This window comes from Arthrobacter sp. Bz4 (assembly GCF_003075455.1).
GTDB lineage: Bacteria > Actinomycetota > Actinomycetes > Actinomycetales > Micrococcaceae > Arthrobacter_D.
In genome coordinates this window covers 230,687-282,051 of the sequence record NZ_QDAE01000003.1, presented here as the reverse complement: position 1 = coordinate 282,051, position 51,365 = coordinate 230,687, and the positions used below count along the sequence as shown (strand labels likewise).

46 protein-coding genes and 4 pseudogenes (1 of these 50 cut by a window edge) are annotated in these 51,365 nt (G+C 62.8%); 40 read left to right on the top strand and 10 right to left on the bottom strand.

Translation table 11 applies throughout. From position 1 onward, the window contains the following. From DDA93_RS04500 to DDA93_RS04485, 4 genes are all read left to right on the top strand, one after another. Window positions 1–1,030: HNH endonuclease signature motif containing protein (locus DDA93_RS04500; RefSeq protein WP_133185426.1), on the top strand; the 1,030-nt coding region annotated here is incomplete at its 5' end. 156 nt (window positions 1,031–1,186) lie between these two features. Next, window positions 1,187–1,792, top strand: coding sequence for an XRE family transcriptional regulator (locus DDA93_RS04495; protein ID WP_116778149.1), 606 nt, complete (start codon window positions 1,187–1,189; stop codon window positions 1,790–1,792). Further along, window positions 1,785–2,516, top strand: a complete 732-nt coding sequence (locus tag DDA93_RS04490; protein ID WP_116778141.1) for a phenylalanine--tRNA ligase beta subunit-related protein — start codon at window positions 1,785–1,787, stop codon at window positions 2,514–2,516. Before DDA93_RS04495 ends, DDA93_RS04490 begins: the two co-directional genes overlap by 8 nt. Continuing rightward, window positions 2,513–3,400, top strand: coding sequence for an EamA family transporter (locus DDA93_RS04485; protein WP_116778140.1), 888 nt, complete (start codon window positions 2,513–2,515; stop codon window positions 3,398–3,400). Before DDA93_RS04490 ends, DDA93_RS04485 begins: the two co-directional genes overlap by 4 nt. Window positions 3,401–3,436: 36 nt before the next feature. Here the strand turns inward: DDA93_RS04485 and DDA93_RS04480 are convergent, their stop codons facing one another. Both DDA93_RS04480 and DDA93_RS04475 read right to left on the bottom strand, forming a co-directional pair. Then, complete coding sequence (locus DDA93_RS04480) at window positions 3,437–3,916, bottom strand: hypothetical protein (RefSeq protein WP_019481358.1); 480 nt, start codon at window positions 3,914–3,916, stop codon at window positions 3,437–3,439. After that, the gene (locus tag DDA93_RS04475; RefSeq protein ID WP_019481357.1) at window positions 3,913–4,677 is read right to left on the bottom strand and encodes an alpha/beta fold hydrolase; all 765 of its coding nucleotides are present in this window, start codon (window positions 4,675–4,677) and stop codon (window positions 3,913–3,915) included. Before DDA93_RS04475 ends, DDA93_RS04480 begins: the two co-directional genes overlap by 4 nt. Window positions 4,678–4,809: 132 nt before the next feature. Between DDA93_RS04475 and DDA93_RS04470 the strand changes: the two genes are divergently transcribed. Together DDA93_RS04470 and DDA93_RS04465 are read left to right on the top strand one after the other, a co-directional pair. After that, window positions 4,810–5,628, top strand: a complete 819-nt coding sequence (locus DDA93_RS04470) for a lysophospholipid acyltransferase family protein (RefSeq protein WP_243400504.1) — start codon at window positions 4,810–4,812, stop codon at window positions 5,626–5,628. Between the two features lie 180 nt (window positions 5,629–5,808). Next, complete coding sequence (locus DDA93_RS04465; RefSeq protein WP_116778148.1) at window positions 5,809–7,128, top strand: 3-deoxy-7-phosphoheptulonate synthase class II; 1,320 nt, start codon at window positions 5,809–5,811, stop codon at window positions 7,126–7,128. Between the two features lie 131 nt (window positions 7,129–7,259). Here the strand turns inward: DDA93_RS04465 and DDA93_RS17065 are convergent, their stop codons facing one another. The 3 genes and pseudogenes from DDA93_RS17065 to DDA93_RS04455 all read right to left on the bottom strand — a co-directional run bounded on the left by DDA93_RS17065 (window position 7,260) and on the right by DDA93_RS04455 (window position 10,843). Beyond that, window positions 7,260–8,357: a PASTA domain-containing protein gene (locus tag DDA93_RS17065; RefSeq protein WP_207771306.1), complete on the bottom strand. Its 1,098-nt coding sequence runs from the start codon at window positions 8,355–8,357 to the stop codon at window positions 7,260–7,262. Next, window positions 8,354–9,292 carry a protein kinase gene (locus DDA93_RS17060; RefSeq protein ID WP_207771305.1) on the bottom strand — a complete coding sequence of 313 codons (939 nt, stop codon included), beginning with the start codon at window positions 9,290–9,292 and terminating at the stop codon, window positions 8,354–8,356. Before DDA93_RS17060 ends, DDA93_RS17065 begins: the two co-directional genes overlap by 4 nt. Window positions 9,293–9,458: 166 nt before the next feature. Beyond that, window positions 9,459–10,843, bottom strand: a pseudogene (locus tag DDA93_RS04455) (LysM peptidoglycan-binding domain-containing protein). 263 nt (window positions 10,844–11,106) lie between these two features. On the opposite strand from DDA93_RS04455, the gene DDA93_RS04450 reads away from it, so the two are divergent. Next, on the top strand, window positions 11,107–11,460 hold the full coding sequence (locus DDA93_RS04450; protein ID WP_019481350.1) for an Rv2175c family DNA-binding protein: 354 nt from the start codon (window positions 11,107–11,109) through the stop codon (window positions 11,458–11,460). A 31-nt stretch (window positions 11,461–11,491) separates the two neighbouring features. Here DDA93_RS04450 and DDA93_RS04445 read toward each other — a convergent pair whose 3' ends face one another. After that, complete coding sequence (locus tag DDA93_RS04445; protein ID WP_019481349.1) at window positions 11,492–12,616, bottom strand: polyprenyl synthetase family protein; 1,125 nt, start codon at window positions 12,614–12,616, stop codon at window positions 11,492–11,494. Window positions 12,617–12,725: 109 nt separating this feature from the next. On the opposite strand from DDA93_RS04445, the gene dinB reads away from it, so the two are divergent. From dinB to dnaE, 24 genes and pseudogenes are all read left to right on the top strand, one after another. Continuing rightward, complete coding sequence (dinB, locus tag DDA93_RS04440; protein WP_279325264.1) at window positions 12,726–13,937, top strand: DNA polymerase IV; 1,212 nt, start codon at window positions 12,726–12,728, stop codon at window positions 13,935–13,937. 225 nt (window positions 13,938–14,162) lie between these two features. After that, window positions 14,163–14,540 (top strand): DUF3040 domain-containing protein, encoded by a 378-nt coding sequence (locus DDA93_RS04435; protein WP_024476054.1) that lies wholly within the window; start codon window positions 14,163–14,165, stop codon window positions 14,538–14,540. A 344-nt stretch (window positions 14,541–14,884) separates the two neighbouring features. After that, complete coding sequence (mraZ, locus tag DDA93_RS04430; protein ID WP_019481346.1) at window positions 14,885–15,316, top strand: division/cell wall cluster transcriptional repressor MraZ; 432 nt, start codon at window positions 14,885–14,887, stop codon at window positions 15,314–15,316. Between the two features lie 198 nt (window positions 15,317–15,514). Further along, window positions 15,515–16,522 carry a 16S rRNA (cytosine(1402)-N(4))-methyltransferase RsmH gene (rsmH, locus tag DDA93_RS04425; protein WP_019481345.1) on the top strand — a complete coding sequence of 336 codons (1,008 nt, stop codon included), beginning with the start codon at window positions 15,515–15,517 and terminating at the stop codon, window positions 16,520–16,522. After that, window positions 16,519–16,764 carry a hypothetical protein gene (locus tag DDA93_RS04420; protein WP_116778138.1) on the top strand — a complete coding sequence of 82 codons (246 nt, stop codon included), beginning with the start codon at window positions 16,519–16,521 and terminating at the stop codon, window positions 16,762–16,764. Before rsmH ends, DDA93_RS04420 begins: the two co-directional genes overlap by 4 nt. Further along, the gene (locus tag DDA93_RS04415; RefSeq protein ID WP_116778137.1) at window positions 16,734–17,153 is read left to right on the top strand and encodes a hypothetical protein; all 420 of its coding nucleotides are present in this window, start codon (window positions 16,734–16,736) and stop codon (window positions 17,151–17,153) included. The genes DDA93_RS04420 and DDA93_RS04415 overlap by 31 nt, the downstream gene beginning before the upstream one ends. A gap of 45 nt (window positions 17,154–17,198) precedes the next feature. Continuing rightward, window positions 17,199–18,968, top strand: coding sequence for a penicillin-binding protein 2 (locus DDA93_RS04410; protein WP_019481343.1), 1,770 nt, complete (start codon window positions 17,199–17,201; stop codon window positions 18,966–18,968). Between the two features lie 57 nt (window positions 18,969–19,025). Further along, entirely contained in the window at window positions 19,026–20,705 is a 1,680-nt protein-coding gene (locus DDA93_RS04405) for a UDP-N-acetylmuramoyl-L-alanyl-D-glutamate--2,6-diaminopimelate ligase (protein WP_116778136.1), read from the top strand. 6 nt (window positions 20,706–20,711) lie between these two features. Further along, window positions 20,712–22,237 (top strand): annotated as a pseudogene (murF, locus tag DDA93_RS04400) (UDP-N-acetylmuramoyl-tripeptide--D-alanyl-D-alanine ligase). Further along, window positions 22,234–23,337 carry a phospho-N-acetylmuramoyl-pentapeptide-transferase gene (gene mraY / locus DDA93_RS04395; RefSeq protein WP_116778135.1) on the top strand — a complete coding sequence of 368 codons (1,104 nt, stop codon included), beginning with the start codon at window positions 22,234–22,236 and terminating at the stop codon, window positions 23,335–23,337. Before murF ends, mraY begins: the two are co-directional and overlap by 4 nt. Beyond that, window positions 23,334–24,899, top strand: a complete 1,566-nt coding sequence (murD, locus tag DDA93_RS04390; RefSeq protein WP_035747221.1) for a UDP-N-acetylmuramoyl-L-alanine--D-glutamate ligase — start codon at window positions 23,334–23,336, stop codon at window positions 24,897–24,899. Before mraY ends, murD begins: the two co-directional genes overlap by 4 nt. Next, the gene (gene ftsW / locus DDA93_RS04385) at window positions 24,899–26,200 is read left to right on the top strand and encodes a putative lipid II flippase FtsW (protein WP_116778134.1); all 1,302 of its coding nucleotides are present in this window, start codon (window positions 24,899–24,901) and stop codon (window positions 26,198–26,200) included. Before murD ends, ftsW begins: the two co-directional genes overlap by 1 nt. A gap of 49 nt (window positions 26,201–26,249) precedes the next feature. Further along, window positions 26,250–27,358 (top strand): annotated as a pseudogene (murG, locus tag DDA93_RS04380) (undecaprenyldiphospho-muramoylpentapeptide beta-N-acetylglucosaminyltransferase). Continuing rightward, window positions 27,355–28,776 (top strand): UDP-N-acetylmuramate--L-alanine ligase, encoded by a 1,422-nt coding sequence (gene murC / locus DDA93_RS04375; RefSeq protein ID WP_116778133.1) that lies wholly within the window; start codon window positions 27,355–27,357, stop codon window positions 28,774–28,776. Before murG ends, murC begins: the two are co-directional and overlap by 4 nt. A gap of 134 nt (window positions 28,777–28,910) precedes the next feature. Continuing rightward, window positions 28,911–29,690 carry an FtsQ-type POTRA domain-containing protein gene (locus DDA93_RS04370; RefSeq protein WP_237742088.1) on the top strand — a complete coding sequence of 260 codons (780 nt, stop codon included), beginning with the start codon at window positions 28,911–28,913 and terminating at the stop codon, window positions 29,688–29,690. Window positions 29,691–29,876: 186 nt separating this feature from the next. Further along, window positions 29,877–31,072 (top strand): annotated as a pseudogene (gene ftsZ / locus DDA93_RS04365) (cell division protein FtsZ). An 11-nt stretch (window positions 31,073–31,083) separates the two neighbouring features. Beyond that, a complete protein-coding gene (locus tag DDA93_RS04360; RefSeq protein ID WP_024476044.1) occupies window positions 31,084–31,797 on the top strand; it encodes a polyphenol oxidase family protein in 714 nt (237 codons plus the stop codon). Continuing rightward, window positions 31,794–32,558: a YggS family pyridoxal phosphate-dependent enzyme gene (locus tag DDA93_RS04355; protein ID WP_024476043.1), complete on the top strand. Its 765-nt coding sequence runs from the start codon at window positions 31,794–31,796 to the stop codon at window positions 32,556–32,558. Before DDA93_RS04360 ends, DDA93_RS04355 begins: the two co-directional genes overlap by 4 nt. Window positions 32,559–32,595: 37 nt before the next feature. Further along, window positions 32,596–33,114, top strand: coding sequence for a cell division protein SepF (sepF, locus tag DDA93_RS04350; RefSeq protein WP_019481332.1), 519 nt, complete (start codon window positions 32,596–32,598; stop codon window positions 33,112–33,114). Between the two features lie 60 nt (window positions 33,115–33,174). Further along, window positions 33,175–33,471 (top strand): YggT family protein, encoded by a 297-nt coding sequence (locus DDA93_RS04345; protein WP_116778132.1) that lies wholly within the window; start codon window positions 33,175–33,177, stop codon window positions 33,469–33,471. A gap of 142 nt (window positions 33,472–33,613) precedes the next feature. Next, on the top strand, window positions 33,614–34,312 hold the full coding sequence (locus DDA93_RS04340) for a DivIVA domain-containing protein (RefSeq protein ID WP_019481330.1): 699 nt from the start codon (window positions 33,614–33,616) through the stop codon (window positions 34,310–34,312). A gap of 181 nt (window positions 34,313–34,493) precedes the next feature. Then, window positions 34,494–35,114: a signal peptidase II gene (gene lspA / locus DDA93_RS04335; protein ID WP_019481329.1), complete on the top strand. Its 621-nt coding sequence runs from the start codon at window positions 34,494–34,496 to the stop codon at window positions 35,112–35,114. Then, window positions 35,111–36,046: an RluA family pseudouridine synthase gene (locus DDA93_RS04330; RefSeq protein ID WP_019481328.1), complete on the top strand. Its 936-nt coding sequence runs from the start codon at window positions 35,111–35,113 to the stop codon at window positions 36,044–36,046. The genes lspA and DDA93_RS04330 overlap by 4 nt, the downstream gene beginning before the upstream one ends. A 66-nt stretch (window positions 36,047–36,112) precedes the next feature. Further along, window positions 36,113–39,682 (top strand): DNA polymerase III subunit alpha, encoded by a 3,570-nt coding sequence (dnaE, locus tag DDA93_RS04325; protein ID WP_024476040.1) that lies wholly within the window; start codon window positions 36,113–36,115, stop codon window positions 39,680–39,682. A 12-nt stretch (window positions 39,683–39,694) separates the two neighbouring features. Here the strand turns inward: dnaE and DDA93_RS04320 are convergent, their stop codons facing one another. Beyond that, window positions 39,695–40,213 (bottom strand): flavin reductase family protein, encoded by a 519-nt coding sequence (locus DDA93_RS04320; RefSeq protein WP_024476039.1) that lies wholly within the window; start codon window positions 40,211–40,213, stop codon window positions 39,695–39,697. 55 nt (window positions 40,214–40,268) lie between these two features. Between DDA93_RS04320 and DDA93_RS04315 the strand changes: the two genes are divergently transcribed. From DDA93_RS04315 to DDA93_RS04300, 4 genes are all read left to right on the top strand, one after another. Further along, entirely contained in the window at window positions 40,269–40,781 is a 513-nt protein-coding gene (locus DDA93_RS04315; protein WP_019481325.1) for a hypothetical protein, read from the top strand. Between the two features lie 420 nt (window positions 40,782–41,201). Further along, window positions 41,202–41,504 (top strand): hypothetical protein, encoded by a 303-nt coding sequence (locus DDA93_RS04310; RefSeq protein WP_133185424.1) that lies wholly within the window; start codon window positions 41,202–41,204, stop codon window positions 41,502–41,504. A 420-nt stretch (window positions 41,505–41,924) separates the two neighbouring features. Continuing rightward, a complete protein-coding gene (locus DDA93_RS04305; RefSeq protein WP_116778130.1) occupies window positions 41,925–43,274 on the top strand; it encodes an APC family permease in 1,350 nt (449 codons plus the stop codon). Between the two features lie 103 nt (window positions 43,275–43,377). Further along, the gene (locus tag DDA93_RS04300) at window positions 43,378–43,746 is read left to right on the top strand and encodes a DUF1622 domain-containing protein (protein ID WP_019481317.1); all 369 of its coding nucleotides are present in this window, start codon (window positions 43,378–43,380) and stop codon (window positions 43,744–43,746) included. 332 nt (window positions 43,747–44,078) lie between these two features. On the opposite strand, the gene DDA93_RS04295 is transcribed toward DDA93_RS04300, so the two are convergent. Next, on the bottom strand, window positions 44,079–44,396 hold the full coding sequence (locus DDA93_RS04295; RefSeq protein WP_019481316.1) for a hypothetical protein: 318 nt from the start codon (window positions 44,394–44,396) through the stop codon (window positions 44,079–44,081). A gap of 5 nt (window positions 44,397–44,401) precedes the next feature. Continuing rightward, a complete protein-coding gene (locus DDA93_RS04290) occupies window positions 44,402–45,349 on the bottom strand; it encodes a sodium-dependent bicarbonate transport family permease (RefSeq protein WP_116778129.1) in 948 nt (315 codons plus the stop codon). A gap of 215 nt (window positions 45,350–45,564) precedes the next feature. Between DDA93_RS04290 and DDA93_RS04285 the strand changes: the two genes are divergently transcribed. Both DDA93_RS04285 and DDA93_RS04280 read left to right on the top strand, forming a co-directional pair. Next, complete coding sequence (locus DDA93_RS04285; RefSeq protein ID WP_116778128.1) at window positions 45,565–46,440, top strand: DUF6671 family protein; 876 nt, start codon at window positions 45,565–45,567, stop codon at window positions 46,438–46,440. Window positions 46,441–46,523: 83 nt separating this feature from the next. Then, window positions 46,524–47,687, top strand: coding sequence for a calcium/sodium antiporter (locus DDA93_RS04280; protein ID WP_116778127.1), 1,164 nt, complete (start codon window positions 46,524–46,526; stop codon window positions 47,685–47,687). A gap of 119 nt (window positions 47,688–47,806) precedes the next feature. Here DDA93_RS04280 and DDA93_RS04275 read toward each other — a convergent pair whose 3' ends face one another. Further along, a complete protein-coding gene (locus DDA93_RS04275; RefSeq protein WP_116778126.1) occupies window positions 47,807–48,478 on the bottom strand; it encodes a dihydrofolate reductase family protein in 672 nt (223 codons plus the stop codon). Between the two features lie 227 nt (window positions 48,479–48,705). Between DDA93_RS04275 and DDA93_RS04270 the strand changes: the two genes are divergently transcribed. The 3 genes from DDA93_RS04270 to hisD all read left to right on the top strand — a co-directional run. Next, the gene (locus DDA93_RS04270; protein WP_116778147.1) at window positions 48,706–49,806 is read left to right on the top strand and encodes a D-TA family PLP-dependent enzyme; all 1,101 of its coding nucleotides are present in this window, start codon (window positions 48,706–48,708) and stop codon (window positions 49,804–49,806) included. Window positions 49,807–49,965: 159 nt separating this feature from the next. Next, a complete protein-coding gene (locus DDA93_RS04265; RefSeq protein ID WP_026040871.1) occupies window positions 49,966–51,270 on the top strand; it encodes a cation:proton antiporter in 1,305 nt (434 codons plus the stop codon). Window positions 51,271–51,360: 90 nt separating this feature from the next. Then, window positions 51,361–51,365: the 5' portion of a histidinol dehydrogenase gene (gene hisD / locus DDA93_RS04260; protein WP_116778125.1), read on the top strand. It continues 1,357 nt past the right edge of the window; the window shows 5 of its 1,362 coding nt (coding positions 1–5); it begins with the start codon at window positions 51,361–51,363; its stop codon lies off the right edge, out of view.

The window sequence follows — 51,365 nt, the reverse complement described above, 5'->3', positions numbered from 1 at the left end:
CGGGGAAGCGATTGGTATCCCGGATACCGTTCCCGCCGTGATGGCCGCATTCGAGGCCCAGCTCATCGGTCTGGCCTGTCAGACCACGGTGGCGAAGTTTTACCGCCAGGCCCAACGGTTACGTGACATCTTCCACCCAGAATCGATCACCCTGCGGCACCGGAAGGCTCTCCAGGACCGTCGCGTGTATCTGGACCCGGCGCAGGACGGGATGGCCTGGCTCGCAGCCTTCCTGCCCACCGAACAGGCCGCCGGGATTTTCCACCGCGTCGACACCGCAGCCCGGGCCTTGCAAGGACCCGACGAGGCCAGAACTCTCACCCAGCTCAGGGCCGATGTCCTCGTGGATGTCCTCACCAGCGCCGGACCCACCGGACACATGAGTGACGCACCCGACCCAGCTAGCCCAGCTGGCCCTGCTCCTGCCGCTGGGACCGAACCTGGTACTGCCGCTGGGGCCGGCCCGGGTGCTGACCGGAGCTGGCCGGGAACAGCTAGTCAGCTGGGGGAGGCCAGCACGTATTGGGGTGTGCAGGCGAAGGTGTTCGTCACCGTCCCGGTGATGACTCTCCTCGGCGGGGATGCTCCCGGTGAGCTGGAAGGCTACGGGCCGATTGATCCCGAGACGGCACGTCAGCTCGCCGGGCACGCACCATCGTTCACCAGGATCCTCACCCACCCCTTTACCGGGGCCAGGTTAGGCGCTGATGCGACCATGTATCGGGTCCCGCAGGACCTGAAGGATGCGGTCCGGGTCCGGGATGGGACGTGTCGGCATCCGGGGTGTAACCGGTTGGCGGTGTTCTGCGAACTCGACCACACCACCCCCTGGTCCCAAGGCGGCAAGACCAGCTACGGGAATCTGGCGGCCCTGTGTAAACGCCACCACATGTTCAAAACCGAAGGCTACTGGCACTACCAACAACCCGAGCCCGGGACGATCATCGCGATCTCACCACTCGGCGAAACCTACCTCACCACCGCCGACCCACCACCAGCACCACCACCCGACATACCCCCGCCCTTCTGAGAGTGCGCCCCCGATTATCGTTGACTGCTTAGAGTGCTTCCGGCGACGTAGGCAGCGTCGGACCACAGGCGGCGCCCATCCAGACAGCAGTCGCGCTCGACAACGCATACTGCACTGATAATGTATACTGCACTCAAAGTGCAGTATGCTGCACTTATGGTAAGTAACCCCACTGCGCTTGCGGCAGCAATTGGCAGCCGCATCAAACAAGAGCGTCAATCCCGATCCCTGACTCTTGATCAGCTGGCAGACGCTGCTGGCGTGAGTCGTCGCATGCTGATCAATGTGGAGCAGGGTGCCACCAACCCGAGTGTAGGAACACTGTTGAGGTTGAGCGACGCTCTCGGCATCGGGCTGCCTTCGCTGGTTGAGTCTCCATCGGCGAAGCCCGTGACAGTTACACGCAGCGGTGAAAGAGCCGCCCTCTGGACTTCCGAAGCCGGTGGCAGGGGGACGCTGGTGGCAGGCTCCGAGTCACCCGATGTCGTCGAACTTTGGGACTGGACATTCGTGCCGGGGGACCGCCACGAGAGCGAGCCACACTCCAAGGGAACCAAAGAGTTTCTCCAGGTGCGGCAAGGTTCGATCACAGTGCAGGTGGGGGAGCAGTCAATAGTGCTCGAAACCGGGGACGCCGTGTCGTTTCCCGGGGACGTCGCCCACTCGTACGCGAATATAACCATGGAACCGGCCACGTTCACCATGGCAGTTTTCGAGCCCGGTGTAGGGCTGAGCCACCGAGAGGCAACAACCAATGAATGATCTGAGCAGCTTGCACCAGGTTGTGGAATCCAGCCGCGTTGACCCGGAAGTGTTCTTGCTTCGTCCGGACTATCGTGCTGTGCTGATCGCCGCCGATGGTCTGGTGCCAGGGCCCAGCGACCAGACAAGCGAGGACCTCCTCAGTCACGCTGAAGGTTTCGCCCGTGAGCTCCTCAAAACTACTCTGGTTGAGCAACTTGCACACGTCGCTGCGTGGCGGGACGCCTATCGCGGTTTCGGGGCCAAGCCGCAACGAACGCGCAACAGTCTGGAGGCCCTGCTGCGGAGGTCAGCCACCGGGCTCCCACGCGTCAACCGACTCACCGACATCTACAACGCCATCTCAGTCCTCCACCAGGTCCCCTTGGGTGGCGAGGATCTCACCGGTTACGCTGGCCCACCCCGCCTGACCCTCGCCAGGGGAACCGAACCGTTCGACACCGCGACCGGGGGCGAGGAAACGGTCGAGTTTCCGGAACCTGGCGAAGTGGTCTGGAGGGATGACATAGGAGTGACGTGCCGGCGCTGGAACTGGCGGCAAGGGCGGCGGACACAGCTCAAAAACAATACTGAAACCGCACTTTTCATCCTGGATGCTCTTGAGCCGATGACTGACCACGCGCTGCAACTCGCAGCGGATGCGCTTGCCTCCCACCTCAGCCAACTCGGCCCCGACGTGCAGACCGCCAGCCGGCTGATCCGTCCCGAACCGATCAAATCATGACCAGAACGTCACCCGTCCCGCCCTGGGGGCTTGCGATAACGGCGATGTTCTCAGTCCAGCTAGGTTCCGCTTTGTCGGTAGACCTGATTGGCGCTGTCGGCCCCGGCGGAACCGCATGGCTGCGCTTGAGCATGGGGGCAATCATCCTGATCGCTCTGGTCCGTCCACCACTTCGCTCGATCCGCCGCCAGGACGTGCCCACCATTATCGGTCTCGGTCTGGCTACGGGTCTGATGACCATCGGGTTCCTCGCGGCACTGGAGCACATCCACCTCGGCACCGCCGTCGCAATCGAGTTTCTCGGGCCATTGACCGTGGCAGCTCTGCGAAGCCACCGCAAGAGGGCGCTGCTCTGGCCGGGTCTCGCCCTGATCGGCGTGATTCTCATGACCGAACCGTGGCAGGGGACTTTCAATGTGACGGGAGTCGGCTTCGCAGCGATGGCGGCCGTGGGGTGGGCCGTCTACATCCTTCTCACTCAACGCATCGGCGACCGTTTCAACGGAATCGCCTCGCTCTCCCTGACGGTGCCAATCGCGGCGGTTGCCGCGGCCGTCGTCGGGGTCCCTCAAGCCATTGGCCACATCACGCCAGGCATCCTCGCCGCCGCGCTGGGCCTGGCCGTGCTGCTCCCGGTGCTGCCCTTCGCACTGGAGATGCTCGCACTACGCCGGATGACCCCTACAGCCTTCGGAACGCTGATGGCACTGGAACCTGCGTTCGGAGTGCTGCTGGGACTGATTATTCTTCAACAACACGTGGGAGTCCCGCAGCTGGCGGGCATTGCACTGGTGGTACTGGCCGGTGCGGCCGCCCAACGAGGCGGGAGCCGCCTTCAACCAGCCAGGATCGACCCGGCCACCCCGGTACACATCACCGGCTGACCACTCCGGCTCGGTCCTACGGAACGCGGCAGCTACCTATACTTCGGCGCCGTTGTCTCCGTGATCGCGGGTTTTGGGGAGCCTCAGGATCAGGAACGCCACCGACACCAGGAAGATGGCCAGCACCCCCAGCATCATCGTGAGCGGGGCGGCGCGCCAGAACATGGCGAGTAAAAGCAAAGCGATCGGTCCACCCACTGCGCCGAACCAGGCGAGGACCAGCAGCGGCTCCCCGGTACCCAGCGCCGGCGGCTCCGGCGGATGATAACCCTCGTCCTCGTCGTCGTCGGGCTCCTCGGGGGTATAGTCCCGCGGACCACTGGGGGAGCGGCGGGGCTGATTCTCAAACAGAGCCCGCACCCGGTCCTGATCGGACAATCCCGCATCAACGTTCTGTTCCGGTGCCGAACTGGCTGCAGCCTCCGGTGCGGTGGGCGTCTGCTCCAACCGGGCCACCAGATCCTGCCACACGGCATCGTCAGTGGACTCGTTGGGTTCCTGACCTCGGGATGTCATGCGGTGCTACCTGCCGTCACGTGCTGGATAAATTGCGCTGACCGTTCAAAAATCAACTGCGCGTCATGGTCCATGGTCGCAACATGGTAGCTGTTCTCCAAACGCACAATCTCAAGAGCTTTGCTACCAATCCGCTGTTGCAGCACCTCCAGGCTGCTTTCCGGCACGATCGGGTCCACCGATGAGCGAAAAACCAGCGTGGGCGCGGTTACTGACGGGAGCAGGTTGACCGTCTCCCTGAATAGTCGGCCGAGCTGTGCGACAGCAGCAACGGGGGTCCGCGCGTACGCGCCCTCGTCGAGCCCTTCCTTCTTGATGTTGTTGGCGATGGCTGGCACCGATCGCATCACAAACTTCAGCACCCCGGCGTAACGTGCGCGCGGATCGGCGATGGTGAGACCAGGATTGACGACGACGACGCCGGCCACCGGCTGCAGGGCCGCCAACCGCAGTGCAAGGGTCCCGCCCATTGACAGGCCGGCGACGACGATCTTCTCGGTTGACTGTGCCAATTCCCGGTAACTCGTCTCATAGCTGGCGTACCAGCGCTGCCAAGGGGTGCGGGCAAGTTCCTGCCAGGTGGTGCCATGGCCGTCGAGCAGAGGGAGCCGCACTGCGTACCCCTGATCGGCTAGATATTGGGCCCAATCGAGCAGGCTAACCGGAGAACCGGTGAAACCGTGACTCAGGAGGATGCCGATGCGCGACGCCTCCCCGAAACCGTCGGAAGAGAAGGCGACGGGACCCGCGCTGGATGTCATAGCCCCATCGTGCCACCTGCCACCAATGCCTTACCAGCGAATCCGTTCCTTAGAGTAGTCTCTCAAGGAAAAGCGCGATCGACTGTGGGGTAATCCGCCGTGATCCCGCTCGGGTCGAGGAAGGCTGTCAGCGTGTTTTATTGGTTCATGAAGCGGATCATCGTAGGTCCGATTCTGGGTCTCCTCTTCCGGCCCTGGGTGAAGGGAATGGACAACGTCCCACTGGATGGTCCGGCGGTGCTGGTCAGTAACCACCTCTCCTTCTCAGACTCGATTTTCCTTCCGATCGCAGTGCCCCGGCCGGTGATCTTCCTGGCCAAGTCCGAGTACTTCACGGGTAAGGGCATCAAGGGAAAGCTCACCGCGATGTTCTTCAGACTCTCGAACCAGCTGCCGATGGACCGCTCAGGCGGTGCTGCGTCGTCGAGTTCGCTGAGCGCGGGTGAAGCGGTGCTGAATAATGGCGGGATCCTGGGTATCTATCCCGAAGGAACGCGCAGTCCCGACGGCCGGCTGTATCGAGGAAAGACCGGCGTGGCCAAACTGGTGCTCGCCACCGGGGTGCCGGTGATACCGGTAGCGATGATCGGCACGGACAAGGTACAACCTATCGGCCGGCGTATCCCCAACATTCGCAGGATCGGCATCATCGTCGGCGAACCTCTCGATTTTTCCCGGTACGAAGGTCTCGCCGAGGATCGTTTTGTTCAGCGGTCCGTGACCGACGAGATCATGTACGAACTGATGCGGCTCTCCGGCCAGGAGTATGTGGACGTGTACGCGAGCAGTGTGAAAGAAAAGCTTGCGGCCGCGAAGAGCTCCGAAAAGAAGGCGCACGGCAAATCCGCCTCCGCCGCCCCGACAGCCACGGAGCAGGACACCAACCAGAAGTCTTTGCGCAGCAGGCTCACCAGTATCAAATTGCCGGTCTGGCTGAGCCGGAAACGGTAGTCCGGCTGCTGGGCCCAGGAAGCGTGGCGCCCGGCACAATGTGACGTGCTGCTCCGCTGCGTGACGGTCCCGGCAGCGGCGGGGATGTAGACCCATTAGGCTTAACCGGTGACTGATATCTTCGCACCCACCGAAACCACCGTTCCCCCAGCAGGGCAGAGCAGCCCGCAGGCAAGCGCGATGCTTGACAACTGGCGCCAGCTGCCCATTTCGCAGCAGCCCACCTGGCAGGACCCCAGCGTGTATTCGGCCTCCGTTAAAGAACTTTCCACCCTTCCTCCACTGGTCTTCGCCGGCGAGGTCGACGTGCTGCGTGACCGCCTGGCCGCCGCTGCCCAGGGCAAGGCATTCTTGCTGCAGGGCGGTGACTGCGCCGAAACCTTCGAGGGCGCAACCGCAGATCGGATCAGCGCCCGTGTGCGCACCATTCTGCAGATGGCAGTGGTCCTGACTTACGGTGCATCACTGCCGGTGATCAAGATGGGCCGGATGGCTGGGCAGTTCGCCAAGCCACGTTCATCCAACGATGAGACCCGCGAAGGCGTGACGCTTCCGGCCTACCGCGGCGACATGGTCAACGGCTACGAGTTCACCCCTGAGTCGCGTGGGCATGATGCTTCCCGCATGGTCAAGGCGTACCACACGTCCGCTTCCACACTTAACCTGATCCGTGCCTTCACCCAGGGCGGTTTTGCGGATCTACGCCTGGTCCACCACTGGAACAAGGGTTTCACCGCCAACCCAGCCCATTCTCGCTACGAGTCGCTGGCCGGTGAAATCGACCGCGCGGTCCGGTTCATGGATGCCTGCGGCACCGACTTCGAGGCACTGAAGAGGGTCGAGTTCTTCGCCAGCCATGAAGCGCTCCTGCTCGACTACGAGCGGGCGCTGACGCGGACCGACTCACGCACCGGGCTCCCGTACGACACCTCGGCCCACTTCCTGTGGATCGGGGAGCGTACCCGTGACATCGACAGCGCCCACATCGACTTCCTGTCGCGGGTTCGGAACCCGATCGGCGTGAAGCTCGGTCCGAACACCTCACCCGACGATGCCCTCGCACTGATCGATAAACTGGATCCCAATCGCGAGCCAGGTCGCCTGACCTTCATTACACGCATGGGTGCCGGCAACATTCGTGAGAAGCTGCCCCGGCTGGTCGAGAAAGTCACCGACTCCGGTGCGCAGGTCCTCTGGGTATCCGACCCGATGCATGGCAACACGGTGACGTCGCCGAACGGCTACAAGACCCGCAACTTCGACGACGTCATGGACGAGGTTCGCGGCTTCTTCGAGGTGCACAATTCGCTGGGCACCTTCCCGGGCGGGCTCCACGTCGAAATGACTGGCGACGACGTCGCCGAGTGCCTGGGCGGCGCCGACCCCGTGGACCAGGAAGCATTCCTGGAACGCTACGAGTCGGTCTGCGATCCACGCCTGAACCACATGCAGTCCCTGGAGATGGCTTTCCTGGTCGCAGGAGCACTCTCCAAGCGCTAGGCAAGCCGGGCCCACAGGTTCAAACACCGCAGGTCCAAACACCGAAGGTTCAAACACCGAAGGTCGAGACACAACAGAGGCGAAGCGGAAACGCTTCGCCTCTGTTGTGTCTAAACCCTGGTGGATCCTTGCTACGTGACGGTGATCGTGACGGTGGAGCCCTCCGGCTGCTCGCCGGTCAGATCCTGCCCTGCGACCAGACCGAGAACCGAACCGCCGAACGTGTAGTCCACTACAACAACGAATCCGGCCGCTTCAAGTTCGGCCACGGCTGCCTCTTCCCGCTGGGAGAACACGTTGGGCACCTCAACCAGACGGGGCCCCAGGGATAGGGTCAGGGTCACCGTCTCCCCACGGGTCAGCTGCCCCCCGGAAGGGCTCTGCCCGACGACGGCGCCCGCGGGTATGTCTCGATTGTTCTCGCCGTCGGGGGCCACCGCTGCCACCAGGCCGGCGGCCTCGATGGCGGCAACGGCGTCGGCGCGCGGCTGCCCGGTCACCACCGGAACCTCAATAGGTTCAGGGCCCTGGGACACGACAAGGTTCACGGCGGTGCCACGCGGAGTCTGATCACCGGCGGCGGGCTCCTGGCTAATGACCAGTCCGTCCTCGACGTCGGCGTTGAACTCCCGGGTAATCTCACCGACTGCCAGCTCGCTGCCGGCCAGTTGTTCTGCGGCGGCAGCCTCACCCCGGTCAACAACATTCGGCACCTCGAACAGCTCGGGGCCTTTCGACACGAACAGCTCGACTGACTGGTAACGGCGGATCTCGGTTTGCGCCGCCGGTTCGCTGCGGATCACCAACCCCGATGCCACTTCGTCGTGAAACTCTTCTTCCGAACGTGGGGCGTCGAAGCCGTTTTGTGCCAGCAACAACTCGGCCTGGTCCACCGAACGGTTGACGACGTCGGGCACTGTTGCCAGTGCACCGGGCCCCACCCCGAAAAACCAGCCAAGGCCCGCGGCGAGCCCAGCGAGGAGCAGAAGCAGTACCACCCAGATAGCGTTGCGGCGTCCACGGTTGCCGGGGCGCAGCGCTTTCTCGGGCCGCAGGGCGGCCTTGGCCTGCTGCTTTTGGTAGACCTTGAACTCCCGTCGGGCCTGTTTGTCGGTTCTCTGATCCGACTCGGGAAGCGATTCAGCTTGGGTCTCCGGGATCCGGATGGCTCTGGTGTGCTGAACGTCGTGGGGGATGACCGAGGTCAGGGACTGGTCGGCGCGGATCACCTCGGTGGCGCGGGGTCGCGCGGAGAGTGAATGATTTCCGTGGCCGAAGCGCCCGCCACTGTCCCGATGACTTCAGTGCCACCCGGCACCGGCGGGGTGGCACCGGTCTGGTCTGCTGCTGCGGCGTGATCAGAGCCCACCGGCAATTCGAAATCCAGTTCCTCGTCAGTGAGGGTGGTCCGGATATGTCGTAGTTCACCCAGCAGGGCGTTCCCGTCGATCGGTCGGTCCTCAGGGTCCACAGCCGTGCACCACTGCACCAGCTCGTCAATGTCCGACGCGAGACCCGGGACTAAGCTCGACGGCGCCGGGACGGTCGAGTTGGCATGTTGGAGCGCTACCCGGATCGGGACATCCCCGGTATATGGTTGCTTCCCCGTCAGCAGCTCAAAGAGGACAATACCCGCAGAATAAATGTCGCTCCGGGCGTCAGCGCCCCCGCCGGTGACCAATTCAGGGGACAGATAGGCCACCGTCCCGATCAGGGTGCCGGTGTTGGTGGTGGTGGAAACGGCCCGTGCCAGGCCAAAGTCAGCGATTTTGATCCGGCCGTTGCTCGCTAGAAGAACATTTTCCGGTTTGACGTCCCGGTGGACCAACCCGACGTCGTGTGCGGCGCCAAGCCCTTCCACCACAGGGTCCATCATGGCCAGAGCCAGCCGTGGGGTGAGCCTGCCCTTTTCCCGCAGCAGGTCCCTGAGGGTTTTCCCCGGCACATATTCCATCACCAGGTAGGCCAGCGAGCGGTCAGGGGAGTCTTCGACGCCCTGGTCCAGGACACCGACCACGTGCGGGTGGGACAGGCGTGCGGCGGACTTTGCCTCGCGTTCAAAGCGATCCAGGAAGCTCGAGTCTTCAGCGAGATGGGGATAGAGGATTTTGAGGGCCACATCGCGATCGAGCCGCTGGTCGGTGGCCCGGTAGACGGTCGACATGCCGCCTCTGGCAAGGCGCGACAAAACGAGATATCGCCCGTCTACAACTGAGCCAACCAGTGGGTCATTCTGCCGTCCCTGCACCCTTCGATCCTAAGTGCACACATGGAACGGGGTGGAACCGACACCCGATTCCACTCCGATTCACGGCCGTCCGATGGCGTTGCTACCGGAAGTTCGCCTGGTGGGCATTGATGGCGGCAACATAGTTCTTCGTGTCGCTGAACATCCCGTGGGTAGTCACCGAGTACTGACCCTGGTAGTAGGAAGCGATGGCTTCCTCAAGGCTGGCGCTGGTGCGAATCAGCGACTTCAGGATCGCTACGCCGGCGGTCGCGTTGTCGTAGGGGTCCAGCAGGTTCAGTTTGCGTCCCACAAGGTCGGAGGCCCATTCACCGGACATCGGGATGACCTGCATGGCACCAATGGCGTTGGCAGGCGAAACCGCACGCTGGTTGAAGCCCGACTCCTGGAAGGACACGGCCAGGGCGAGGCTCGGGTCGACGCCCATGGAACGTGCAGTGTCAGCAACGATGGTCTTCATGGCTTCGTTGCCGGGGACCGGCAGGGAGTTGAGCAGGTGCTTGTTGCGGTTTGCTTCGGATACCACGTGCTGCGGGTAGGTGTAGTGCAGGAAGGTGGACGGGACCAGATCTGCTGGCGTATCGGTCTCGGCAGCCGGTGCTGCTTCCGCCGTCGCGCCGATTTGCCTGGGATGGTCAGCTTGGCGCCGGGGTGGATTATGGTGGTGGCGCTGAGGGCATTGGCTGAGAGCAGATCGCGAAGACTGACGTTGTGCTTGGCAGCGATGGCGCCCAGGGTGTCACCACCCTTGATCGTGTACTTGCCGCCGTTGGCGGCAGGTTTGGCGGACTGCGGCGCTGCAGGCGCGATTTCGGTTGATGCAACCGAAACCTCAGCGGAACCGCCCAGCTTGATCTTCTGGCCCGGGTGAATGATCGATGACATCGACAGGGAATTGGCATCCAGCACGGTGCCCAGGCTGACACCGTGGTTGGCAGCGATGGCACTCAGCGTGTCACCGGCCTTCACCGTGTAGGAAGAGCCGGAGGACGGCTTCGTGTCGTTTGCCGGCTTGGCAGCGGGCGTGCTGGAGGATGCGCCAGTGAGCTTGATCTTCTGACCCGGGTAGATGATCGAGCTTGCACCCAGACCATTGGCTTTGAGGACGGCACCGGTTTCCAGGCCGAGCTTCAGTGCGATCCCGCTGATGGTATCGCCGGCCTGCACGGTGTAGGTCTTCGGGGCGCTCTGGGCCGGAGCCAGGAAGGTCGGGATGCGGGTCGCAATAGTGCTCGCCGGGATGGTGAGGCCCGCAGGAGCGGTCACGGCAGGGGCGAGGCGGGGAACCTGCTGTGAGCTCACAGTCACGGGTGCGGCAGCGGCTGGCTGCGCGAGTGCGACGGCGGAGAGCAGTACAGCGGGGATGGCGGCAGTGGATACCGCCACATTGAAACGGTTGGGAATGCGGGTACCTGGGGCCTGGGCCCGGGTTTTAAACAGCGGCGATGATGAGCGCTGGGCAGTCATGGTCAAAATCCTCATCTATGGTCAACGGTACGGGCCGCGCCGATGGCCGAATGGAGACCCGACGGGCATGCCCGTCGGGGACCTCTTTCAAAAACATCTGATGGTGCGCGAGAGTCTGATGTTGTTAGTGTTACTGGTGTGACTCATGAGAATCTACACTAAATGTCACCTAGCACAATAGTTCCGTTCAAACCCGTTACTTGATCGCCGGCGTGTCGGATCAAGAAGTGGAGGGATGCCCTCACATCTGGCACCCTTAGGGGGTGAATGAACTCGAAGAACTCGTGCCCGCCTGGCTGAACCTTCCGGAGGTGGCACTTGAGTTGGATGTGCCCATCACCAAGGTCCACGGCCTGCTCGATGAGAAATCGCTAATCGCGCTCCGCAGCACCGAACGAAACGTCAGGAGCGTCCCCGCGGAGTTCATCTTCGAGGGTGCAGTAGTTGACAGTCTCAAGGGGACGATCATCGTCCTCGCTGATTCCGGGTTCAGCGACGAGGATATTGTCAGGTGGTTGTTCACCCCCGACGAGTCACTGCCCGGACGACCTATCGACGCGCTGCGCGAAGGCCGCAAAACCGAAATTCGCCGACGGGCCCAGGCCGCCGCCTGGTAAGCCAGGACTCGTCATCGCCCGGGTTTACCGCCTAAGCTGACCGGCTCACCGCAGCGGTTGCCAACCCGGCAAGGGCCGACCGGCACACCGCATCCAGTTCCAGGCGTTTTAGCGCCTGGGCTGCCGATTCTGAATGTTCGGCAATCAGCGACTCGACCGCGACCAGCGCTCCCGAAGAGGCAATGACGTCGCGCAGTCGTGACACCCCATCGTCGTCGAGATCCGCCTGGCCCAGGGTGCTGTTGATCAGTTCCTGGTCCCGCGGACTCCCGTTCTGAAGCGCCTTGGCGATGAGTAGGGTCCGTTTCCCCTCCCTCAGATCGTCCCCAGCGGGTTTCCCCGTGACAGTTGGGTCGCCGAACACTCCCAGGACGTCGTCCCGAAGCTGGAACGCTTCACCCAGCGGAAGTGAGAAGGCCGAGTAGCCAGCCAACTGTGCTGCGCCGGCACCACCCAGGGCGCCGCCAAGGCCAAGCGGGTGCTCGATCGAATACTTGGCAGATTTATACCTGACAATCCGCAGTGCCCGCGCGGCGGCGTCGTCCGGCGTCCGGTCCGGCCCCACCGCTTCTTCCAGTAGGTCCAGGTACTGGCCAGCCATCACCTCGGTGCGCATCCGGTTGAAGATTGACCGGGCCGCAGTGCCCGACGCCGCACCAGGGCCGATATCCGAGAACTGTTCTTCGCTGAAGGAGAGGCACATATCGCCGGTCAGCACAGCTGCAGATACTCCAAACCGGTCCGAACTTAAATGCCAGCGGTTTCGCTCGTGGAGCGTTCCGAACTGCCGGTGCACGCTGGGGGAGCCGCGTCGGGTATCGGAGCGGTCAATTACATCGTCGTGAATTAGCGCGGCCGCCTGGAAGAGTTCAAGCGCGACGCCGGCCAAAACCGGTTCGCGTGCATCCGAGGATCCTCCGGCCCCTCGAAATCCCCAATAGCAGAGTGAGGCGCGTAGCCTCTTGCCACCCGAAGTCAGTCGGCCAATAGCAGCAGTCAGCTCCAGCGCATCATCGGCAATATCCCCGAGGATTGCCTGTTGGCGCGTGAGGAAGAGGCCAAGGCCTCTCGTCACCTCGGCGCGGTACGTGGACTGCTCGTCAGCGATTAGCTGAGCGACTGAGGCGTCCTCGACGAAGGGGGTCCGGTCGGTCATTGGCTCTCCTCAGTGTGCGGATAGGTTTCCGCGTGGGGGTGCGCCGGGCATTCCGCCGGCCGGTTGGTCTGTGGGTTATTCCATCCTACTGACTGGCTACGATTGGACTGTGACAGCCGGGCCCAGGACTAACCTCCCAGATGCAGAGTGCACCATCCTTCATGTGGACATGGACGCCTTCTATGTGGCTGTCGAATTACTGGATCGTCCGGACCTCGTGGGCACACCGGTGATTGTCGGTTCGCCCAGCGGCCGGTCGGTGGTCCTGTCAGCATCTTATGAGGCGCGGCGGTTCGGAGTCCGCTCGGCTATGCCGATGTCGGCCGCCATGCGGTTATGTCCGCAGGGGGTGGTGCTTGAACCCCATCATGAGAAGTATTCGGCAGTCTCACATGGTGTGATGTCGATCTTTGGAACCATCACTCCCTTGGTGGAACAGCTCAGCGTCGACGAAGCCTTCCTGGACATTGCGGGGTCGATGCGTCGGCTCGGTGGGCCGCGCGAAATTGGTGAGCTGATTCGAACAACGATTCGCCGGGAGCTTGGAATTACGGCGAGTGTGGGGGCTGCGACCACCAAATTTGTTGCCAAGATTGCTTCGACCCGTTCGAAGCCCAACGGTCTGCTGGTTATCCCGGGGGAGGAGACTGTGGCGTACCTGCACACCCTTCCCGTGTCAGCGCTCTGGGGTGTTGGCGCCAAAACGCAGGAAGTACTGGCGCGGCTGGGGATCCGCTCCGTGGAGGACCTCGCGCACACCCCACTATCTTCCCTGCGCAAGCTGTTAGGTGTTTCCGGGCAGCACGTCCATGATCTCGCCTGGGGTCGGGATCCGCGCACCGTGACGGTGACCCGCCAGGAGAAGACCATCGGTGCCGAAGAGACATTTGCTGCCGACGTCAGCGACGATCCCACCTTGCATACCGAAATGCTTCGGTTGTCTCATCGGACGGCGGCGAGGCTTCGATCAGCCCATCTTCAGTGCGGCGGAGTCGCAATCAAACTGCGCTACGCGGATTTCTCGACGCTGACGCGGACCAAAAGGCTAAGCGAACCTACTGACAGCGCGAATGCCATCTATGCGGCAGCGATATCGCTGCTGGCAGCACTGGGGGAGCGTCCCATGAGCGTCCGGCTGGTGGGAGTGCGGGCGGACCAGCTGGAGCCATCGTCGGGACTGGGGCATCAGCTCACCATCGACCGACGGGACGAGAACTGGCGGCTCGCCGAGTCGGCTCTCGATGAGGTCAATCGGAAGTTTGGTAAGTCGGCTATCCAGCCAGCCCAGCTGTTTCGAAAACCGACCGATACGGCTCCCTGAACGCCTCCCTGAAGGACGCTGGCAGCCCTGATTTCCACCCGACAGGGCTGCGACTTTCCCTTGTGGGCATTGCGCTCTATCCTTAGAGCACAGGCCAACATCAACAAGCTACGCCGGTCAATTTGGAACACTCTCAGCGACGATGCCGTCGTAGGGAACTGGATTGATCAGGTACTCGTTAGTTGAGGTGAGGGACCAGGATTAATTATCAGTATGGAGGCAGTGATGGCACTCTCGGAACACGAACAGAGGCTGCTTGATCAGCTGGAGCAGCAGCTTCACGCCGACGACCCAAAGTTTGCCAGCTCGATGGCGTCGAGCCCCCAGCGGACGATTTCAACGCGCAGGATCGTCATCGGCGCGTTGATGACGGTCGCAGGCATTTTGATTCTGCTGCTGGGCGTAGCGAACCAGATTATTCTGGTGGGCGTCGCAGGATTCCTGGTCATGGGAGCTGGAGTGTATTACGCCACCAGCCGGGGCAAGGGCTCCGAATCAGCGCCAATGCCTCAGGGAATTAAAACGGCGCCCGTCAATCGTAGTGGAGGCTTTCTGAGCACCCTCGAAGAGAAGTGGGACGAGCGCAAGCGCGAACAGCCCTAACGTTGCCAATCGGTCGGCCGCCAGCGCCCTCCACTTTCATCCACTTGGCGTAAATCCCAATCATTTGCTTGGCCGATAGACCCGCATAGTCGGGTCTATCGGCGTTTAACGGGCGTTTTTCTCGCCCTGAGGCCGGATCGTCAGGACCGGGTGTGCTGTGGCGGCTCAAATCCCTCCACTTCCCACCACCGCGCTCCAGTCCCGCCGATACAGGGAACTGCCAGGAAATTCATCGCGTCGGAACCCCTAAATGGATTGACGGGGGAGGGATGTGGAGTAAAGTGGTGGTTATAAGAGCGTAGTGGTGCCGCGAGGTGCTTTCCGGATTGGATGGGCGGTGGCAGATGTTCCTCGGAACCCATCTGCCACGTCTCGATGAAAAGGGCAGGTTGATCCTTCCAGCGAAGTTCCGGGAGGAACTATCCAACGGATTGGTGCTGACCCGGGGGCAAGAACGGTGCATCTACGTTTTTAGTCAGCGCGAGTTTGAACAGCTTCACGAACAGATGCGGACAGCACCGCTGTCGTCACGGCAATCCCGTGATTACAGCAGGGTGTTTTTGTCAGGGGCCTCAGATGAGGTCCCCGACAAGCAGGGACGAATCACCATTCCTCAGGCGCTTCGGACCTATGCGGGACTGGACCGGGAACTTGCAGTGATTGGCGCGGGCAGCCGTGCTGAGATCTGGGACGCCACGGCCTGGAACAACTATCTGGCGGAGCAGGAGAACACGTTCTCCGAAACCGACGAGGACGCTCTCCCGGGTCTCTTCTAGTACCGCACATCACCACGCAGTACCGCACGAAATGCAGGACGGCTTCTTGGACGAGATCTCCAGCCGCCCGGCGTACGTTCCACCTGGCTCACCTTCCCCGGAGCCAGGCGGGCACCGCGCCTGGTCGGATGGGGATCTGGCTCAAGAAACGTGTTGTACAGACAACCAAGCAGGCAACACTGAGGAAGGAGCGAATGGATGAGCGACGATCGCCCTACCGGTGAACGGCACGTACCGGTACTGCGTGAACGCTGCATCTCGCTCCTCGAACCAGCCCTCCTCGCCGCGGTAGCTGCCGGCCGTACGCCGGTGGTCGTCGATGCCACGCTGGGCATGGGCGGGCACTCCGAATCCCTGCTGGCACGGTTTCCGCAGGCACACCTGGTCGGGATTGACCGCGATCTGCAGGCACTTGCCCTGGCCGGCGAACGGCTCGCAACCTTCTCGGGGCGAACCGATCTGGTCCACGCGGTGTATGACGAGCTTCCCGAGGTCCTCGAGGATCTGGGCATCGACGCTGTTGACGGTGTGCTCTTCGACCTGGGAGTGTCCTCCCTCCAACTGGACGAACGTGACCGGGGATTCGCCTACTCCTATGACGCGCCACTGGACATGCGGATGGATACCAGCGTTGGGCAGACCGCAGCAGACGTCGTCAACGTGTACTCCGAGACGGACCTGCTCCGCATTATTCGTGCCTGGGGTGAGGAGAAGTTCGCTGGCCGGATCTCATCGGCCATTGTCGCCGCCCGCCGTGACACCCCCTTCACCTCGACAGGCCAACTGGTCGACGTCATCCGCGCCGTGGTCCCCGCAGGGGCGGCACGGACCGGGGGACACCCGGCCAAACGGACCTTCCAGGCGCTCCGGATCGAAGTCAACGAGGAGCTGACCGTGCTCGAACGGGCAATTCCCGCCGCCGTCGACTCACTGATTCTCGGCGGGCGGGCGGTGGCCATGTCCTACCACTCGCTCGAGGACAAGATCGTCAAGGCTGCCTTCACCGCCGGTACCCGCTCCTCAGCCCCAGTCGGATTTCCGGTGGAACTCGAGGAGCACAAGCCCTACCTCAAGTCGCTGACCAAGGGCACCGAAGCCCCGACCGAGCAGGAAATTGAAGAAAACCCGCGGGCGGCATCGGCAAAGCTGCGCGCAGTAGAACGAATCAAGAACACTCGAAGCACCAAAGACAGGAATGCATCATGAGCCAGCAACTCGCTGAATCCTACGCGCCGCTGGCTACCCCCGAAACGGGAAGCGGATCCTCCCAGCAGGTCCGGACGCCGCTCTCGCTGGTGCCAGCCGGACCGGCCCGGCGTCGGATCCCCTTCGCGGTGTTCAGCATGATCGCCCTGGTCGGCGCTCTGGTGACGGTTCTGATGCTCAATATCTCGGTCTCCAGTAGCAATATGAACTTGTGGAACTGCGTAACCAGCAGATCGCCCTGAATCAGGAGAACCAGGCGCTCACCCAACAAATGGAAGACCTCAATGCGCCACAGAACCTCGCTGCGGAAGCCCGGGAACTCGGCATGGTCGCCTCCCCTGGATTCGGCTCCATTGATGTAGATTCGATGAAAATTGCAGGTAGTCCCGAGGCTGCGAAGGAGGGCGGCGAGCCATTGGCGCTCATCGCCGCCCCCGAGGTGTCCACGGCTGGCGTCGCGGTTGCTGTCGAGGCCCCTCCAAGGGAGGAAGCTGCAGCGTCTGCAGCCGACGCACCAGCCGCTGCAACACCGGCGGCCGAGGCAGAGCCCGCACCCCCCGCCGAGCAGCCGCAGGCAATCGAGCTTAACGGCGGATCAATTCCAGCACCACAGCAAGGCACCGGCGGGTAACGCACACGATCGACGATCACCCGAAAGACACCGAAGGATATTGAAGTGGCTACAGCAACTGAGCACGACAAATTCCGGGTGGCTCTCGGCGCGAAAAGGCTACGCGTAGGTCTGGCCTTCGTCCTGATCCTCCTGCTGGTGCTGGGGGTCCGGTTATTTCAGGTGCAGGCGCTCGACCTCGGCGGCATGGCGCAGGCCGGACTGAATAAGCGGCTCGAATCGTTCCCGGTGCAGCCAATGCGCGGCGATATTCTCGACAGCAAGGGAAATTACCTGGCCCGCAGCGTGGAGCGCTTCGACATCGTGGTGGATCAGACCCTCGCCGAAGGCGACACCTTCGCCCGGATCAACGATGAGGGGGACCGCGAGGAGCTCACCATGGATGAGGGTTTTGCCGAGCTCTCGACGATCCTCGGCCAGGATGCGGCCACCCTCGAGGCGGCAATCATCGGGGACAAAAAGTTCGGGTATGTCGCCCAGGAAGTCACCCCTGAGGTCAAGAACGCCGCATTGGCCGTGCGGATGCCTGGTGTCTACGCCGACCCGGTCAGCCTTCGCACCTACCCCTCCGGGCCGGTCGCCGGATCAATCGTCGGGTTCGTTGGCGAGCAGAATGAGGGCCTCGAGCTCACCCAGGACGACCGGCTCACCGGCGAAGCAGGTAGCCGCACCTTTGAGATCGGCGGTGACGGCATCCGGATTCCCTACGCCACCAACGAGGATGTGCCGGCCAAGGACGGACAGTCAGTCAAGCTGACCATCGACCAGGATCTCCAGTGGTTTGCCCAGCAGACCATCGCCTCCCAGGTGGAGGAGTACGACGCCCAGTGGGGCAACATCGTGGTCGTCGAAGCGGATACCGGCGGCATTGTCGCGATGGCCGAGTCCACCACCATGGACCCGAATAACCCGGGAGCCACTGAACCCGAATTTCGTAAACCCCTCTCGGTCACCTCATCCTTCGAGCCCGGCTCCACCACCAAGCTGATCACCATGGCAGCAGGGCTGGAGGAGGGAATCATTGAACCCACCAGCGAATTCCTGTTGCCAAACACCTACACCGTGGACAACCAGACGTTCAAAGATGCTTTCGAGCATGGCGAGGAGCAGCGCACCGCCGCCGGAATCTTCGCCAAATCCATGAACACCGGAACGGTGATGATTGGTGAGCAGCTCAGCAAGCAACAGCGCTACGACTGGCTCACCAAGTTTGGGATCGGGCAGCCCCTCGATGTCGGTTTGAACGGTGAGACCAGCGGTATCCTCGCCCAGCCGGAAGAGTGGGACGACCGCCAGCAGTACACGGTGCTGTTCGGGCAGGGCCTCGCGCAGACTGCGCTGCACACCGCGATGGTCTACCAGACAATCGCCAACGACGGCGTCCGGCTGAAACCACGGTTGATCGATGCCTACATTGACCCCGACGGAACCGAGCACAAGGTGCCCCAGGACGAGGGCGTCGAAGTGGTCTCCACTGAAACCTCAGGCCAGCTACAGAAGATGCTCGAAACCGTTACCGTTGATGGCTCAGGTGCTTCGGGTGCGCTGGACGAATACCGCGTGGGATCCAAGACGGGCACGGCCGAAGCGCCAAGCGCTACCGGCGGCTACGACGGGTACACCCTCACCTACGCTGGCATGGCGCCAATGGATGACCCGGAGTACGTCGTGGTGGTGACGCTGCAGCGGCCGCAGGGCGATCTGTATTATCTGATACCGGGGGAGTCATTCCAAAAGGTAATGGAACAGGTGCTCAACGCCAGGAACGTCGCACCATCCACCGGCAAGCCCGAGACCTACCCCATCGAGTACTGACCCGGAGCAACACACGTGCCAACAATTGAAGATTCCGCCGCGCAACCCGATGCCGGGATGCGTCCAGCAGTAGTGGCTCCGGTCCCGCTGGCACAGGCATTCAGCGACCTTCCAGCCGGGTTGCCGACTGTCGAACCGGTTCCCGGGCACGACGACGCCGCCGCCCACGTCCGTGTGACCGGGGTGGCGATTGATTCCAGAATGATCAGGGCCGGGGATCTGTACATAGCCCTACCCGGTTCAGGCAGACACGGTGCGTCGTTCACCGCCGCCGCTCTGCGCTCTGGCGCCGTCGCCGTCCTGACCGACGAGGCAGGGGTGGAAGCCGCCGCAGCCGCAGCCGAACTGGTCGGCACCGTTCCCCTGTTCAGAGCTGCCCGCCTCAGGGAACTCGTGGGTCCACTGTCGGCGACCATCTTCAACAGTCAGCCGGCCGAAACGAGCCGGCCCGCCCTGTTCGGCGTCACCGGCACCAACGGCAAAACCACCACCACCTACTTCATCAATGCGTTGCTGGCGGGGCTGGGTCGGACCACCGGGTTGATGGGAACCATTGAGATCCATGCCGGCGGCCAACCAATCGCCAGCGCTCTCACCACCCCCGAATCGCCGCAGGTACATGGCATCCTCGGGTTGATGCGTGAACGGGGGATCGAAACCGCCGCCATGGAGGTGTCTTCCCACGCGATTGAGTACCGTCGGGTGGACAGCGTCCACTTCGACGTGGCCGGGTTCACCAACCTGACCCAGGACCACCTCGACCTGCACGGCACCATGGAGGAGTACTTTGCGGTCAAGGCTGAGCTCTTCGGGCGGGAACGGACGAGCCGCGCGGTCATCATTATCGACGACCCGTGGGGCCTGAAAATGGCCGAGGTGGCCGGGGCCGACGTCGTCACCCTCAGCACGAGCGTCACCCAGGACGACGACGCCCAGACGAACGACGGCCAGACGAACGACGGCCACACGAATTACGGCGGGACACCACCCGGCACCGCCGACTGGCAGGTTCGTAATGTGGTCAAACACGGGCTCGGCCACCGATTCTCGCTGCACGGACCAGCGGGGGAAGAACTCACGCTGCACTCGGGCCTGCCGGGTACCTTCAATATCTCGAACGCCGCACTGGCGACGGTAATGGTGCTCACCTCAGGGGTGGCCGCAGACGACGTGCAGCGCGCCGCGGACAGCGCCGATCCGTTCTCGGCAGCAGTACCAGGACGCATGCAGCTCATCGGCGACCACCCGGCAGCAATAGTCGATTTCGCCCACAACCCTGATGCTCTGGCCCGCACCCTGGAATCGGTCAGGCCTCCCGCCCCGGAGGCGAAGCTGATTGTGGTGTTCGGCGCCACCGGACAGCGGGACCAGACCAAACGTCCACTCATGGGGGCCACCGCCGCGCAGCTGGCCGACGTGGTGATTGTCACCGACGACGACCCCCACGATGAAGACGAGGCCGTGATCAGGCAGGGTGTCCTGGAGGGGGCGCTGAGGGCCCGTGACGCTGCCGAACGCCCGTGCGAGGTACTCGAAATTTATCCCCGTGCCGAGGCGATCGACCGCGCAGTGGCAATGGCCACCGCTGCTGATACGGTCCTGATTGCTGGGCGCGGCCACGAGGTCTGGCAGGAAGTCAAGGGAGTCAACCTGCCGCTCGATGACCGGGTGGAACTGGCCCGGGCGTTGACACGCTACGGATTCTCTGTCCACCCCAGCCACAGGATAGAATCCTAGACCGTCATGATTGAACTAAGCGCAGCCGAAATCGCGGCAATTACCAAGGGTCAGTTGACCCCCGCTGCCGCAGCACGGCAGACCCAGACCGTTAGCTCCGTCACCGTGGATTCCCGCGAGGTACAGGCCGGTGGCCTGTTCGTCGCCAAGCCCGGTGCAAACGCTGACGGTCACCAGTTCGTGCCGCAGGCCTTCCGTAATGGGGCTGTGCTGGCACTGCTGGAACACCCGGTGGCGAATGAGGACGCCGCTGGTGCTGGAGAGTACCCCGCCGTCGTCGTCGACGATGTGGTGCTGGCCATGGGCCGGCTCGCTGCCGCCGTGGTGGAAAGATTGCGCGCCCATTCGCCGCTGACGGTGATCGGCATCACCGGCTCGGCCGGTAAGACCACCACCAAGGACCTGCTGGCAGGCATCCTCAGGGAGCATGCCCCCACTGTTGCCCCGATCGGGTCCTACAACGGCGAGGTGGGCGTTCCGCTGACCGTCTTCAGCGCCGATTACGACACCAGGTATCTGATCATCGAAATGGGTGCCACTAAGATCGGGCAGATTACCTACCTTGCGGACATGGTCGCGCCCGATGTCGGTGTGGTCCTGGGAGTTGGCAGCGCCCACGCCGGAGAGTTCGGTGGAGTGGACAACATCGCCAAGGCCAAGTCGGAGCTGCTTCGTTCGCTGCCGGGAAGCGGAACGGCAATCATCAACGCCGACGCGCCCGGGTTTTGGCCATGGAGACCGTGACCGCCGCGTCCAAGCTCTACTTCACTTCCGACAACTCGCATCTCCCCGGCGGCGGACCAGTTGTTCGGGCCACCGGTGTCACAACCACCCCCGGTGGGCACCCATCATTCACGCTGGGCCTGCCCGGTCCCGACGGGTCCACCGAGCATCAGGTCACCTCACGGCTGATCGGGACGCACCAAATCACCAACCTCCTCGCCGCCGCATCAATTGCCGGGACGCTCGGCATCCCGGGCGCAGCCATCGCCGACGCCCTGTCGCGGTCGGAAGCACAGAGTCGCTGGCGGATGGAACGCACCGAACGCGCCGACGGCGTGACGGTCATCAACGACGCGTACAACGCCAATCCTGACTCAATGCGAGCCGCGCTTCGTACCCTGGCCGAACTAGGGCGGGGTCGCCGCACCTGGGCCGTGCTCGGCGAAATGCTCGAACTCGGCGACGAATCGATCACCGAGCACGACGCCGTCGGCCGGGTCGTGGTTCGGCTCAACATCACCAAGCTGCTCGTGATCGGGATGGGGGCCCGTGCTCTCTATAACGGTGCAGTCCTCGAGGGGTCCTGGGGGGATGAGGTCCTGTTCGCCGATGACGTCGCGGCGGCCGAGGAAATTCTCGCCTCGGTTCTGGAACCTGGAGACCTGGTGCTGTTCAAATCCTCCAACGGGGCGGGGCTTCGATTTTTAGGTGATCGGATAGCATTGTCCTCGACTGTTGCACCATCCACTGCCACGCCTGAACCATCAGAGCCCGGCCCAACTGACCTCCAAGGGGGGCCGCAGCTGTGATTGCGCTACTGATCGGCTCAGCCATGGGGCTGGTGCTGGCCCTCGTGGGTACCCCACTGTTTATCCGCCTGCTCGTGAACCGTGGCTACGGTCAATTCATTCGCGATGACGGCCCCACAGCCCACCACACCAAGCGCGGGACGCCCACCATGGGCGGCGCCGTCATCGTCGGTTCCGTCCTGATTGCCTACTTCGTCACCCACCTGCTGATGATCTGGGCCGGAGTCTCCACCGGGCCGTCCGTCTCGGGTCTGTTGCTGCTACTCCTGATGGTCGGCATGGGAATCGTCGGATTCTTCGACGACTACATCAAGATCTCCAAACAGCGGAGTCTGGGCCTCAGCGCCCCGGCGAAAATCGCGGGACAGACCCTCGTCGGCATCATCTTCGCCGTCCTTGCGCTTGGCTTCCCGAACGAAAACGGCAGGACGCCGGCCTCAACGGCCATTTCATTCATCCGCGACACGTCGATCGACCTGGCCTTCGCCGGCACCATCGTTGGCGCCGTCCTCTTCGTCATCTGGTCCAACCTCATCATCACCGCAGCCAGCAACGGCGTGAACCTCGCCGACGGTCTCGACGGCCTTGCGGCCGGGGCATCCGTCCTGGTGTTCGGCGCCTACATGCTGATGGGCATTTGGCAGTCCAACCAGAGTTGCGCACTCGACGAGGTCGCCAGGAGCGTCTGTTACACCGTCCGGGACCCTCTCGATCTGGCCCTCATCGCCGGCACCATGTGCGGTGCGCTGGTCGGGTTCCTCTGGTGGAACACCTCGCCTGCAAAGATCTTCATGGGTGACACCGGCTCGCTCGCCATCGGCGGCGCCATCGCCGGGTTCGCGATCCTGTCCCGCACCCAGTTGCTGCTCGTCATCCTCGCCGGGCTGTTCGTCATGATCACGCTGTCGGTGATCATCCAGGTCGGCTACTTCAAACTCTCCGGCGGCAAACGGGTGTTCAAAATGGCTCCGCTCCAGCACCACTTCGAACTCAAGGGTTGGCAGGAAGTCACAGTTGTCGTCCGGTTCTGGATTCTTGCCGGGCTATTCGTGGCCACCGCACTCGGAATCTTCTACGCCGAATGGGTGGTGCTGATATGACCGGAACCATCCCCGCGGGTGCCCGTGACCTCGATTCCCTGACCACCTGGGATGCCGACTGGAAAGGGCTGCGGGTAGTAGTCACCGGCATCGGCCTGTCCGGGTTCTCCGTCGCCGATACGCTCATTGAACTGGGTGCCCGCGTGGTGGTAGTCGACGGATCCGATTCGGCCGAGAACCGCGCCAAGGCGGACACGCTGTCGATCGTCGGTGCCGTGGACGTCCTCCTCGGCGCCGAACACGCAACGAGAATTCCGCTCATCGATGGCAGCCAGCCCGATCTGGTGGTCACCTCACCGGGCTGGACCCCGCAGCAGCCGCTCCTCAGGGCCGCAAAAGACGCAGGAATCCCGGTCTGGGGCGACGTCGAACTGGCCTGGCGGGTCAGGATCCGCGAAGGCCGCCCCACCGCCGAGTGGCTGACCATCACCGGCACCAACGGCAAAACCACCACCGTCTCTCTGGTGGAGTCGATGCTGCTGGCCGCAGGCCTCCGCGCCGTCGCCGCGGGCAACATCGGTACCCCCATTCTCGACGCGATCCGTGACCCGCAAGGCTACGATTTCATCGCCGTCGAACTGTCCAGTTTCCAGCTGCACTGGACCGGGTCCATCTCGCCGCTGGCGAGTGTGTGCCTGAACGTTGCGGAGGACCACGTCGATTGGCACGGTGGGTTCGATCAGTACACCGCCGACAAAGCAAAGATTTACGCCAATACCAAAGTGGCTTGCGTCTACAACGCCGAACAGCCCGCCACCGAACGGATGGTCGAGGAAGCCGACGTCATCGAGGGCTGCCGAGCCATCGGTTTCACCACCTCAACGCCGGCAGTCAGCATGCTGGGAGTGGTCGATGACCTCCTGGTGGACCGCGCCTTCATCGAACAGCGCAAGGATTCCGCTGTTGAGCTGGCTGCGATCAAGGACCTGGGGGAGCTGGTGCCCCGCCACCTGGTGGCGAACGCCCTCGCGGCCGCCGCAATGGTTCGGGCAGCGGGCGTCGAGCCGGCAGCGATCCGCGCCGGGATCCGGAACTACCAGCCCACCGAGCACCGGATCCAGCTCGTCTCCTCGCGGGACGGAATCCTGTGGATCAACGACTCCAAAGCGACCAATCCGCATGCGGCAGCAGCGTCCCTTTCGGCCTTCCACTCGGTGATCTGGATCGCCGGGGGGCTCTCCAAAGGCGTCAACTACGACCAGCTGGTGCAGACGCACGCGCAGCGACTCAAGGCGGTGGTGCTGATCGGCACCGACAGCTCGGACCTGATCGGTTCATTGCGCCGACACGCTCCGGATGTTCCACTGATCGAAGTGGCCCCGGGAGAGACTGAAGATGTGACGTTGGCCGACGATTCCACCCTCGCGCCCCTGGGCGAGCGGGTGATGGAATCGGCGGTAAGGGAATCTGCGCGGTTAGCTGGCGACGGCGACACCGTGTTGATGGCCCCGGCGGCAGCATCCATGGATCAGTTTTCCTCCTATGCTCACCGGGGCAAGGCCTTTATCGAGGCCGTCCAAGTGATCGTGGAAGGGCAGGCGAAGACCGCAAAGGAGTTCTAATGGTCACCACGCCCACCCGGCCAGTCCGTCGGAAGCCGGTGATGCGTCAGCATTCCCGAACGCCCTCTGTACCCGCCTCACCCAACACCCCCACACCTTCCACCCCCTCCGCTGAGGGCAACGCCCCGGCGAAGAAGGGTCTCCGCGCCCGCTTCGGACAGTTCTGGACGTACCTCGAAGGCAGCGACAAGCAGGCCAGCGGCGCCAGCTACTACATGATCCTCGGGTCGGCCCTCGCACTGACGGCGATCGGTCTGATGATGGTGCTTTCAGCATCTTCGGTGGAAGCGATCGCCGAGGGCAGCAGCGAGTTCGACCTGTTCCTCAGGCAGGCCACGTGGGCCGCCGGTGGGCTGGTCCTGATGCTGCTCCTGTCACGGTTCGGTGCGCGCGCCTACCGCATGATGGCGTGGCCGGTGCTCGGCATCGCGGTAGTTCTTCTGGTCCTCGTACTTGCCATTGGCGTGAACATCAACGGCAACCAGAACTGGATTCAAATCGGCGGCTTCACCATGCAGCCCTCCGAACCGGCGAAACTTGCCCTCGCCATTTGGCTGGCCAGTGTTCTGGCCCGCAAGGGGCGGCTGATCCGCAACTGGAAACACGCGATGATCCCAGCCCTGCCCCTGGGTGGGCTCCCGATCGGGCTGGTCCTACTCGGTGGTGACCTGGGCACCGTGATCATCATGATGATGATTCTCGCGGCGGCGCTCTTCTTCGCCGGGGCGCCAATGAAAATGTTCACCATCGCAGGGATCGCTGGTATCGCCGGCGCAATCGTCATGGTGCTGGTGAGTGGCAACCGCAGCGACAGGATCACAGCCTGGCTGCGGCTCAGCTGCGATGACGGTCAGGACCTGTGTCTGCAGGCCGACAACGGGCTCTTCGCGCTGGCGTCCGGCGGCTGGTGGGGAGTCGGTATTGGGCAGAGCCGGCAAAAGTGGAACTGGATTCCCGAAGCCCACAACGACTTCATCTTCGCGATCATTGGTGAAGAGTTTGGGTTGGTGGGCACCCTGGTGGTGGTCATCCTGTTCGGGATCCTCGCCGTCGCAACCATCAGGGTTGCCCGACGCTACACCGACCCCTTCGTGCGAATCCTGCTCGGCTCCATTCTGGTGTGGCTGATCGGCCAGGCGTTCGTGAACATTGGGATGGTCACCGGCGTCCTGCCCGTCATCGGTGTTCCGCTACCCTTCATCTCCTACGGTGGGTCGGCGCTGACCTTCACCCTTGGGGCGGTCGGAGTCCTGCTGGCCTTCGCCCGCAAATGCCCCCAGCACCAGATTCCGGCGCAGTAGCCGGGACCACTACAGATCCCCGTTCCACAGAAAGCGAACCAGCAGCCCGATGAGCACAAACCCCCTCTCGGTGGTCCTGGCCGGCGGCGGTACCGCCGGTCACATCAGTCCACTGCTGGCCATTGCCCATGCCCTGGCTGAACACGATCCTGACACCCGGCAGGTAGTTGTGGGGACTGCCGCGGGAATGGAGACACGACTGGTTCCGGCTGCGGGGTACCAGCTCGAGACGATTGACCGGGTCCCGATGCCTCGCCGCCCGTCGATCGACCTGGTGAAGCTCCCCACCCGGCTGATCCGCGCCGTCCGGCAGGCGCTGGGCGTACTCGACCGCGCGGAGGCCGACGTCGTCGTCGCGTCGGCGGTTACGTCTCCACACCCCTGTACCTGGCTGCGTGGCGCCGGAAAATCCCGGTAGTGATCCATGAGGCGAACGCCCAGCCAGGGCTGGCCAACCGGCTCGGAGCGCGGATTGCCACCACTGTGGCGGTCGCCTTCAAGGGCACCGGCCTCCCCAAAGCTCAGGTGGTCGGCATGCCGATGCGACGCAGTATTTCCACCCTCCACCGTGCCACCTCCCGGGCTGCCGCCCGCGCTGCCCTTGGGCTGAACACCACCCAGCCCGCACTGATCGTGACCGGTGGGTCGTCAGGGGCTGTCAGCATCAACCGGGCCGTCGCCGCCGTGGTGCCCCTGCTCGCGGCCGAGGGAATCCAGTTGCTGCACATTACCGGAGGCGGCAAAGGTGTGACGGGCGCCGATGGGCGACCGCTCCAGGCCGAAGGCTACCGCCAGATTGAGTACGTCGACGATATGGAAACTGTCTACGCGGCCGCAGACCTGCTGCTGGCTCGTGCGGGGGCCGCCACCGTGTGCGAGGTGAGCGCCGTCGGGCTGCCCGCAGTGTTCGTCCCGCTGCCGCACGGCAACGGAGAGCAGCGCCGGAACGCGGCGGACCTGATCACCGCGGGGGGCGCGCTGCTGGTCGACGACGCTGCGCTGACGGCAGACTGGTTGACCGGACACGTGTTTCCGTTGCTGAAAAACCAGGCCGCCCTCGACGCGATGGCCGCAGCCAGCGCCCGGCTCGGAGTGCGTGACGCCGATACTCAGATGGCCCGACTCGTCGTCGCCGCCGGACGCGGGGCACAGTCATGACCGGAACCACCCTGACCCCCGCCGATCTCGGGCGGGTCCATTTCATTGGCCTTGGCGGCGCCGGCATGTCGGCAGTGGCCCGAGTGTTGCTGGGCCAGGGCGTTCAGGTGTCCGGATCCGACGCCGCGGACTCGCGGGGCCTGCAGGCCCTCGCTGCCCTCGGGGCGCGTACCGCCGTCGGCCAGCGGGCCGAGAATGTTGCAGGCGTCGACACGGTCGTGATCTCCACCGCCATCAGGGCGACCAACCCCGAACTGGTGGCCGCCCAACAACAGGGCCTGCGGATCCTGCACCGGTCCCAGGCCCTGGCCGCCGCGATGTCCGGCAGGGAAGTGGTGGCGGTCGCTGGTACCCATGGCAAAACCACCACCACCGCGATGATCACGGTGATGCTGCAGTCCGCCGGGTTCGACCCATCTTTCGCCATCGGCGGTGAGGTCGCAGCGCTTGGGGTCAACGCGGCCTGGGGTGATGGCGGCGTCTTTGTTGCAGAAGCCGATGAATCGGATGGCTCATTCCTCAACTACTCGCCGCAGATCGCTGTGGTGACCAATGTGGAGGCAGACCACCTGGACCACTACGGGACGGCCGCAGCGGTGTACGAGGTATTCGACCAGTTCGCCGCCCTGCTGCCCGCCGACGACGGCGTGTTGGTGACCTGCGTCGACGACGCCGGTGCGGCAGCCCTCGCCGGACGGGTCGGCGACACCCGCAGGATCAGGACCTACGGATACTCGCCGACGGCTGACGTGCGGATTGGTGCGACCCAGGCCGTGGGTAGTGCCTCCACAAGCATGCTGTCGTTCTCAGTGGACGGACTGGACAGCGAGCAGGAACTCCAGCTGAACGTGCCCGGTGAACACAACGTGCGGAACGCGGCAGCAGCATTCTCCGTCGCCCTCGAACTGGGCGTCGACCCCGCCGCAGCGGCAGCCGGCCTCGCCACCTTCTCGGGCGCCGCCCGCCGGTTCGAGGCGAAGGGGGCTGGCAGGGGAGTGAGGGTTTTCGACGACTACGCTCATCACCCCACCGAAGTGACGGCGGCCCTGACGGCGGCACGCGCCGTCGCTGCCGGCCACCACGTGCACGTCCTCTTCCAGCCGCACCTGTTCTCCCGCACCCGGGAATTCGCGGTGGAGTTCGCCCAGGCGCTCAACCTGGCGGACTCGGCCACCGTACTGGATATATATGCGGCCCGGGAGGACCCGATGCCCGGCGTGACCAGCCGACTGATCACCGACCAACTCACCGTGCCCGGCGGGTACGCCCCGGATCCCGCAGCAGCCGTCAGGGCAGTCGTTGACCGTGCGGCCCCTGGGGACATCATCCTGACCGTGGGGGCGGGTGACGTCACCCAGTACGGTGCCGACCTCGTCGGCCTGCTCACCCTGCCCGACAACAGCGCCCGCGACTCATGAGCCGTCGCAAGCCGAAACCCCCCGGTGCAGGGGCCGAGGCCGGCGCGGGTTCCGAGCTGGCTGCGGGGTCAGGGACGGGGTCCGGCGCGCCGGCGCCTGTCCGGGTGCCACGGGTCACCAGCAGTAAGGTCTCGATGCTCAAGATCCCCGGGGACCCGTGGCTACCGGAGGAACCTGACGATGATGACACCGCCAATTCGGTGGTTGCCTTCCCTGAGCCGCCCAGGAAGCGTCGACGTCGGAATCTCATCCTGGGCCTCACCGGTGTGGTGCTACTGATGGCGGGGTTGCTTGCCTATCTCATTTTTTCGCCCGCCCTGGCGCTACGGTCCGTCGAGGTGAGCGGCAATACGCTCGTGACCACCGAGGAGGCCACGGCCGCCCTCGACCCGTTGCTGGGAACACCCCTGCCACAGATCGCCGACGAGGATGTCGAGCAGCTCCTCGAAGGGTTCGCACCGATTGAAAGCGTCACGGTGGCCGCCGTACCGCCGTCGGGCCTGGCGATCACCATTGAGGAACGGATACCGGTGGCGATCCTGCAGAGCAGCGAGCGTTTTATCCTCATCGATGCGGAGGGGCGCCAACTTGCCTCGGTTGCCGACCGCAATGCCGTTCAGCTGCCCCTCATCGATGGCGGCACCGATGCGGTAAACAGCGAAGTGTTTTCCTCGATCGCCGAGGTGCTCGACGCCTTGCCGGAGAGTATCCTGAATCAGCTCAATCACGCATCGGCGGACTCCGTGGATTCGGTCGAACTGTCCCTCGCCAATGACCAGACCATCTTCTGGGGTAGCTCGGACGAGAACCAGGCCAAGGCGCTGGTGCTGGAGGCGCTGCTATCAGGCCCGCAGACCGATCCGCCGGCCGAGGTCTTTGACGTAAGCACGCCGTTGAGTCCGGTCACTCGCTAAAGAATTATCCGACACGCGGGCTCGGTCATTGCAGATGAGTGCACCTGCCCATAGCGTCTTGAATAGAAGTTACTTGACATAACATTGACTTTCAAGTTGAGAGTTAATGTTGTCAAGGTGAAGGCTGGGAACAGATCCAGCCGGATCAGGCCCCACACAGCGCATTCGAACAAGGGACACAGGACCGTGGCAGCACCGCAGAATTACTTGGCCGTCATCAAGGTAGTAGGCATCGGCGGCGGTGGCGTAAACGCCGTCAACCGAATGATCGAGGTGGGATTGCGTGGCGTTGAATTCATCGCCATCAACACCGACGCACAGGCCCTGCTGATGAGCGACGCCGACGTGAAGCTCGACGTCGGACGGGAACTGACCCGCGGCCTCGGCGCCGGCGCGACCCAGAGGTGGGACGCCGCGCGGCCGAAGATCATGCAGAAGAAATCGAGGAAGTCCTGCGCGGCGCCGACATGGTGTTTGTTACCGCAGGCGAAGGCGGCGGTACGGGAACCGGTGGTGCACCGGTCGTGGCTCGTATCGCGAGGTCCCTGGGCGCCCTGACCATTGGCGTGGTCACCCGTCCCTTCACCTTTGAAGGTCGGCGCCGGTCGAATCAGGCCGAAACCGGGATCGATACGCTCCGCGACGAGGTTGACACCCTGATCGTCATCCCCAACGATCGTCTGCTCTCCATCAGCGACCGGAACGTGTCGATGCTCGATGCCTTCCGCTCAGCCGACCAGGTGCTGCTCTCAGGTGTTCAGGGCATCACCGACCTGATTACCACGCCTGGCCTGATCAACCTCGACTTCGCCGACGTGAAGTCAGTGATGCAGGGCGCCGGTTCGGCGCTGATGGGCATCGGCTCGGCACGCGGCGAAGATCGGGCCGTCAAGGCGGCCGAGCTGGCCATTGCCTCGCCGCTGCTTGAAGCATCGATCGACGGAGCTCACGGTGTTCTGCTCTCCATCCAGGGTGGCTCCGATCTGGGGCTCTTCGAAATCAACGAGGCGGCCCGCCTGGTCCAGGAAGTAGCGCACCCCGAAGCGAACATCATCTTCGGTGCCGTGATCGACGATGCCCTCGGCGACGAGGCTCGGGTCACCGTGATTGCAGCTGGCTTTGACCAGGTCGACGCGACGTCACAGCCCAGCGCACAGCTGTCCAAGCCGGTCTCAGCGCCGTCCGTCGGAGCGAGCGCCCCGGCGGCGGCCGCAGCGGTTCCCGCGTCGGCAGGCCTCGGCGCCTGGTCGCAGCGGTCGCAGCAGTCAGGCAACAACGTCCCAGCCGACTCAGGGTTCGACGTCGACCTGCCCGCCGTGGTGGAGCCTGACTTCTCCTCGAGCCGGTCAGACGAACTCGATGTGCCTGACTTCCTGAAGTAACCACCGACGCCGTGTTCTTCTGGCGCCAGGAAATCGGCCCCGGCCGTTGGGTAGCCTTCACGAATAGTCAGGCGGGCAATCTCGCACTTCATGTGGGGGATAAGCCCGCCTCGGTCCTTCGGCGTCGGCGGGAGCTCGAAGCCGCCATGGGTATCGACGAGGGTTCCCTCCGGTTCATGCACCAGACTCACTCGGCCACCGCCGAGATAGTCGAGGACGCAGCGGCGGGTGAGCTGATCAGCGCTGATGCGTTGGTCAGCGTCAGCGGGGCAACCCCGCTGGCGGTAATGGTCGCCGATTGTGTTCCGGTGGTTCTCTCCGCCGGGGGCGGTGCAGAGGGAGCCACGGCTGTTGTGCACGCCGGCCGCCAGGGTACCCTCGACGGCGTCATCGCCAACACGGTCGAGCTGCTGCGCAGCCGGAATGCCCGGAACCTGGTGGCCTGGATTGGCCCCGCTATTTGCGGCGACTGCTATGAGGTCCCCGAGGAGATGCGCCGCGAGGTAGCTGCCGTGGTTCCCGCCGCGACAGCCACCACCCGGTGGGCGACCCCCGGCCTTGATCTGCCTCAAGCCGTACGGGCGCAGCTTGAGACACTCGGTGTGGCTGTGCAACAGGTCAGCGAGGATTCCTCGACACTCTGCACCCTTGAGAACGGGGCACTGTATTCGCACCGTCGCAGTCCCGCAGCTGGCCGGATCGCCGGGCTGGTGTGGACCCAGTGACCGACCCCCAGCGCGCCGACGAGCTCAGCGAACGGCTCTCGGCGGTGCACCAACGAATCGATCAAGCGGTGCTGGCATCGGGGCGTACCGATAAACCGCGGCTCATCGTTGTCACCAAATATTTCCCGGCGGGCGACCTGCGGATCCTGGCCGCCCTGGGCGTGACCGAGATGGGAGAAAGCCGGGACCAGGAGGCCGCAGCCAAGGCCCAGGAGCTCGCGGACCTGGGAGTGCGCTGGCATTTCATCGGCCAGCTGCAAAGTAACAAGGCGCGGTCGGTGGTGCGCTACGCACACGCAGTCCATTCGGTGGACCGGGCACCGCTCGTCGCCGCGCTCGGCAAAGCGTTGGCTAACCGGCGAACCGAACCGGGCCAGGACACTGACAGCACCAGCGCCGCCAAGACCCTCGCCTGCTTTATCCAGGTCGATCTGTCGACCGGGGACAGCCGCGCTGCGACGATCAGTGGGCATCAACGAGGGGGCGCCGCCCCAACCGACGTCGTCGCCCTGGGGCGGCTCGTCCAAGCGACCGACGGTCTCTCGCTGGCTGGTGTGATGGCTGTTGCGCCGCTGGGCAGAGACCCCGTTGCTGCGTTCGGAGAGCTGGCCGAGATCTCAGCCACGCTCCGTGGCGAATTCCCCGCAGCCACCGGCATCTCGGCTGGTATGAGCGGGGATCTCGAAGCCGCGGTCGCAGCCGGCGCGACACACCTCAGAATAGGTTCGCAGGTCCTCGGTGAACGCCCACCCTTGAGGTAGCGTCTGGACTATACCCAATGACACGACAGGAGCTACCATGGCTGGCGCACTGCGCAAGACAATGATCTATCTTGGGCTCGCCGACGGTGATGAGCACTACGAGTCCGAGCAGAAGAACTTACAAAGCAGGAACGAGGATCACCTAGTGGACTACGACCGTGACGACCGGCATGCTGACGCCCCGCAGGCGGCCAGGCTCGCTCCGGTGGACGAGTACCGTGCCCCGGTGACCCCGATCAAGCGCGCACAGTCCTCACGCGAGGATTCGGCAGCTCTCCGTCAGATCACCACCGTGCACCCACGGTCCTACAACGATGCGAAACTGATCGGTGAAAGCTTCCGCGACGGCATCCCAGTGATCATGAATGTCACCGACATGGGTGAATCGGATGCAAAACGCCTGGTGGACTTCTCGGCTGGTCTGGTCTTTGGTCTGCACGGCAGCATCGAACGGGTTACCAACAAGGTCTTCCTCCTGTCGCCCTCCTACATCGAGGTACTCGGAGAAGACCAGAAGGCCAGCGAGGCGCAGGCTAGTTTCTTCAATCAAAGCTAGCGTGGTTAACTGGTTCACGAGTTCCTCTCAAAGTATCGCTTTTAGGACTGTGACTGCCGCGTGAGTTTGGTTTTTGTTCTGATCTATCTGGTACTGATGGTCGTACAGATAGCCCTGATTATTCGGATCGTCTACGATGCCGTGCAGATGTTTGCGCGTGGCTGGCGCCCCAAGAGACTGGCCCTGGTGTTGGCTTCGGGCGTCTACACTGTGACCGACCCGCCGATCAAGGCGCTTCGCCGACTGATCCCGCCGTTGCGGCTGGGTGGAGTGTCACTGGATCTGGCATTCTTGGTGGTGTTCCTGGGAGTAACCATTCTCATGTTCGTCGCCGCCGGCTTGGCCACGTCGGTCTAGCCGGTTAGTTTTCGAGTCTCAAAAGATATACGCTGAATCACATAATTGGTGTGAATTCTCGAGTTTTATGTCCGCAATTCGGTACCGTAGTCAGGTCTGCTTCATAGGCAGGCATGTCTTATAACCACTATGAGGTGACCAGATGGCCCTGACGCCAGAAGATGTTGTCAACAAAAGGTTTCAGCCCACTAAGTTTCGTGAAGGCTACGACCAGGACGAGGTAGACGATTTCCTCGATGAGATCGTTGTCGAACTCCGTCGCCTGAACCAGGAGAATGACGAACTGCGGCGCAAGCTCGCGGACGCCTCCTCCTCAACGTCCCAGAACGCTGTGGTTCCCGCCCCCGTGTCGGCGAGCTCGCATACCGAAGAGGTCAAGGACGAGCCCAAGGCGAAGGACGAGCCCAAGGCGAAGGAACAGCCAAAGGTTGAAGAGCCCAAGGGTGAAGAGAAGAAGTCCGAAGAGCGTCCGGCTGCTGCTGCAGCACCCGCCGCGGCAGCACCAGCCGCTTCGGGCACCAGTTCAGCTGAATCGGCTGCCGGTGTGCTGGCGATGGCTCAGAAGCTTCACGACGAATACGTCAACGCCGGTGTCGAACAGCGCGACAAGATCATCGCCGAGGCGCAGATCGAAGCCAGCAGCATGGTCAACGAGGCCGAGGAGAAGACCCGTAAGACCCTGGGCGCCCTCGAGCAGCAGAAGTCTGTGCTCGAAGGCAAGGTTGAGCAGCTCCGCAGCTTCGAACGCGACTACCGTTCACGTCTGAAGGCCTACATTGAAGGCCAGCTGCGCGATCTGGATTCCCGCGGATCGGTAGCTTCCGAAGCCACCGGCTCCTAGGCGCTTCACCTGTATTACCGCTGCACCAGATGACCGGTGCAGTCCAGCTAAAGGCAACTCAAGAGGCCGGCCCCCGGGAATTCCCGGCGGTCGGCCTCTGCCGTAGGCTGGATGTCAACCTTTATGCGGCAGTCCACCCCACCCCGGCGCAGTCAGCGGCAGCGCCAAACCTGAAAGCGCTATGACAGACCAGACACCAGAGCACGGCAACCCAACCGGGTCCGATGAAACCTCCCCCGCCGCCCGTGAGACCCCTACGGCGGCCAGCCATCGCGGGCGTACGGGTGCGCGCTACGCGCTGCTCTTCGTCGCGTGCTTCGCCGTCATCTACGTAGCTGACCAGTTGACCAAAATCTGGGTCGTCTCCACCATGACCGAGGGACAGATCACCCCGGTCCTTCCGCCTCTGCTGAACTGGCACTTCATCCGCAATCCCGGTGCCGCTTTTTCGATTGGCACCGACTACACCTGGGTTTTCACCATCATCATGGCCGTCGTATCAATTGCGATCATCTCCCAGATCCGAAAGGTGGCGTCCTGGTGGTGGGCAACAGCCCTGGGGCTGGTCCTCGGAGGCGCGCTCGGCAACCTGACCGACCGTCTGCTGCGCGAACCATCGTTTGGGCAGGGCCATGTGGTCGACTTCATCGCCCTGCCCAACTTCGCCATCTTCAACATCGCCGATTCAGCCGTGGTCACGGGCGTCAGCCTGATCTGTCTGCTCACCTTGCGCGGGATCGGCATGGACGGCAAGCGCAGCAACGACGAACCTGTGGTTGACGGCTCGGCGGACGCCAAGTGAACGCCGTCGAACGGGACGAACGCGTTCCCACCGAGCTAGGAGGCGCCCGCGCGGACGCCGTGCTCGCCGCCGTCGCCGGGGTGTCCCGCTCCGCTGCCGCCGCCTGGTGTGTGGCAGGGTTCGTGACGAGCGACGGCAAACCCGTTGGTAAATCCGACCGGCCCGCTGCCGGTGCCGTCCTAAGAATCAGGGTTCCGGCAAGCGTCGACCCGCTGGCCGTGGTCGTCGAAACTGTTGACGGGATGGGGATTCTCTACGACGATGACGATCTGGTGGTCATCGACAAGCCGGTCGGGGTCGCCGCGCACCCGTCGCCGGGGTGGGTGGGCCCGACGGTCGTCGGCGCCCTCGCCGCCGCCGGGTACCGGATCTCGACGTCGGGTGCCACCGAACGCGCCGGCATTGTCCACCGCCTGGATGTGGGAACCTCCGGAGCGATGGTGGTCGCCAAAACCGAGCACGCCTACACGGTCCTGAAGCGGGCGTTCAAGGAACGCACCGTGGAGAAGGTCTATCATGCGCTGGTCCAGGGTCTCCCGGACCCCCTGGTTGGTACCATTGACGCCCCGATTGGTAGACACCCGGCCCACGACTGGCGGTTCGCTGTGCTGGAAGACGGAAGGCCCTCCAGGACTCATTACAAGGTGCTCGAAGCGTTTGGGAAGGCTAGCCTTCTCGAGGTCAACCTCGAGACCGGCCGGACCCACCAGATCAGGGTCCATTTTTCGGCGCTTCGGCACCCCTGCGTGGGGGATCTCACATACGGCGCTGACCCTCGGCTTGCCGCCAACCTGGGGCTCACCCGCCAATGGCTCCACGCCCAGAAACTTACCTTCGAACATCCGGTCTCAGGCGACACCGTCAGCGCGACCAGCCCCTACCCCAATGATCTGCAGTATGCCCTCGACGCCCTGGCGGCCGGGAACGTCTAGGCCGTGACGCCTCGTTCGCGGACCGGCATGTCAGCCGGGGGCGCCGGCCGACTGACCTAGAATGGGATGGTGGTTTCATCAGCATCTCCCCAAGCTTCCCCGGCCAAGCCAACCCGCGAAGACTCCTTCGTTCATCTGCATAATCACACCGAGTACTCAATGCTCGACGGCGCCGCCCGGCTGACTGACCTGTTCAGCCACACCGAGGAACTGGGCATGAATGCGCTGGCCACCACCGACCACGGGTTTGTGTTTGGGGCGTTCGACTTTTGGGACAAGGCGCGGGCCGCCGGGGTGAAACCCATTATCGGCGTCGAGGCGTATCTGACGCCGGGCACCGCCCGGGCTGACAAGACCCGCGTGAAGTGGGGTGGTGGTGGCCGCGATGACGTCTCGGGTGCCGGCGCCTACACGCACATGACCATGTGGGCTGAAACCACCGAGGGGATGCACAACCTGTTCCGGATGTCTTCCCTGGCATCGCTGGAAGGCTACCTCTACAAGCCCCGGATGGACCGCGACCTGCTCCAGACCTACGGCAAGGGCCTCATCGCCACCACCGGTTGTCCCTCCGGGGAGGTGCAGACAAAACTCCGCCTCGGTCTCTACCGCGAGGCAGTCAAGGCGGCCTCTGATTTCCGCGACATTTTCGGCGTCGACAACTTCTTCTGCGAGTTGATGGACCATGGGCTCGATATTGAACGCGCTGTCCAGTCGGACCTGATCAAACTTGCCAAGGAGTTGGGGTTGCCGTTGGTGGCCACCAACGACCTGCATTACACCCACGCCGAGGACGCGAAAGCCCACGCGGCGCTCCTGTGCGTGCAGTCCGGTTCCACCATGGCCGACCCGAAACGGTTCAAGTTCGACGCCGACGAGTTTTACCTGAAGTCGCCCGCCGAAATGCGCTCCATTTTCCGGGATCACCCGGATGCTTGCGACAACACCCTGCTCATCGCCGAGCGGTGCGACGTCGAGTTCAATACCAAAGCAAACTACATGCCTGGCTTCCCCGTCCCCGAGGGTGAAAGCGAGCAGTCCTGGTTCGTGAAGGAGGTCGAGACGGGGTTGCAGTACCGGTACCCCACGGGCATCCCCGACGCGGTCCGCAAGCAGGCCGAGTATGAGACCGGCGTCATCACCCAGATGGGGTTCCCCAGCTACTTCCTGGTGGTCGCCGACTTCATCAACTGGGCCAAGGACAACGGCATCCGGGTGGGCCCCGGCCGAGGCTCCGGTGCCGGGTCAATGGTCGCCTACGCTATGCGCATCACAGACCTCGATCCGCTGCAGCACGGCCTGATCTTCGAACGGTTCCTCAACCCGGAGCGCGTCTCCATGCCCGACTTCGACGTCGACTTCGATGATCGGCGCCGTTCCGAGGTGATCCGGTACGTCACCGAGAAGTACGGCGACGAGCGAGTCGCCATGATCGTCACTTACGGCACCATCAAGGCCAAGCAGGCCATGAAGGATTCCTCCCGGGTGATGGGGTACCCGTTCTCGATGGGGGAGCGGCTCACCAAGGCAATGCCGCCAGACGTCATGGGAAAGGGCCTGGCCCTGACCGATGTGCATGACAAGAACTCCAAGCGGTACTCCGAGGCCGAGGAACTGCGTGAACTGCTGAAGTCCGACGCCGACTCCGCGAAAGTTTTCGAGACAGCGCTTGGCCTCGAAGGCCTGAAGCGCCAGTGGGGCGTCCATGCGGCGGGCGTCATCATGTCCTCGGACCCGTTGATCGACATCATCCCGTTGATGCGTCGTGACCAGGATGGTCAGATTATCACCCAGTTTGATTACCCGACCTGCGAAAACCTCGGGCTGATCAAAATGGACTTCCTCGGGCTGAGGAACCTGACGATCATCACCGACGCGGTGGAGAACATCAAGCTCAACAAGGACATCGACCTGGTGCTCGAGGAGCTGGACCTCGAGGACCAGGGCTCCTACGAGCTGCTGGCCCGCGGCGACACCCTGGGTGTGTTCCAGCTCGACGGTGGCCCGATGCGTGCCCTCCTGAAATTGATGCGCCCCGACAACTTCGAAGATATCTCGGCTGTCATCGCGCTGTACCGACCAGGACCGATGGGTGCGAACTCGCACACCAATTACGCCCTGCGCAAGACCGGCGCCCAGGAAGTCACCCCCATCCACGCCGAACTGGAAGAACCACTCGCCGAAATCCTGGGAACCACCTACGGCCTGATCGTGTATCAGGAGCAGGTGATGGCGATTGCCCAGAAGGTCGCTGGCTATTCGCTGGGCCGCGCGGACATCCTGCGCCGGGCGATGGGCAAGAAGAAAAAATCCGAACTGGATAAGCAGTACGAGGGCTTCGCCAACGGCATGAAGGACAACGGATACTCCGAAGCGGCGATCAAAACGCTGTGGGACATCCTGCTGCCCTTCTCCGACTACGCGTTCAACAAAGCGCACTCTGCGGCCTATGGGCTGGTGTCTTACTGGACGGCCTACCTCAAGGCCCACCACCCGGCCGAGTATATGGCCGCCCTGCTCACGAGCGTCGGCGATGACAAGGACAAGCTCGCGATCTACCTCAACGAGTGCCGCCGCATGGGTATCACGGTGCTCCCGCCGGACGTCAACGAATCCAGCGTCAACTTCACCCCGGTCGGCACTGACATCCGCTTCGGGATGGGGGCCATCCGTAACGTCGGCGCCAACGTGGTGGGCGCGATGGTGGGAGCCCGCACCGAGAAGGGCGCTTTCACCTCCTTCAGCGACTTCCTGCAGAAGGTGCCGGCTGTGGTCTGCAACAAGCGGACTATCGAATCGCTGATCAAGGCCGGGTCGTTCGATTCGCTCAAGCATCCGCGGCGCGCCCTGGCCATGATCCACGAGGAAGCCGTCGATTCGGTGATCGTCCTCAAACGCAACGAGGCCGCCAACCAGTTTGACCTTTTCAGTGCCTTCGACGAACCCGGATCGGTGGGTGGGCTCTCCGTTGAGGTGCCGGATCTGCCGGAGTGGGAGAAGAAGGACAAGCTTTCCTTCGAACGGGACATGCTGGGACTTTACGTTTCCGATCACCCGCTGCAGGGACTCGACGGGATCCTGAGCCAGCACGCCGACTCCTCGATCACCTCGATCATCAGCGACGAAGGCCCGGCCGACGGCGCGATGGTCACCATCGCCGGCATGATCACCTCGTTGCAGCGGCGGATCGCCAAGAACAGCGGCAACGCCTACGCCCGCGCCGAAATCGAAGACCTCGCCGGGTCGATGGAAGTGATGTTCTTCGGCCAGGTTTACGGCCCAATCGCGGGGGTCCTCGCCGAGGACCTCATCGTCGTCGTCCGCGGACGTTTGCAGCGGCGCGACGACGGTGCGGTCACCCTGAACGCGCAGGAGCTCAGCGTTCCGGACCTTAGTGAAGGCCATTCCGGGCCGGTGGTGATCTCCATGGCGCACCACAAGGCGACCGAGACGGCAGTCGTGGCGCTGCGGGACGTCCTCAGGACCCACCCTGGTACCAGCGAGGTCCAGATCCGGTTGAACAGCAACCGGAAGGTCGAAGTAATGAGGCTCGGCGTTGAACTGAGAGTCAACCCGACGTCATCGCTCTTCGGCGACCTGAAAGTGTTACTGGGGCCGGCCTGCCTGGACGTGTAGGGGTCTGACGCGCTAGATCTCGTAATCCAGCGCTGTGGGTTGCCCGTAAACGCCGCCGTGATAGAGCAGGGGAACGCCCGGCGGGCCGACCTCGCCGGCCTCCACCTCGGCGACCACGACCGCGTTGTTTTCGAAGGACAGCCTCATGCTGATGCGGCCGATCAGGTGTGCTGCCACACCCTCCAACAGCGGCACACCGTGCGGTCCGGGCTTCCAGTGATCTCCGCTGAAACGGTCGCGGCTCCGGGCGAACCGGTCGGCCAGCTCGCGGTTACCCAGCCCGAGCATGTGGACGCCGATGTAGTTGGTGTTCGCGACGGCGGGCCAGGACGAGGAGGTGCGGGCCATGTTGAAGCTAAACCTGGGCGGGTCCGCGGAAAGCGACGAAACGGATGTTGCGGTGAATCCGAACGGCTGGCCCTCATAGACAGCAGTGATGATCGCTACCCCGGCCGGATGGCGGCGGAACGCGTCCCGGAAAGCTGCTGTTGAGTCATGGACTGTTGGGTCGGCTGGGCGTAGATCATTCACGCACCCCACCCTAAGGGAGGCCTTGGTGCCGCATAACTTTGTTAATGTATAAGTCATGCGATCCTCCAGTCCCGACGCCGAGCAGGCCGGAAGCTATCCGCCGCCGGTGTACTCGGTTGCCACCGAAGACACCGCCGTCCCACCCACCTCGCTTCTTTGGTGGGCATCCACGATGGTCGGTCTGGGGTTGCTAATGGGTATGGCGTGGTGGTTCGCCGCGCCGGGTGGGGGTCTGTACGGCGACCCAGCCCCCGAGGAAGCGGCCCTGGTGACCGATCTGACGCTCGGTGGTCTTCAGCTGGTGGTTGGCATCGTGGTGGGCTGGCTTCTCGTTCAACGGATGGATCTCCCCGGGGCATGGCAGCGGATTGGGTCGGCGGTGGGCGGATCGATCCTCGGATCGGTGCTAGCGGTGCTTATCGGACAGTGGCTGGGCATGATGTTCGGCGCAGATCCAGACTTTGTCTTGCTATCCCCGGGCGTAGCGGCGATTTGGCCCGGGGCCGCGGCTCTGGTGGTCTTCGTCTCGACGCTGATCGAACTAGCGTGGGGTAAACGCCGCGTCTAAAGCGCGCCGTGTGAGTCGTTCCTCCTCATTGGTGCCCAGGCCCAATTCCTTCTTCAGCGGGGCCCGTGCCGCGGCCGGTCCTCGCATGTGATGGGACTGTACTGGCTGCGTCCCTTCGACCGTAAGCAAGCTTTGTATCGCATTTCTACCCCAGTTATCGGACCGTAACCCTTCTTATCCCCGGCCCCGCCGAAGTGTGATCTTGCAAAGAGTAAGGAGCCGGGCTGTGACGCCCTTCGATTCCGCACGCTTCGACTCCGCACGGACGTCTAGCGGACAGCGTTCCTTGACCGATGTGAGCTCTACAGACAGAGTGGATGGAAACCTCTCAACTCGAGAACAGGAGCCATGATGGACAGCCGAAGTAGGCAAACGCTGCGCAGAGCGGCTGTGGTAGCTATCCTCCCCGTCACATTGTTCGTGCTAAACGGGTGCGCAGGTCCCGACGATGACCTGCCGAGCCTCGTCAATGAGGAGACGGCGGAAACCGATGAAGTACTAGAGGAAGTGTCCGAGCCAGCTCAGCCCTACGCCGATTACACGGGGGTTTACGACACCGCGTTTTTCGACGACCTGGAGTTCTATGTTGGCGAGGAAGTTACCATTGCCGCCATCGTCGGAGAGGTGATTTCCCCCAACATGTTTACCCTTGTAAGCAACACGGTTCCACCTGCATCGATGTCGTCGACATCGATGCAGTCATTATCAAGCCGTTGCTGGTAATACACCAGGAGGACCTTCCTGAACTTGCCCCAGGAATGCCGGTAGGGGTGATTGGTGAGGTGCACGAAGAATTCTATCCAGCGACCGTGGAACAAGAACTACAAGTAGACCTCGACGATGATGCATTCGAGGACTGGGAAGAGCAGGCATACCTGGAAGCTGCCAGCGCCGCATCCCTTGCTACCGACTAAAATCTCTTCGACAAAGTAGTACAGCCTCGATCTGGGAGAGAACCCCCGACTCTTTATGCCACCTATCGAATAGGTGCCGACCAGATTCGTCACGGGTGTTATTCTTCGTCACTATCCTCGGCTGGGGACTCAACGGGATCCTTTGGGTTATGCCCTCCCCGCCACACGCAAGCCCAACTGAACAGTCGTAAAGAAACTAGGTGCAGGCATGAGGCGAAAGGATGACCGCATGGAAGCCGAATCATCATCGAAGAATGAGCAGAAACTGTCGTTGACCGGTTCCGTGGCCCTGGGGACCGGGGTCATGATTGGGGCGGGTATCTTCGCGCTCGTTGGCCAGGTGGCCGAACTGGCCGGCGGCTGGGTACCGTGGGCGTTCTTCGCCGGCGCCGTGGTCGTGGGGTTCAGCTCCTACTCCTACATCCGCTACTCCGCAAAGAATCCATCTTCCGGCGGCATCGCCATGCTGCTCAAGGCCGCCTACGGCCCCGGGGTGGTTGCCGGCTCGTTCTCGTTATTCATGTACGTGTCGATGATCCTGGCCGAAAGCCTTCTTGGGCGCACCTTTGGAACCTATCTGCTGCGTCCCTTCGGACTGCAGGACTCTACCCTCTGGGTACCGGTCCTGGCTGTAATAGCCATTACGGGTGCAGCGTTGGTGAATCTGGTGGGCAATACGTTGGTGGAACGCTCCGCTACGGTCACCGCAGCGATCAAGATTGTTGGCATCGCGGTCCTAGCCGTTGCCGGGATCCTCACCGCCGGTCTCTCCTCCCTGGGGGACCTGTTCACCACCACGGACCGCACACCACCGGATGCAGGGCTCCTGGGATTTCTGGGCGCGGTCGCACTGTGCATTCTGGCGTATAAGGGATTCACCACGATCACCAACCAGGGCGGGGACCTGCGTGATCCCAAACGCAATATTGGACGGTCCATCATGATCGCCATCAGCCTGTGCACCGTGCTCTATCTGATGATTACCGTCGCGGTCACCGGGAGCCTCACCGTCCCTCAGATCGTGGAGGCCCGCGACTATGCTCTCGCGGAAGCAGCGGAGCCGGCGTTCGGGTCATGGGGGGTGGGCCTGACCGTGGCGATCGCGGTGGTCGCTACCCTTTCGGGACTAGTCGCCAGCCTGTTCTCAGTTTCGAAACTCTACGACATGCTCCGTGACATGGGCCAGGCCCCCGGCCTGCCCGGCAAAGAGGGACACCAGTCGCTATACATCACCGCCGGACTAGCCATCCTCATGGCCGCCTTCTTCGACCTCTCCCAGATCGCCTCCCTCGGCGCGATCCTCTACCTGGTCATGGACATCGCCATCCACTGGGGCATCATCCGGCACCTGAAGGACGACGTCGAAGCCAAAACCTGGATCCCCTGGGTGGCGATCGTCCTCGACGTCGCCGTCCTGATACCCTTCATCCTTCTCAAAGCGCAATCAGACCCATTCACCCTGATAATCACCGCCGTCGTCGCCCTGATCATCGTTGTGACCCAATGGCTCGTGGTACGCCGACGGAACGACGACGCCGCGCCCACGGAAGGAACGTCCACCCGGCACGAGTCCGACTGACACGCGTCACCAGCGGTCGTTGCAACTAACTTCAGAACGGCTCAGAGTGTCCTCACGATGAACCTCAGCTCGGTTCTCCGACATAAAAGGCAGGTGCAGCAGAGTGGAATTCAAGGAAGTGATGGAAGGGATTGGTAAAGCGGTCGACGCGGCCGGTGTCGCCGCGATAGTGATCGGTATCATCGCTGCGAGCCTGATTGCCGCTGGCGCCCTGCTGCGACGGCGAAAAAACGAAGGCCACAAGACCTACGAGACTTACCGCCGAAGACTGGGAAGATCCATTCTTCTCGGCCTTGAGCTGCTGGTAGCAGCGGACATCATTCGGACCGTTGCAGTAACCCCCACTTTTGAATCAGTCGGCGTGCTGGGTCTGATCGTCCTGATCCGAACATTCCTCAGCTTCTCGCTTGAACTCGAGATTACCGGCAGGTGGCCTTGGCAAAAGTCACCAGCAAAGGAACCAACTGCATAAATGAAGCCCGGGTTCGATGCCGCTATTTTCTGTAAAAAGGATCGCGACGATGCCCATGCAGTGTCCTCCCGACCTCCGTCAGCGTGCAGGGCGCAGGACAGTGGATCGGTTGTCCGAATATTCCTCATCGCCAACAAGCAGGCGGCTTGATTCACGGGACGGTTCGGTTAGCTGTGCCCTTGTGGGGCGTTCTCGGGCTTGGCTGGGCTAGGTCAAGCTCCTGGTTGGTGCCGCGATCATGGTGGGGCAGAAGACTATGCCTGTGTCATAGCTGGCGGATCGCGGCGTTTCGGCCGGCTGTCCTGCTGCTTGCCTTTAACGGCCGGAGTTTCTCACGTGGCGGTGCTGGGCGGTCTGTTCAAACGCAGGACTTCGATGTCGCTCGTGAACAAGATCATTGCGTAGTTGTCGGAATAGTTTTTTTCGAGAAACCCGGCGATCGCCCCGGCCGTCGCTTCATCGCATGCCACCTCGATGCGGATGTTGCTGCTCGGTTCCCAGCCGGCGTTACGCACGCCGTGGTGGCCTTTCCCTCGCGCATCGGTGATGGTGTAGCCGCGAGCATTCAGTCGGTCGAGCTCGCGCGCGAGTGTGGTTTCAAGCACCGATTCGGTGATGATTGTTAGCAGCTTAGTTGTTCGGTTTTGCATCAGTCTCATCCTCCAGCGAGAGCAGTATGTGCCCACACGGCCATCGTGTAGTAGATCGGAATTCCGATCAGTACGTTGAACGGGAACGTTATCCCCAGCGAGGCGGCCAGCGAAAGGGTTGGGTTGGCTTCGGGAACTGAAATGCGCATGGCTGCTGGCGCCGCGATGTACGACGCACTTGCCGCTAGCGTGGCAAGAACCATGGTTCCACCGATGGAGAGGCCCAAAGCCCAGCCGAGCCCGGTCCCGACCAGGCCGGAAAAGAGTGGCATGACTATTCCAAAGGCGACGAGAAAAATTCCGTGCTTGCGTAGGCTGCCGATCTGCGTCGCCGTGATGAGCCCCATCTCAAGCAGGAAAAGGGCCAAGAATCCCTTGAAAAGGTCAAAAAAGAACGGCTCAATCGAAGAGAGCCCGTCCGGGCCCGCCAGCCATCCGATGAGAAGCCCACCCAGGAGCAACACCACGCTTTTCCCAAGGAAAACCTCATGGCCAATTGATTTCCACCTGGTTTCGCGGGAGAGGCCTCGGGCCAGAATGATTCCCATAATGATGGCTGGCACTTCCATCAACACCAGGAGCAACGGCATGTGCTCTTCGAATGCAATCTCGCGGCTACCCAGGTAAGCGACGGCCACCGCATAAGTGCCCACACTCACTGAGCCATAGTGGGCTGCGATGGAAGCGGAATCTGCTCGGTTGAAGCGACCCAGATAGCGGAGTGTGGGGAAGGCAACCAGCGAGAGAAGGAACCCCAGCGCAACAACGGCGAGCATCTGCGGCAGCAGAGTGACGAAGGGCTGTCTGGCGAGCTCTATACCGCCTTTGAGTCCGATGGATAGCAGCAACACAATGCTGATGAAATCGTAAACTGCTGCCGGTAGGCGCAACTCCGAACGCAGGAGTCCCGCCACTGCGCCGAGCAGGAAGAAAAGGATGATGGGATCGATCACGTGGGCCTTTCTTACTGCTGCACAAACGTCGGCATTGGTGAAAATTCGCTGTCTGTGCGCTGGCGTGTGGGATGAACACCGAAGACACCATGACGGCTCCTCATCGTCTCCGGAATTCTATTCCTGAACTATACTTCATGTATTAAGTCACGGAAGACCCAGCCAAGAAGGGCACCTATCCTTCCTGTCTGGGGTCGTCCACGGAGAGGTTGCAAATGCCCGCTATCCATGTCGGCACACCAATGCCGCTCCCCATGTATCCGGGTGAACGGATAGCTCTACTTACCCAGCATGGCAAGGAGCGGGTCATCGGCCCGGTGCTAGACGATGCGCTTGGTTGCCGGGTTGAACATGTTGCAGGCTACGATACTGATCTGCTCGGTACTTTCACCCGTGACATTCCGCGCGCCGGCACACAGCTGGAGGCTGCACGCAGGAAGGCGCAGATGGGCATGAAATTGTCGGGACTGCCAATTGGTATCGCCAGCGAGGGCTCATTTGCAACAGATCCCTACCTTGGAATGTTTCCCTGGAATATTGAACTCATCCTATGGATCGACACAGGCCGTGAGCTGGAGATTGTCGCCATGGCCCAAGGTAAGACGAATTTCTCTCATCTGCTGACCGCGGACTGGGCGGAGGCCCGCGGGTTTGCCTGTAGATCCAAGTTTCCTGACCATCACTTAGTTGTTCGACCGGACGGCGAGCAGGACCCCGCCTTCCGTAAGGGACTATCCAACTGGACCGAGCTGGAGCTGGCCTTTTCGGCCGCTCAGGCCCAATCGGGGGAAGGGCAGGTCTTTCTGGAGACAGATATGCGTGCTTGCGCCAATCCCACTCGTATGGAAACTATCCGCCTCGCTGCGGAAGATCTTTCGCAGCGGATTCGCTCCAGATGCCCGGAGTGCGCCAGCCCAGGATTCTGGAAAGTGGAGCGAATTTCAGGGCTGAAGTGCTCCAGCTGCGGTGAACCCACAAGCGAAACCCGCGCCGTCATCTATGGGTGCATCAACTGTGAGTACCGCTGCACTCGCGAGCTGACTGACCCACCCCGAGCCGACCCGCGCTTCTGCGAGTACTGCAACCCTTGACCTGAATCAACCTCGAAGCAATGTCCTGGCCCTTTTGAACCCTTCCGGCAGCTAGCCGTAGGTAGCCCCGTACACTTTTACCCATGGATGCTCTTGACGTCGGACGGATCGTGGTCGGCCTGATGTTGCTTGTTCTGGGGGGAGAATTTCTGGTTCGGGGAGCGTCATCGCTGGCCCGACGTGCGGGAATTTCTGCGCTGGTGGTCGGGCTCACTGTCGTATCGGCGGCAACCTCAGCACCGGAGTTGGCCGTGACCATCGGTGCCGTGATCCGCGATGAACCGGGCCTCGCAGTGGGGAACGTGGTCGGCAGTAACATCGTCAACGTCCTGCTCATTCTGGGAATATCCGCCTTAATTCTGCCCATTGCCGTGAAGCAACGATTGGTGCGCTTCGATCTGCCCCTAATGGTTGGCCTATCTGCCGGTCTGCTGCTCTTATCACTGGATGGGAGTATCAGCGCCCTGGATGGGCTGCTCCTGTTCAGTGTCGTTGTGGTGCACACTGTGATGACCATTCTCGTCAGTCGACGGGAGGTCAAAAGCCTTCACACCACACCGAACTTGCATAACACCCCAACCACCGCTGACTCGACCAAAGAACAAGCGGAGGAGAAGGAAACGGTGGTGCGCGCCGACTCCTTCGTAAGATCGCTCCTGCTCGTACTGCTGGGGGTAGCCCTACTGGTCGCTGGTGCTTCGTTGCTGGTTGACGGTGCAGTGAGCATCGCCTCCTCGTTGGGCGTGAGCAGTCTCGTGGTCGGGTTGACCGTAGTGGCAGTCGGAACGTCACTGCCAGAACTGGCAACATCGATCATCGCGGTGCGGCGAGGTGAACGGGACCTGGCCGTCGGTAACGTGGTGGGCAGCAACATATTCAACATCGGGGTGGTCCTCGGTCTTCCGGCACTGATCTCTCTTGAAGGCATTACCGTGGCCACTGCCGCGGTCGCGTTCGATATGCCGGTAATGCTGGCGGCTTCAGTAGCCTTGCTGCCCATCGCATTCACCGGATTTGCCGTCGCACGCTGGGAAGGCATTCTGTTCGTGGGGCTATACCTCGCCTACACCGGTTACGTTGTGCTGGCCGCTACAGCACACGACGCGCTCGGCGGATTCACCGCTGCCATGGCCTGGTTCGTACTTCCGTTGATCGCGGTAACCCTCATCTCCTTTACCTCGTTCGAAGTTGGGCTCCACAAGGGGCGAAAGCTAAACCAAGCCGGAAACCCCAACTCCGTGCCCTAATTACCGCGCGGATCCATTGCCCACCCGAGGACAGGGAAACACTGCGAAGTATGGCTCTGACCGGGAACTATGTGGGCCCGCCGCAGGGTCATTGGCGCGCTAACAGGTGATGACCATGGTCACCGCTCACTTGGGGGTCCCGGACGTCGGTCGAAGGTCAGATGGATGACACCGCTGGGGGAGGGCGCTGCCTCAATGTGGAAGCGTTCCTCGAGCCCTTCGAGGGAGTCCCACAGCCGTTCCCCCCGGCCAAGGAAGATCGGGACAAGAACCAGGTGCATTTGGTCGACCAGATCGGCTTCAAGGAACTGCCGGACGGTGGCGGCGCCACCGCCGATTCGCACATCGAGATCGCCGGCGAGGGTGCGAGCCTGTTCGAGCGCTTCGGCAGGCTCGGCGTCCACAAAGTGGAATGTGGTGCCGCCGTCCATGGCCAGTGTCGGACGTAAGTGGTGAGTCAGGACGACTACAGGGGTGTGGAAGGGCGGATTGTCTCCCCACCAACCCTTCCACTGTTCGTCGGCCCACGGGCCGCGCTGAGGCCCGAACTTGTTCCGGCCCATGATTTCGACTCCGATGCCGGAGGCCCATTGGCTGGCGAAGACTTCGTCGACACCGTTGGAGCCCCGTTCCTCGCCGTGGAAACCCAAGCGCTGGAAAGTGCGTGTCGGGAGGGCCCATTCAAGCAAGCGCGTCCCGGCATGCCCGAAAGGCGCGTCCAGTTGTTGCCCCTCGCCCGTGCCGAATCCATCGATCGAGACAGTAAAATTGTGAACACGAACAAGCGACATTGGGCTTCTACCTTCCAGCCAGGGGTCGACGGCGACACTCAGGACAGCCAACGCGGCCGTTCTGACGAGGCTGCGCCGACCGTAGCGCAACCCGCGATAAACCCGCAAGGAGTCCGGCCGCGATCGTGACAGTGGTGGTGTCGAGGACAACCATCAGCCGGGTCCTGACGAGAATGCCTCGAGCCCACCCACGCATGTGGGGGAGGGCAGGGGACTATGGAGGAATGATTAATCCTGTGCCGGAAGGTATTGAGACCCCAGAGGTCATGATTGACCTGGACACCCTCCAGCGCAACATCGATCGGATGGCCACGGTGGTGCAAGGCAAGGGGATGGGTCTTCGACCGCATGTGAAGACCCACAAGATCCCGCAGATCGCCGCACTACAGCTGGCCGCGGGTGCGGTGGGTCTGACGGTAGCGACCATCGGGGAAGCTGAAATCTTTGTGGACCATGGTGCGACGGACCTCTTCATCGCCTATCCGCTCTGGGTCACTCCCCATCATGCCCGCCGACTGATTCAACTCAGCGCCACAGCACGGGTCGCCGTCGGGACGGATTCAGTCGAAGCCACTCGCGCGATGGGCAAGGCGCTTTCGGGTGCCGCGGACAGGATCGAAATCCTGGTGGAGATAGACAGCGGTCACCATCGCAGCGGGGTGAGCCCATCGGCAGCGGTTGAGGTCGCTCGTTCGGCGGCCGAGGCCGGGCTAAGGGTGTCGGGGGTCTTCACCTTCCCTGGGCATAGCTATGCGCCGGGTATGCCAGTAAGCGCAGCCGATCAGGAACAGGAAGCGCTCGCGGAAGCAGCCCGGCTGGTTGGGGCCGCAGGGTTCGAGGTCTCCCGGATTAGCGGCGGGTCGACCCCGACGGCTACCCTCACACGCACATCAGCGGCAACCGAAGTCCGACCCGGAGTGTATGTCTTCGGAGACGCTCAACAGCTGGAGCTGGGGCGGTGCACCCTGGACGATATTGCTTTGACTATCGCGTCAACTGTTGTCAGCCGCCATGAAGGTGACGCTCACGCGCCACGCAGAGTCATCCTGGATGCTGGCAGCAAGGTGATCGGCAGTGACCGCCCAGCCTGGGCCACCGGGTTCGGGCGGCTCGCGGACCATCCCGAAGCCCGTATTAGCGCACTGTCCGAGCACCATGCCACGGTCAGCTGGCCCGACGGTGCACAACTGCCAGCACTGGGCGAGCGGTTGCGGGTGATTCCCAACCATGTGTGCCTAACCATGAACCTCGTGGACGAGGTGACGGTACTGAGCAGCGGCGTCGTCGTCGACCGCTGGCGGGTTGCCGCCCGCGGTAAAAACAACTAGCCCCTCTCGCACTCTGGGGGCTGGCACCCCCAGGGTGCGGCCCAGCATCGCGGGAAAGGCAGAAGCTAGGCGCTCGTCACGTGCAGTGCCAATTCGGCGTAACCTACTCTTGCGTGGTTCACACAGGGTGCACTAGTCCGCATAACGAAAGAGGTACCGGTGTTTGAAACACCGAGTGTGATATTCGCTGCCGCCGGGATTGCTGTCTTCGCAGCCGCGTTGCTGCCACGTTTGCTGCTGCGGGCCCCGGTCTCGATGCCAATGATGTTCCTTGCCGCCGGCTTCGTGGTGTTCTATTTCGCCGAAGGGCTGCCGGACCCGGACCCGATTGCGTACAGCGATGTGACAATTCACCTGAGTGAGATTTGCGTGATCGTGTCCCTCATGGGCGCGGGGCTAGCCCTGGACCGAAAGGTGGGACTAAAGCGTTGGGCCACCACCTGGCGGTTGCTCGGGATCGCGATGCCGCTGTGTTTGATCGTTTTCACGCTGCTCGGAATGTGGGTGCTCGGCCTCGGGCTGGCTGGAGCGATCCTCGTCGCGGCGGCCCTGGCGCCCACGGATCCGGTGCTGGCATCGGAAGTGCAGGTCGGAGCGCCCTCCGAAACGGAGGAAGAACTCGAAGGCGAGGATGAGGTGCGATTCGGGCTTACCTCCGAGGCCGGGCTCAACGACGGCCTTGCCTTCCCGTTCGTTTATCTCGCCATCGCCATCAGCCTGGTGGGTAGTTCGCCTTCGGCGTGGTTCCCCGAGTTTGTCGCCCTGGATGTGGTCTGGCGGATAGCCATTGGATGCCTACTGGGCTTCGGAATGGGCAAGCTGCTGAGCAGGATCTTCTTCCAGTCCCGAATCGAGAGCGCCCGGCTGGCCAGTCACTCCGAGGGCTTTGTTGCTCTCGCAGCCACCTTCCTCACCTACGGGGTCACCGAAATGGTCGAAGGATACGGGTTCATTGCCGTCTTCGTCTGCGCCGTGACTATCCGCTCAGGCGAACAGACGCACGGGTTCCACGGAGTGCTGCACAGCTACATCGAGCAGCTCGAACGGCTACTCACAGTGGTGGTGCTCGTCCTACTGGGCGGCGCCGTGGCAAGGGGACTGCTGGCAGGAGTCACCCTCAGTGAAATCCTTGTTGCGCTCGCCTTCCTCCTGCTGGTGCGGCCCATCGCGGCGTGGATCAGCCTCGCACGAGGCAGCACCGGGCCCTGGGAACGCGCCGTCATTTCCTTCTTCGGCGTCCGCGGTATCGGTTCCATCTACTACCTCAGCTACGCCCTCTCCAAGGGCGAGTTCGCTAGCGAGGATGAGACTCTATGGCGCATTGTCGGCTTGGTCATCGTCATGTCGATCCTCCTTCACGGCGTCACCGCCGCACCCATGATCAATGCCCTGGACAAGGCGCGGGAACGCAAGGCGCTTCGGGAATCCGGCACGGAGGGCACCGCTCCAAGGACCGCCATCTGACGACGGACCACCGGGTGCGACCTTCATGAAATGTTGGTCGACGCCCGGGCATCAGCGGGGTTGTCCTGAGCTGCCCGCTAGACTTGGAGCGTGAA

Bases quoted from the DNA above. Each gene is read 5' to 3' on its own strand.
- DDA93_RS04495 (WP_116778149.1), top strand. From the start codon at position 1,187: ATGGTAAGTAACCCCACTGCGCTTGCGGCAGCAATTGGCAGCCGCATC.
- DDA93_RS04490 (WP_116778141.1), top strand. From the start codon at position 1,785: ATGAATGATCTGAGCAGCTTGCACCAGGTTGTGGAATCCAGCCGCGTT.
- DDA93_RS04485 (WP_116778140.1), top strand. From the start codon at position 2,513: ATGACCAGAACGTCACCCGTCCCGCCCTGGGGGCTTGCGATAACGGCG.
- DDA93_RS04480 (WP_019481358.1), bottom strand. From the start codon at position 3,916: ATGACATCCCGAGGTCAGGAACCCAACGAGTCCACTGACGATGCCGTG.
- DDA93_RS04475 (WP_019481357.1), bottom strand. From the start codon at position 4,677: ATGACATCCAGCGCGGGTCCCGTCGCCTTCTCTTCCGACGGTTTCGGG.
- DDA93_RS04465 (WP_116778148.1), top strand. From the start codon at position 5,809: ATGCTTGACAACTGGCGCCAGCTGCCCATTTCGCAGCAGCCCACCTGG.
- DDA93_RS17060 (WP_207771305.1), bottom strand. From the start codon at position 9,292: ATGTCGACCGTCTACCGGGCCACCGACCAGCGGCTCGATCGCGATGTG.
- DDA93_RS04445 (WP_019481349.1), bottom strand. From the start codon at position 12,616: ATGACCGACCGGACCCCCTTCGTCGAGGACGCCTCAGTCGCTCAGCTA.
- DDA93_RS04435 (WP_024476054.1), top strand. From the start codon at position 14,163: ATGGCACTCTCGGAACACGAACAGAGGCTGCTTGATCAGCTGGAGCAG.
- mraZ (WP_019481346.1), top strand. From the start codon at position 14,885: ATGTTCCTCGGAACCCATCTGCCACGTCTCGATGAAAAGGGCAGGTTG.
- rsmH (WP_019481345.1), top strand. From the start codon at position 15,515: ATGAGCGACGATCGCCCTACCGGTGAACGGCACGTACCGGTACTGCGT.
- DDA93_RS04420 (WP_116778138.1), top strand. From the start codon at position 16,519: ATGAGCCAGCAACTCGCTGAATCCTACGCGCCGCTGGCTACCCCCGAA.
- DDA93_RS04405 (WP_116778136.1), top strand. From the start codon at position 19,026: ATGCGTCCAGCAGTAGTGGCTCCGGTCCCGCTGGCACAGGCATTCAGC.
- murD (WP_035747221.1), top strand. From the start codon at position 23,334: ATGACCGGAACCATCCCCGCGGGTGCCCGTGACCTCGATTCCCTGACC.
- ftsW (WP_116778134.1), top strand. From the start codon at position 24,899: ATGGTCACCACGCCCACCCGGCCAGTCCGTCGGAAGCCGGTGATGCGT.
- murC (WP_116778133.1), top strand. From the start codon at position 27,355: ATGACCGGAACCACCCTGACCCCCGCCGATCTCGGGCGGGTCCATTTC.
- DDA93_RS04370 (WP_237742088.1), top strand. From the start codon at position 28,911: ATGCTCAAGATCCCCGGGGACCCGTGGCTACCGGAGGAACCTGACGAT.
- sepF (WP_019481332.1), top strand. From the start codon at position 32,596: ATGGCTGGCGCACTGCGCAAGACAATGATCTATCTTGGGCTCGCCGAC.
- DDA93_RS04340 (WP_019481330.1), top strand. From the start codon at position 33,614: ATGGCCCTGACGCCAGAAGATGTTGTCAACAAAAGGTTTCAGCCCACT.
- lspA (WP_019481329.1), top strand. From the start codon at position 34,494: ATGACAGACCAGACACCAGAGCACGGCAACCCAACCGGGTCCGATGAA.
- dnaE (WP_024476040.1), top strand. From the start codon at position 36,113: ATGGTGGTTTCATCAGCATCTCCCCAAGCTTCCCCGGCCAAGCCAACC.
- DDA93_RS04315 (WP_019481325.1), top strand. From the start codon at position 40,269: ATGCGATCCTCCAGTCCCGACGCCGAGCAGGCCGGAAGCTATCCGCCG.
- DDA93_RS04305 (WP_116778130.1), top strand. From the start codon at position 41,925: ATGGAAGCCGAATCATCATCGAAGAATGAGCAGAAACTGTCGTTGACC.
- DDA93_RS04295 (WP_019481316.1), bottom strand. From the start codon at position 44,396: ATGCAAAACCGAACAACTAAGCTGCTAACAATCATCACCGAATCGGTG.
- DDA93_RS04285 (WP_116778128.1), top strand. From the start codon at position 45,565: ATGCCCGCTATCCATGTCGGCACACCAATGCCGCTCCCCATGTATCCG.
- DDA93_RS04280 (WP_116778127.1), top strand. From the start codon at position 46,524: ATGGATGCTCTTGACGTCGGACGGATCGTGGTCGGCCTGATGTTGCTT.
- DDA93_RS04275 (WP_116778126.1), bottom strand. From the start codon at position 48,478: ATGTCGCTTGTTCGTGTTCACAATTTTACTGTCTCGATCGATGGATTC.